Origin of the sequence: Sphingopyxis solisilvae (assembly GCF_015475875.1) — a bacterium.
Taxonomy (GTDB): domain Bacteria; phylum Pseudomonadota; class Alphaproteobacteria; order Sphingomonadales; family Sphingomonadaceae; genus Sphingopyxis; species Sphingopyxis solisilvae.
In genome coordinates this window covers 56,415-98,545 of sequence record NZ_JADKYM010000012.1, presented here as the reverse complement: position 1 = coordinate 98,545, position 42,131 = coordinate 56,415, and the positions used below count along the sequence as shown (strand labels likewise).

Annotated in this window: 36 protein-coding genes and 1 pseudogene (1 of these 37 only partly in view); 22 read left to right on the top strand and 15 right to left on the bottom strand. The window is 64.5% G+C overall.

Annotated elements, in window-relative coordinates:
• Positions 1–255 precede the first annotated feature (255 nt).
• Entirely contained in the window at positions 256–1,653 is a 1,398-nt protein-coding gene (locus IR187_RS10545) for a methyl-accepting chemotaxis protein (RefSeq protein ID WP_194954565.1), read from the top strand.
• A 13-nt stretch (positions 1,654–1,666) separates the two neighbouring features.
• Here IR187_RS10545 and IR187_RS10540 read toward each other — a convergent pair whose 3' ends face one another.
• From IR187_RS10540 to IR187_RS10530, 3 genes are all read right to left on the bottom strand, one after another.
• Complete coding sequence (locus IR187_RS10540; RefSeq protein WP_194954564.1) at positions 1,667–2,098, bottom strand: GFA family protein; 432 nt, start codon at positions 2,096–2,098, stop codon at positions 1,667–1,669.
• Positions 2,099–2,103: 5 nt separating this feature from the next.
• Positions 2,104–2,949: an AAA family ATPase gene (locus IR187_RS10535; RefSeq protein WP_194954563.1), complete on the bottom strand. Its 846-nt coding sequence runs from the start codon at positions 2,947–2,949 to the stop codon at positions 2,104–2,106.
• A 264-nt stretch (positions 2,950–3,213) separates the two neighbouring features.
• Positions 3,214–3,885: a DUF6975 family protein gene (locus tag IR187_RS10530; RefSeq protein WP_194954562.1), complete on the bottom strand. Its 672-nt coding sequence runs from the start codon at positions 3,883–3,885 to the stop codon at positions 3,214–3,216.
• A gap of 253 nt (positions 3,886–4,138) precedes the next feature.
• Here IR187_RS10530 and IR187_RS16810 point away from each other — a divergent pair.
• A pseudogene (locus IR187_RS16810) lies at positions 4,139–4,283 on the top strand (IS481 family transposase); the annotation flags it as partial.
• Between the two features lie 149 nt (positions 4,284–4,432).
• Here the strand turns inward: IR187_RS16810 and IR187_RS10525 are convergent.
• Genes IR187_RS10525 through IR187_RS10505 form a run of 5 tightly spaced genes read right to left on the bottom strand, consistent with a single transcriptional unit; the run spans position 4,433 to position 10,983 of the window.
• The gene (locus tag IR187_RS10525) at positions 4,433–5,596 is read right to left on the bottom strand and encodes an acetyl-CoA C-acyltransferase (RefSeq protein ID WP_194954561.1); all 1,164 of its coding nucleotides are present in this window, start codon (positions 5,594–5,596) and stop codon (positions 4,433–4,435) included.
• Between the two features lies 1 nt (position 5,597).
• Positions 5,598–6,827, bottom strand: a complete 1,230-nt coding sequence (locus IR187_RS10520) for an acetyl-CoA acetyltransferase (RefSeq protein ID WP_194954560.1) — start codon at positions 6,825–6,827, stop codon at positions 5,598–5,600.
• Between the two features lies 1 nt (position 6,828).
• Entirely contained in the window at positions 6,829–8,520 is a 1,692-nt protein-coding gene (locus IR187_RS10515) for a class I adenylate-forming enzyme family protein (protein WP_194954559.1), read from the bottom strand.
• Between the two features lies 1 nt (position 8,521).
• Complete coding sequence (locus IR187_RS10510) at positions 8,522–10,018, bottom strand: carotenoid oxygenase family protein (RefSeq protein ID WP_194954558.1); 1,497 nt, start codon at positions 10,016–10,018, stop codon at positions 8,522–8,524.
• Positions 10,015–10,983 carry an NAD(P)H-dependent flavin oxidoreductase gene (locus IR187_RS10505; protein ID WP_194954557.1) on the bottom strand — a complete coding sequence of 323 codons (969 nt, stop codon included), beginning with the start codon at positions 10,981–10,983 and terminating at the stop codon, positions 10,015–10,017. The genes IR187_RS10510 and IR187_RS10505 overlap by 4 nt, the downstream gene beginning before the upstream one ends.
• 119 nt (positions 10,984–11,102) lie before the next feature.
• Between IR187_RS10505 and IR187_RS10500 the strand changes: the two genes are divergently transcribed.
• The 5 genes from IR187_RS10500 (at position 11,103) to IR187_RS10480 (ending at position 17,757) form a co-directional block, all read left to right on the top strand.
• Positions 11,103–13,391, top strand: a complete 2,289-nt coding sequence (locus tag IR187_RS10500) for a TonB-dependent receptor (protein ID WP_228765766.1) — start codon at positions 11,103–11,105, stop codon at positions 13,389–13,391.
• Between the two features lie 87 nt (positions 13,392–13,478).
• Complete coding sequence (locus tag IR187_RS10495) at positions 13,479–14,432, top strand: winged helix-turn-helix transcriptional regulator (RefSeq protein ID WP_228765764.1); 954 nt, start codon at positions 13,479–13,481, stop codon at positions 14,430–14,432.
• A gap of 119 nt (positions 14,433–14,551) precedes the next feature.
• Positions 14,552–16,009, top strand: coding sequence for an IMP dehydrogenase (guaB, locus tag IR187_RS10490; protein WP_194954556.1), 1,458 nt, complete (start codon positions 14,552–14,554; stop codon positions 16,007–16,009).
• A gap of 9 nt (positions 16,010–16,018) precedes the next feature.
• On the top strand, positions 16,019–17,209 hold the full coding sequence (locus tag IR187_RS10485; protein WP_194954555.1) for an RsmB/NOP family class I SAM-dependent RNA methyltransferase: 1,191 nt from the start codon (positions 16,019–16,021) through the stop codon (positions 17,207–17,209).
• Positions 17,210–17,241: 32 nt separating this feature from the next.
• Positions 17,242–17,757: a tetratricopeptide repeat protein gene (locus IR187_RS10480; RefSeq protein WP_194954554.1), complete on the top strand. Its 516-nt coding sequence runs from the start codon at positions 17,242–17,244 to the stop codon at positions 17,755–17,757.
• A 31-nt stretch (positions 17,758–17,788) separates the two neighbouring features.
• Here the strand turns inward: IR187_RS10480 and rsmA are convergent, their stop codons facing one another.
• From rsmA to IR187_RS10460, 4 genes are all read right to left on the bottom strand, one after another.
• Positions 17,789–18,619: a 16S rRNA (adenine(1518)-N(6)/adenine(1519)-N(6))-dimethyltransferase RsmA gene (gene rsmA / locus IR187_RS10475; RefSeq protein WP_194954575.1), complete on the bottom strand. Its 831-nt coding sequence runs from the start codon at positions 18,617–18,619 to the stop codon at positions 17,789–17,791.
• A gap of 2 nt (positions 18,620–18,621) precedes the next feature.
• Positions 18,622–19,641: a 4-hydroxythreonine-4-phosphate dehydrogenase PdxA gene (gene pdxA, locus IR187_RS10470; RefSeq protein ID WP_194954553.1), complete on the bottom strand. Its 1,020-nt coding sequence runs from the start codon at positions 19,639–19,641 to the stop codon at positions 18,622–18,624.
• Complete coding sequence (locus IR187_RS10465) at positions 19,641–20,981, bottom strand: peptidylprolyl isomerase (protein WP_194954552.1); 1,341 nt, start codon at positions 20,979–20,981, stop codon at positions 19,641–19,643. Before IR187_RS10465 ends, pdxA begins: the two co-directional genes overlap by 1 nt.
• A 134-nt stretch (positions 20,982–21,115) precedes the next feature.
• Complete coding sequence (locus IR187_RS10460; protein WP_194954551.1) at positions 21,116–23,419, bottom strand: LPS-assembly protein LptD; 2,304 nt, start codon at positions 23,417–23,419, stop codon at positions 21,116–21,118.
• A 130-nt stretch (positions 23,420–23,549) separates the two neighbouring features.
• Between IR187_RS10460 and IR187_RS10455 the strand changes: the two genes are divergently transcribed.
• From IR187_RS10455 to IR187_RS10435, 5 genes are all read left to right on the top strand, one after another.
• A complete protein-coding gene (locus IR187_RS10455) occupies positions 23,550–24,995 on the top strand; it encodes a leucyl aminopeptidase (RefSeq protein ID WP_194954550.1) in 1,446 nt (481 codons plus the stop codon).
• A gap of 12 nt (positions 24,996–25,007) precedes the next feature.
• A complete protein-coding gene (locus IR187_RS10450) occupies positions 25,008–25,457 on the top strand; it encodes a DNA polymerase III subunit chi (RefSeq protein WP_194954549.1) in 450 nt (149 codons plus the stop codon).
• Positions 25,458–25,528: 71 nt separating this feature from the next.
• Complete coding sequence (locus tag IR187_RS10445; protein WP_194954548.1) at positions 25,529–26,053, top strand: hypothetical protein; 525 nt, start codon at positions 25,529–25,531, stop codon at positions 26,051–26,053.
• Positions 26,054–26,152: 99 nt separating this feature from the next.
• Positions 26,153–26,575: a nucleoside-diphosphate kinase gene (gene ndk / locus IR187_RS10440; RefSeq protein WP_194954547.1), complete on the top strand. Its 423-nt coding sequence runs from the start codon at positions 26,153–26,155 to the stop codon at positions 26,573–26,575.
• Positions 26,576–26,583: 8 nt separating this feature from the next.
• Positions 26,584–27,009 carry a DUF6998 domain-containing protein gene (locus IR187_RS10435; protein WP_194954546.1) on the top strand — a complete coding sequence of 142 codons (426 nt, stop codon included), beginning with the start codon at positions 26,584–26,586 and terminating at the stop codon, positions 27,007–27,009.
• Here IR187_RS10435 and purN read toward each other — a convergent pair whose 3' ends face one another.
• Complete coding sequence (gene purN, locus IR187_RS10430) at positions 27,010–27,957, bottom strand: phosphoribosylglycinamide formyltransferase (RefSeq protein ID WP_194954545.1); 948 nt, start codon at positions 27,955–27,957, stop codon at positions 27,010–27,012.
• Between the two features lie 143 nt (positions 27,958–28,100).
• Positions 28,101–29,207: a phosphoribosylformylglycinamidine cyclo-ligase gene (gene purM, locus IR187_RS10425; RefSeq protein WP_194954544.1), complete on the bottom strand. Its 1,107-nt coding sequence runs from the start codon at positions 29,205–29,207 to the stop codon at positions 28,101–28,103.
• 85 nt (positions 29,208–29,292) lie between these two features.
• Between purM and IR187_RS10420 the strand changes: the two genes are divergently transcribed.
• Genes IR187_RS10420 through IR187_RS10405 form a run of 4 tightly spaced genes read left to right on the top strand, consistent with a single transcriptional unit; the run spans position 29,293 to position 34,874 of the window.
• Entirely contained in the window at positions 29,293–30,567 is a 1,275-nt protein-coding gene (locus IR187_RS10420; protein ID WP_194954543.1) for a heavy-metal-associated domain-containing protein, read from the top strand.
• Positions 30,567–31,226, top strand: coding sequence for a P-loop NTPase family protein (locus tag IR187_RS10415; protein WP_194954542.1), 660 nt, complete (start codon positions 30,567–30,569; stop codon positions 31,224–31,226). The genes IR187_RS10420 and IR187_RS10415 overlap by 1 nt, the downstream gene beginning before the upstream one ends.
• Positions 31,217–33,385 (top strand): RNA degradosome polyphosphate kinase, encoded by a 2,169-nt coding sequence (locus tag IR187_RS10410; RefSeq protein ID WP_194954541.1) that lies wholly within the window; start codon positions 31,217–31,219, stop codon positions 33,383–33,385. Before IR187_RS10415 ends, IR187_RS10410 begins: the two co-directional genes overlap by 10 nt.
• Positions 33,386–33,389: 4 nt before the next feature.
• On the top strand, positions 33,390–34,874 hold the full coding sequence (locus tag IR187_RS10405) for a Ppx/GppA family phosphatase (protein ID WP_194954540.1): 1,485 nt from the start codon (positions 33,390–33,392) through the stop codon (positions 34,872–34,874).
• Here the strand turns inward: IR187_RS10405 and rnd are convergent.
• The gene (gene rnd / locus IR187_RS10400) at positions 34,871–36,052 is read right to left on the bottom strand and encodes a ribonuclease D (protein ID WP_194954539.1); all 1,182 of its coding nucleotides are present in this window, start codon (positions 36,050–36,052) and stop codon (positions 34,871–34,873) included. The genes IR187_RS10405 and rnd overlap by 4 nt on opposite strands.
• 108 nt (positions 36,053–36,160) lie before the next feature.
• Here rnd and IR187_RS10395 point away from each other — a divergent pair, with 108 nt between their 5' ends.
• The 6 genes from IR187_RS10395 to IR187_RS10370 all read left to right on the top strand — a co-directional run.
• Positions 36,161–36,490 (top strand): hypothetical protein, encoded by a 330-nt coding sequence (locus tag IR187_RS10395; protein ID WP_194954538.1) that lies wholly within the window; start codon positions 36,161–36,163, stop codon positions 36,488–36,490.
• Positions 36,490–38,001, top strand: coding sequence for an FAD-binding protein (locus IR187_RS10390; RefSeq protein WP_194954537.1), 1,512 nt, complete (start codon positions 36,490–36,492; stop codon positions 37,999–38,001). Before IR187_RS10395 ends, IR187_RS10390 begins: the two co-directional genes overlap by 1 nt.
• 101 nt (positions 38,002–38,102) lie before the next feature.
• A complete protein-coding gene (aspS, locus tag IR187_RS10385) occupies positions 38,103–39,884 on the top strand; it encodes an aspartate--tRNA ligase (protein WP_194954574.1) in 1,782 nt (593 codons plus the stop codon).
• 2 nt (positions 39,885–39,886) lie between these two features.
• Complete coding sequence (locus IR187_RS10380; protein ID WP_194954536.1) at positions 39,887–40,762, top strand: alpha/beta fold hydrolase; 876 nt, start codon at positions 39,887–39,889, stop codon at positions 40,760–40,762.
• Positions 40,763–40,835: 73 nt separating this feature from the next.
• Positions 40,836–41,774 (top strand): hypothetical protein, encoded by a 939-nt coding sequence (locus tag IR187_RS10375; RefSeq protein ID WP_194954535.1) that lies wholly within the window; start codon positions 40,836–40,838, stop codon positions 41,772–41,774.
• A gap of 83 nt (positions 41,775–41,857) precedes the next feature.
• On the top strand, positions 41,858–42,131 hold the 5' portion of the coding sequence (locus IR187_RS10370) for a polyphosphate kinase 2 family protein (protein WP_194954534.1). It continues 512 nt past the right edge of the window; 274 of the gene's 786 nt are visible here — the first part of the coding sequence; the start codon lies at positions 41,858–41,860; its stop codon lies off the right edge, out of view.

The window sequence follows — 42,131 nt, the reverse complement described above, 5'->3', positions numbered from 1 at the left end:
AAACCCCCCCCCGCTGGGGGGGAGGGGGACCGCCGCCGCAGGCGGTGGTGGAGGGGGCTATCGGCCTGACGCGCCGCCAAAGGACGCCACCCCCCTCCGTCAGCGCTTCGCGCTGCCACCTCCCCGCAAGCGGGGAGGATCGTCTTGTTCCCTCCCCAAAACCGCCGCTCCCGCATCCACCCGCCCGCGACGCATTGACCCCGCGTTAACCAATGTCGGTCATAGCGTTGCGATCAGTTCGACGTGGGTGGCGCAATGAAATTCGAGTCCATCAATCCGGCAGCCCCGATGCTTGACCAGTCGGTGGCCAGCGACTGCGGCGAGCTCGCCGTCGGGTGCAGCGAAGCTGCGGGGCGCATCAAGCGCGCAACCGACCATATGGACCGGCAGGTCGAGGAGCTTGGGCGGCTGGAAGAATATGTCGTCAGTCTCGAATCCGACCAGCGCCAGATCGCCGATTCGACCGATGAAGCCAAAATTCTCTCGGCGCGCGCCTGCGAACAGCTCGACGCCGGTGCCGAACGCGTGAACGCCGCGGTTACCGAATTTCGCTCGGTTATCGACCTCGTCGCGCGGCTCGGCACCCATGTCACCAACTTCGCGGCGGTGATGGAACAGGTTCAGCAGGTCAGCCAGTCGATCGAAGCGATTGCCAAGACCACCAACATGCTTGCGCTCAATGCCGCGATCGAGGCCGAGCGCGCCGGCGACGCCGGGCGCACCTTTGCGGTCGTCGCCGCCGAGGTGAAAAAACTGGCGCAAAACACCCGCGGCGCCACCGACGAAATCCGTCGCAGCATTGGCAGCCTGGCCGCCGAAGCGGGCGGGCTGGTCGCCGAAATCCAGTCGGGCGTCGAGCAATCGAGCCGCGCCGAAGCACAGTTCGAAACGATCACCGACGCGCTGCACGACGCCACGCATCTCGTCGCGCTGCTCGACGACCAGAGCGATCGCATCGCGCAAAGCTCGGCGATGGTCCACGCCAATGGCGCCAAGGTGCGCGAGGCGGTCGACCGGGTCGTCGGATCGGTACGCGACAATCGCGCGACGCTGGAGGATACGCGCAGCTCGATCCTGTCGATGGAGCATGTGTCGAACCGGATGTTCAATGCCGTCATCTCGGCCGGGGTCAGCCCGCAGGATTCGGAGGTCGTCGAACTCGCCGCGCGCGTCCGCGACAAATTTGTCGCGATTGCCGAACGTGCGCTGGCCAATGGCGAGCTGACGATGGAGCAATTGTTCGACACCAATTATGTCCGCGTCCCGGGGTCGAACCCCGAACGCTTCCGCACCACGCTGTGCGACTGGGCCGACGCCAATTGGCGGCCGCTGTTCGACAAGGTCGTCGCCGAGCATCCCGAAGTGAAGATGTCGTCGGCGGGCGATATGAACGGCTTTTTGCCGACCCACATCACCGATTGCTCGCGTGCGCCGACCGGCGATGTCGCGCACGACACCGCCTATTGCCGCAACGGTCGCATCCTGCTCGACGATACCGACAAGGCGGCGAAGCGCAGCACCGCGCCCTTCTTCATGGCGGTCTATCGCCAGGAAGGCGACGGCACCAATTTCGTCACCGTCCGCAACGTCTATACGCCGGTGGTGATCAACGGTCGCCGCTGGGGCGATGTCGAGGTCGCCTACCAGCTCTGACGGACGCTGCCACTCAGCTCAGTTTTTGGGGACTTGGCGCCGCCGGTGGCTGTCCGCCATGCTGCGCGATGCGGTCCGGCCACCTGGCCCAGGCGGGCGCCTGATCGGTCCAGATGACGGTATCCGGCGCCAGCCCGTGCGGTTCGTCGATCGCACCCAGCCGCACCACCCGAAACTCGGGTCGCGCCGACGAATGGGCGAACAGCTGGGTACCGCATTCGCCGCAGAACCCCCAGCTCAGCTTGTTACCGCTGGCCGCGATGCGATCCTTCCAGGCCACCGCGCCCGAACAGGTGATCGCGTCGGTGGCAAAGATCGCGTTGACGGTCGCATGTCCGGCCGCGAGCTGCTGGCAATCGCGGCACCAGCACTGGCGGACCGCGACGGGTTCGGCGACGACCGTGATCCGGACGGCACCACAGGCACAGCCGCCGCTGTAGGACACGGCGGTCAGCTGCCCTGACGCCGCGCCATGAACGCCAGCTTCTCGAACAGCATCACATCCTGTTCGTTTTTCAGCAGCGCGCCGTGCAGCGGCGGGATCGCCTTGCCGACGTCGCGGTTCTGGAGCACTTCCAGCGGCATATCCTCGTTGAGGAGCAGCTTCAGCCAGTCGATCAACTCGCTCGTCGACGGCTTTTTCTTGAGCCCCGGAACCTCGCGCACTTCATAGAAGATGTCCATTGCCCGGCTGACAAGCGTCTTCTGGATGCCGGGGAAGTGGACCTCGACGATCGCCGCCATCGTGTCGCGGTCGGGGAATTTGATATAGTGGAAGAAACAGCGGCGCAGGAAGGCGTCGGGCAGTTCCTTTTCATTGTTCGAGGTGATGACGACGATCGGTCGTTCGCGCGCGGTGATCGTCTCGTCGGTCTCGTACACATGGAACGCCATGCGATCGAGTTCCTGGAGCAGGTCGTTCGGAAACTCGATGTCGGCCTTGTCGATCTCGTCGATCAGCAGGACGGGGAGCTTTGGCGAGGTGAACGCCTCCCACAATTTGCCCTTGCGGATGTAATTGCGGATGTCGTGGACGCGTTCCTCGCCCAGCTGGCCATCACGCAGCCGCGCCACCGCATCATATTCGTACAGCCCTTGCTGCGCCTTGGTCGTCGACTTGATGTTCCAGGTGATCAGCGGCGCGTCGAACGCTTTCGCGATTTCCTCGGCCAGCACGGTCTTGCCGGTGCCGGGCTCACCCTTCACCAGCAGCGGGCGGCGCAGCAGCGTCGCGGCGTTGACCGCGACCTTCAGGTCGTCGGTGGCGATATAGGCGCTGGTGCCATCAAAGCGCATCGGCTCATCTTTCCCTTAACGTGAACGTCAAGCAGGCATAGCGAGCGGAGGGGGAGGGTGCAAGCTTGTCTCCCCTCCCGCAAGCGGGAGGGGCAGCGAGACTTGCAAACTTGTTTGCTAGTCGCAGCGGGGTGGGCAGGGATAGGTCGGAAGCTCGCTCCGCTCGCACCCACCCAGCATCAGGTCGGATGTGCCCCCGGCACATCCTTGACCGGCCGGGGGCCGATCAACCTGATGCTCCCCCCCCGCCTGCGGGAGGGGAATTTATGAACTCGCCCGGCTCGCCGCGCGCGCCGCCATCAGATCCCACAGCCCGTTGTGCTGCGCGATCAGCTGCTGGGCGCCGAACATCATCGCGCGTTCGACCGCCGGCGTGTCCGCCACAGTCCCGGCCAGCCGCGCGGTATCGCGCAGGTCGGGCAAGGCGCAGGTGGGCGGGGTCATGTCGAGCCGCTGGGCGCTGATGTCGAGCAGGACGCGGATCGTCCGCCAGTCGAGCGTCAGCGCGATCGCGGCACCAACTGCGCAGCCGTGGCGGTCCGATTCGGACAGCATGTCGATCGCCTTGCGCTGCGCGGCGACCGCGGCCTCGCATTGCGCCTGGCCCTGCGTGCTCGGCACCGGGCCGACGGCGGAGGCGATCTTGGACAGAAAGGCGCGTTCCTGCGTGAACGCCGTCGCGGCTTCGTCCATCCATTGCCGCGATGCCGGGTCGACCGCTTTGCGCGCGGCATTGTCGATCACCCCGGGATAGCGGCCGTGGAGCAGGCACAGGAAATGGACGGCGTCGGCCAGGTTGCGCATCGCGTCCGGCCCGCTCGACAATGCGCCGGCGCGGACGTGCGGATGCGCGCCGGTGCCCTCGCTGGCGACCAGCGCATCGAGCATTTCGGCGGCGCCGCGCGGGTGCAGCTGGGGCTGGGTCGACTGGGTCAACGCTTGTTCCTCGCCTGGGGCCGGGCCGCAGGCGACCGGACCGGTGATTTCAACGGCCCGTCATAGAACAACGTCGTAAACGTCGCGTTTATGGGCGAGGCCGGAATTGTACCGGTGCCGTTTCACTTCGGCACAAGCTTAAAGTGTTTGGTCGCGGCATTTGATGGTGCCTTGCCCCTGCAGGAATCGCGGGATGTGCTAGGAGACAGATCCTACGCGGGGCGCCTGTACGACTGAGGCGGTCCGTCGAGCGATGCAACTTAACCAGGGAAGCCTGAGGGTTCCGGCCCCGCGCCACGGCATTAAACAGAAGACCGTCGCCAAATGAAAGCGGCGAACGGCGGTCAACGACCTTGCCGGCTGGCCCGAAGGACGCGCATTCTACGGTGCTGGGCATCTAGGAAGAGACGATCATCGTCGCTTTCCGTGCGCAAACGCTGAAGCCTCTCGATCACTGCCCTTAAGCCGACAAACCAACAATTCCCATTGCCTGCCCCAACCAGGGGGAGGGGATTTTGGACTCACAACATTGGAATCGCGACAAGCTTTACTCTTCTACCCGCTCCACCACCATCGCTGCCCCAACCCCCATCGCGCCGGTCAGCACGACCAGCCCGTGCCGTCCGCCGCACGCATCGAGCGCATCAAGCAGGGTCGAGGTCAGGATCGCGCCGCTGGCGCCCATCGGATGGCCTTTCGCCAGATGCCCGCCGCTGACATTGATCCGCGCCGGGTCGATATCGCGGTCGCGCAGGAATTTGGCGATAGTGACGGCAAAGGCCTCCATGAACTCGATCCGGTCCATGTCGCCGAGCGTTAGCCCGGCGCGCGCCAGCGCCTTGTCCATTGCCGCAAAACCCGCTGTGAGCGACGCGACCGGATCGCCGCCGCTTTCGGCAAAGGCGACCACGCGCGCGCGGGGAGGGGGACCGAGCCAGGCGCTGCCAATCAGCGCCAGCCCGGCGCCGTCGCAGATCGGCGGGGCGTGCGCGATGCCGTGGAGCGGCTCGAACGTCGCACCTTCCAGCGCTCCCGCATATTGCGCCTGCAAGTCGCCGAACGCGGCGGGCGCCGCGGCGAGCGACTCCGCGCTGGTTTGCGGTCGGATACATTCTTCGCCATCGAGAGCGCCGGTGGCAATCCGCGAGCGTTGCAGCGCGGCATCCCGATCGGTTTGCGCCGCGCGTTGCTGCGACGTCAGCGCCGCCGCGTCGAGTTCGGCGCGCGTGATGCCTTCGCTGGCCGCGAGCCGGTCAGCAGCGAGCACCGGGGGCACGAAACGCGCACGCTGTGGCAATTCCTCATTGCCATAAAAGGTAGCGCGATCGCTGAGGAAGGGCACCGCGCTCATCGATTCGACGCCGCCGGCCAAGATATGCGACGCCTGACCGCTCGCGATACGGGCGACCGCCTGACCGATCGCCGACAGCCCCGACGCGCAATAATTGTTGATCGTCTGCACCGCTATCGTGTCGGGCAGGTCGCTATGCAGCTTCGCCAGCATCGCCAGATGCCCGCCCTGCGCGCCGGTCTGCGTCACGCAGCCGAGGATCAAGGCGTCGGGGTGCGCGGCTGCAACACCGCAGCGCGCCGCCAGCGCTGCCGCCTGCTGGCGGACCAGTTCCTGCGGACTGAGCGCGGCAAGCCCTCCATCGGGCCGCGCCTTGCCGCGCGGGGTGCGCACGGCATCGTACAGATAAACGTCGGTCAAATCAGGTGCCGACGACGAAGCTGACCGCCGTCGTCGCGCTGCCGCCGACATTGAAGGTCGCAAAATTCTTCGCGCCCTCGACCTGATAGTCGCCCGCGTTTCCGGTGACTTGCCGCCAGCTGTCGAGCAGCATCCGCACCCCGGTGGCACCAACCGGATGCCCCAGACCGATCAGCCCGCCCGACGGATTGACCGGCAGCTTGCCGCCGAGCGCAATCGTGCCATCCTCGACCGCGCGCCAGCTCTCGCCGGGCGGGGTGATCCCGAAATGGTCGATCGCCATATATTCGGTGATCGAGAAACAGTCGTGAACCTCGACCCCGTCGCACGCATAGATGTCGGGCATGTCAGCGCGGCGCAGCGCGTCCATCATCGCCTTGCGGACGCTGGGGAAAACATAATCGCCGCCGCGGCTGTCCGCGACCTTGGTCGAATAGAGCAGGGGCGCGGTGGCATGGCCCCAGCCCTTGATGCGCGGGATGCTCTCGACTGGGATGCCGCGCCGTTTGGCATAGGCTTCAGCCACTTCGCGCGGCGCGAGAAAGATTGCCGCGGCACCGTCGGTGACCTGTCCGCAATCGGACTTGCGCAGACTGCCTTCGATCAGCGGATTGACCTCATCATTCTCGCCGAGGTGATCGTCGGTGATTGCCCACCCGCGCGTCTGCGAGTTGGGGTTCTTCTTGGCGTTGGCGAAATTGTTGGCCGAAATGCCGCGCAGATGCGCGCGGTCGAGCCCGAAGCGTTCCGCATATTCTTCGGCAACGCGCGCGAACATATATGGCCAGAGGTAACGTGCCTCCTGCGCCTCGCGTCCCGCCCAGGCGGCGGCGCCGAGATATTCGGCGGCGCGCTGGCCGGGGACGTTGCGCATCAACTCGATGCCCAGCACCAGCGCGAGGCCGTAACGCTCGGCCTCGATCTCGGCGGCGGCGGCGAGGATCGCGATGCTGCCCGACGCGCAGGCGGCCTCGTGCCGCGACGCGGGGATACCCGCGAGGTCGGGGTGGACATGGCCGAAGAAGCCGCCGAGCTGGCCTTGTCCCGCGAACAATTCGCCGACGAAATTGCCGACATGCGCGGTCTCGACCTCTTTGGGTTCGATGCCCGTTGCGGCAAAAGCGGCTTCGGTGACGTCGCGGAACAGTTCAAACAGCCCGCCGCCCTCGCGCTCCATGTTGCGCGCAAAATCGCTCTGCGCGCCGCCGAGGATGAAGACGTCCTTCGCCATGTCAGGCTTCCTTTTCGAGAGTGGCAAGCGCCATGTCGCGCACTTCGCTGCGCATCACCTTGTTGGTGACGTTGCGCGGTAACGCGTCGAAGCGGAACAGGCGTTCGGGCAGCTTGAACACCGCGAGATCCTTTTCGCGCAGATAGTCGGTCACGTCGGACAGGCTGACATCGTCGGCGCCGCGCGGGACATAGGCGAGCCCGATGCGCTCGCCCATCGTCGGATCGGGCAGCGAGAAGACGCAAGCTTCTGCCAACAACGGATGCCCGCCGAGCAGCTGGTCGATCTCCTCGGGCGAGATGTTCACGCCGCCGCGGATGATCAGATCCTTACAGCGCCCGACAAAGCGGTAGAAGTCCCCGCCCTCGGCGATCTCGAACAGATCGCCGGTGCGGAACCAGCCGTCGTCGGTGAAGGCTTCCGCAGTGCGGTCGGGGGCGTTATGATAACCTTCGAACAGCGATGGGCCGCGGATTTGCAACTCACCCGACACGCCGTCCACCTCGATCGGCTCACCGCCGCCCGGCGAGACAAGGCGGCTTTCGATGTTCGCGGCGCGGCCCTCGCCATAGGGCGGCGGATATTGGCCGCGGCGCGGGAACAGGCTGGCGCGCTTGTCGGGATCGGGCATATCGCCCTCGCCGGTGATGAAACTCATCCCCTCGTTCGACCCGAAGACGTTGACGATGATGATGCCGAGCTTTTCCTGAAAGCCGCGTACCATCGCAGGCGCGAGCGGTGCCGAGCCCGAAGCGATGACGCGCAGGCTGGAGAGGTCGACCGACGCCAGCAGCGCCTCATTCTGAAGCAGCATGTTGAGCACCGCGGGTGGCGCGATCGTCAGGCTGGGCCGCTCGATCGCGATCTGTTTGAGGTAAATCCCGGGGTCGAAGGGATGGTGCAGCACCATCGTCCCCGCGCTGGTCAGCCAGCACATGGTGATGCCGCCGATGCTCGCCATATTGATGAGCGGGAAGGGGTTGAGCAGCACGTCGCCGGGGCCGACTTTCATTGCCTCGTAACCCGCGGCGGCAACCGCGATCCAGTGATTGTGGCTGCGCGGCACGCCCTTGGGCACGCCCGTGGTGCCCGAGGTCCAGCAGATGGTGAAAATATCGTCGGCATCGATCGTGTTTGCCGCGACGTGGGCGGCGAGCGCGGCTTCGTCGCCGGCAGCGGTCGAAAGGTCGAGCGCATCGGCAGGGGCGTTGGGGCCGAAGGTCATCAGCGCGACGCCGTCTAGCAACGGCGCCGCGACGCCGATATGGTCGCAGCCTTTCACCTGCGTCGCACAGACGAAGGCCTTCGGCTCGACGACCCCGATCATGCCTTTCAGCTCGTGGCTGCGATATTGCACCGCCGCCGGGCTGACGATCGCGCCGATCTTGGCCGCGGCGAAATAGAGCGCGACAAATTCGCTGATGTTCGGCAGCTGGACGAGCAGCACGTCGTCCTTGCCGATCCCCGCGGTGACAAGCGCGCCCGCGAGCCGGTCGATCTCCGCCGCCAGCTCGGTGTAAGTCAGTCGCCGCGGCTCGCCGAAAGCGAAGTCGCTACGGTTCGGGGCATCGACCAGCGCGAGCCGTTCCGGATGCGCCGCCGCATTGGCCGCGAACAGGTCGGCAAAGGTCTGGTCGCCCCACCAGCCGCTTTCCCGATAGCGCCGCCGCTTGTCCTCTCCCGCGACGATCACGTCAGGCGGCCAAGACGCTGTTTGGACCCATGCCGATGTCGTCGCCACTTGCCCATACGCTGTGGGTTCCCGAGCAGATGCGTTCGGGCAGGATGATCCGGCACACCGGCCCCGCCGCGATATTCTTCGCGTCGATCAGCACGCATTCGGAGCGGTCGGTTTCGAGGTCGGCAATGAAGGAGACGAGATAGCCGTCGTCCTCGTCCTTCGCATCAATGCGCGGCGCGAACGGCGCTTCGCTGCCGAAGCGGCCGGGGCCGAACTCATATTCCTCGCTCGTGCGCGCATTGAGGTCGTGCTTGACCAGCCCGCGGAACAGGAACCAGCCCGGCTCGGGGATCGCGCTATAGGCATAGCGGTACGGCTTGCCCGCATAGCGATGGTTGAACATGCCGAACTCGAGGTCGCGCTCGTCGAGCCGCTCTTCCTTCGTCTCGCCAGTCTTGAGGTTAAAGCGCCAGCGGTGGAGGCGCGGCTTGAGCAGCCCCTGGTCGAGATAGGCCATCATCCGTTCCAGCCCCTCGGGCGCGTTCGGATAGGATTTCGGCATCGGCTCTTCCTGATAATAGCCGTCGAGGATGATCTCGTCGCCTTCCTCCCATGCGTTCAGCCAGTGAAGCGTGTAGGTCGGCTCGGCCTCGAACCAGCGGATGTCTTCGGGCTGGCCGTGCCGCGGGATGATCGCAAAGCGCGTCTTTTGGTCGGGGTGGAACTGCACGACATGCAGCCGCTTTTCGAGCAGCTCTTCGTTCCAATAGAGCGGCATGTCGTTGAGGATCGTGTAGTTTTCGGTGAATGCCATGTCGTGCGGCAACCGCGGACCGGGCAGCGGCACCGGAATATAATGCTTCAGCCTGTTGTCCGGCCCCACGACGCCATAGTGCATATAGGGCGCGTGCTTCGAATAGTTGAAGAACATCAGCTCGCCGGTCGCAAGATCGACCTTGCAGTGCGCCGAAATGCCGTCGAGCGGCACCCAGCTTTCGGTGCCGAACTGTTCGAGCGTGAAGGGGTCGAGCCGGTATGCTTCGCCGCACTGGTAGAAGGTCGAGATGATCTTGCCCGCGTGGATCGCGACATCGGTCGAGCTGCTGTCCTTAAGCCACTCCTGCGCGCCCCAGCCGTGGCGCGTGGACTTGTGCGGCGGTTCCATCAGCCCCGCCCACAGCGAGCGGCCCGCTTCCTTCTCGGCCTGAAAGCCTTTGGTGCGCACGAAGCGGCTGCGATAGCTGGCACGACCGTCCTTGAACGAAATCGCATGGATGAAGCCGTCGCCGTCGAAGGGGTGGTAGCGCCCGATCGGCTCGTGAATCTGGTTCTCGCCGGTGCGTACATAGACGCCGTCGATGTCGGTCGGGATGTTGCCGATCACCTCGGCATCGCCATTGGCAAAGATCGCGTTCCATTCGTTGTACGTCGGCCGCCACGCGCCCCGCATATAGGGGTGATCGTTCGGCTGGATCGTGGATTCGATCGTCTCGACAAGCTGGGCGGTCATGCGAGGGCTCCTTCGGCGGGGGTAAAGCGCGGCCTTGCGGCGGCGGCATCATATTCGGAAACGAGGCGATCGATGATGGCCGCGATGGGTTCTATGCCGCGCACCGCGCCGACGCCTTGTCCGGCGGACCAGACATTTTTCCATGCTTTCGCGTCGTCCTGCGCGTCGGAGAAGTTCGGCCGCTTGTCCTCGGGCATGTTCGCGGGGTCGTATCCGGCGGCGATCAGGCTGGGTTTCAGCCAGTTGGCCGTCACGCCGGTAATCCCTTTAGATGGTACGATATCTTCGGCGCCTGCGCCGACAATCATGTCCTTATACCCCGGCACAGCCATGCTTTCGGCGCATGCGATCAATGAGGTGCCGAGATAAGCGAGGTCGGCGCCAAGTATTTCCGCAGCGCGTACCGCATGGCCGGTCGAAATCGCGCCGCCGAGCACCAGCGGCCCGTCCCAGAATTGCCGCACCTCCTCGACGAACGCGAAGCCTGCGGTCGCGCCGGTGTGGCCGCCGGCACCCGCCGCAACGAGCACGAGGCCGTCGACTCCCGCCGCCGCCGCCTTACGCGCGAAACCGACCGAATTGACGTCGGCAAACACCAGCCCGCCATAGCTGTGGATTTCCTCGACCACCCGCGCCGGGCTGCCAAGCGCGGTGATCACCAGCGGCACCTTGTGCCGCACGACGCAGGCCAAGTCTTCGGGCAAGCGGCTGTTCGATGGATGGACGACGAGGTTGACCGCCCAGGCGGCCGCATCAGGATCGTTCGACAGTGCCGCATCGATCCGACTCACCCAATCCTCCAGATCGGCCGACGTCCGCGCATTGGGGGCGGGAAAGCTGCCGATCATTCCCGCGCGCGATGCCGCAATCACCATCTCCGGTCCCGAAACAAGGAACATCGGCGCCGCGATCGCGGGCAAGCGCAGATTGCGCGTCAGCGCGGGGGGAAGGCCGTTTCGCGGCACCGAATATCCTCTCAAATTATCTCACTTGCATAACGATACTTAAAGCCGTTATGACTCGCAAGGCAAGAAAAACATCGCGGGCGGTGGTCGCCAAGACGATGATGCGAGGGAGGACGCTGATGAAAAGAAATTATGTCGCGCTGCTGGCTGCGACCGCGCTGGCCAGCCCGGGTATCGCTTTCGCACAGGACGCTGCGCCCGCCGCGCAGCAAGGCGGCCTTGAGGAAATCATCGTCACCGCGCAGAAACGCGCCGAAGGCCTGTCCGACGTCCCCATCTCGATCTCGGCGATCAGTGGCAAGCAGGTCGAAAACTACGGCCAGACCAACCTCGAACAGATTTCGTCGTCGGTCCCGAATTTGAAGATCACCCAGACCGCGATCGCCAACCGCATCGCGATCCGCGGCATCGCGTCGGGCGACAACAAGGGGTTTGAGCAGTCGGTCGCGATGTTCGTCGACGGCGTCTATTACGGCCGCGACCAGCTGTCGCGCCTGCCGCTGGTCGACATGGAGCGCGTCGAGGTGCTGCGCGGGCCGCAGCCAACCTTGTTCGGCAAAAATGCGATTGCGGGGGCGGTCAACATCACGACGCGCAGCCCGACCGACGAGTTCGAAGGCTCCATCAGCGGCCTGTACGAATTCAACCACAAGGAATTCCAGCTCACGGGCGTCCTGTCGGGGCCGCTGAGCGAGGGGATCGAGGCGCGCGTTGTCGGTTATCATCGTTCGATGGACGGCTATTTTTACAACCAGAAGCTCGACCGCGACGAACCGAACGTCGATGAATATTATTTCCGCGGCAAGCTGGAGTTCGACAAGGGCGGTCCGCTCGCCGCCGAACTGAAACTGGAATATGCCGATTTCCGGATGAAGGGACAGCCGCGCGACGTGTTTGGCGCGGTCGGCAATTACAATGCGGTGTTCCAGGGGCCGTTTTTCGTCAGCACCAACCCCGACTTTGTCCGCGAGGACAACGGGTATGAAAGCAAGAACAAGGTGTTCGGTGCGACGCTCAACGCCGATCTGGACATCGGCGAACATACGCTGACCTCGGTCACATCGCTGCTTGATTACAAGACGCGCGAAATCGTCGATGTCGATTTTTCGGGGATCAGCTTTCTCGACGGTACCAATTTGCAGGAGGATTACCGCCAGTTCTCGCAAGAACTGAGGCTGGCATCCCCCGGCGGCGAGGCGTTCAATTATATCGCGGGCATATATTACCAGAACGCCAAGCTGGATGTCGATGACCAGGTGCTTTTCAACCCGACCTTTCTGGGGCTCGGGGCGCCGTTCAATGCGCTTGGCGATACCCGCAACGACCGCGTCTATAGCCAGAAATCCGACCTGATTTCGGTTTTTGCGCAAGGCGAGCTGTCGCTCACTGACCAGTTGCGCCTGACCGCCGGTGCGCGCTTCAATCACGAGAAAAAGAGCGGCAGCCGCGATCTGCGCGTCGTGCAGGGGCCGCTCAGCGTCGCACCTCCTGCCGTTGTCGCGGCGGTTTTCCGTGCCCTCAATATCGAGGCGCACAGCATTTCGGGCAAGCTGAGCGAAGACAGCTTCAACCCGATGGTTAACGTCCAGTTCGACGCGACCGACGATCTCATGCTCTACGCGTCTTTCGCACGCGGAACCAAGGCGGGGGGCTTCGACATCCGTTCGAACTCGCTGCCCGGATCGACGACGGTGGCGCGGCCGGGCGCGTTCATGTTCGAAGACGAGAGCGCCGACAACTACGAAGCCGGGCTGAAGTTCAAGAGCCGTAATGTCGCGTTCAACCTGTCGCTATATCGAACCACGTACAAGGATTTGCAGGTCAACATCTTTGACGGCACGCTGAACTTCAACGTCCGCAACGCGGCAGGGGCACGAACGCAGGGTGTCGAAGCCGATTTCCGTGCCGCTGTCGCCGATGGCCTGACCATCAGTGGCGCGATCGCCTATCTCGACTTCAAATTCACCAACTTCACTTCGGGCCAATGCTATTATCTGCAAACACCGGGACCAGGGGGCTTTTGCGACTACACCGGATTGCGCAACGCGCTGTCGCCGAAATGGTCGGGCAATCTTAATCTCGACTATACGACCCCGATCAGCGGCGACATGAAGGTGGCCTTCAACATCAATGCAGACTTCTCCTCGTCCTATATTGCAGCGGCGAATCTTGATCCGCGGACGCATCAGGACGGTTATGTGAAGCTGGGCGCAAGACTGGCGCTGGCACAGGTTGACAATCGTTGGGAGGTCGCGCTGATCGGGCGCAACCTGACCAACCAGCGTATCCTGCAAACTGCCAGCGCCATGCCGCTGGCGACGACGATCACCGCCGGAGCCGGCAATGCCTATAACGGTATCGTCGACCGCCCGCGGACGATTGCGGTGCAATTGACCGGGCGCTTTTAAACCGGGGGGAGGGCGGTGTACCGCCCTCCTGCCAGCCTTGTCGGGGTCGCGGCCGTGGTTTAGGGGCGGCACGGACTGCAGGATGGCTTGAGTTTGAAACACGACCGCACCATCAGAGCCTGTTCGATCTGGCGCGCGCTCGACGTCGTCGGCGACGTGCCGGTGCTGCTGTTGATGGAACAGGCGCTGCTGGGCATTCACAGCTTCGACGAATTTGTCGCGCGCACCGGCCTCGCGCGCTCGGTGGTCAACGGGCGCCTCAAGAAACTGGTCGAGGAAGATTGCCTCGCGAAAGTACCCCGCAAGGGTGGCCGCGGCTTTCACTATATGCTCACCCAAAAGGGGCGGGACCAGTTTCCCAACGGCCTGATGATGCTGCGTTGGCAGCATAAGTGGGAGGCCGATGGCCGCGATTTCCAGGTGCGCCTGCACCACGCCACCTGCGGCCATGCGACCGAACCGGTTCCCACCTGTGGTCATTGCCACGCGGAGGTCGACCCGCGGGACGTCGACTGGCGCGAGGGGCCGGGACTGGCGCAGGTCGTGCCGCATTATGAACGCCGCCGTTTCAACGGCGAGATCGGCGCGCGGCGGCCCGGCGGGCGACCGCTGGTCGACACGATGATCGAATTGTTCGGTGATCGCTGGGCGACGCTGGTCGTGCGTGCGATGTTTACGCGGATCAATCGTTTCGACGAGATCCAGCGCGATACGCTGATGGCGACGAACATATTGACGGGGCGCCTGGAGCGCCTGATCCGACAGGGAATCATCCGGGCGGTTCCCTATTCCGACCGCGGTGACCGCTTCGAATATCGGCTGACCGCCAAGGGGCGCGACCTTTATCCGGTGCTGCTCGCCTTGCTGCAATGGGGCGACCGCTGGTTTTCCGACGAACGCGGGCCGCCCGTCCTGCTGACGCATCGGCCTTGCGGGCATGACCTGACGATGGTCGTCGCGTGCAGCCATTGCGGTGACGAACTTCGGCTCGAAGACAGCCGTTTCATCATCGACAACGCCGGTACGCCGCCCGCGAAATAATCCTGCGCCGCCCACTGGCGCGCGCGGGGCCGACTGGTTACATGGGCCGCCACCAAACGAATCGCGCGCGCCGCCCTGCAATGTGGGACAGGCGCCGCCCGCACCAGAAAGTGGCCCCGATGGAAATCACGACCGGTCTGACCTTTGACGACGTGCTGCTGGTGCCGGGCCCGTCGGACATCCTGCCGTCGGACGCCAATCTGGCAACCCAGCTGACCAGCGAGATCAGCCTGAATATCCCGATCCTGTCGTCCGCGATGGACACGGTGACCGAAGCCGACATGGCGATCCTGATGGCGCAGATCGGCGGGATCGGTGTGCTCCACCGCAACCTGACGGTCGAGGAGCAGGCGGCGGCGGTGCGGCAGGTCAAGCGCTTTGAAAGCGGGATGATCGTCAATCCGATCACGATCACCCCCGATGCGCCGCTGTCCTATGCCACCGCGCTGATGGACCAGCACCGGATTTCGGGCATTCCGGTCGTCGAAACCGGGGGCAAGCTGGTCGGCATATTGACCAATCGCGACGTTCGCTTTGCCGATAATCCCGGCCAGCCCGTGCGTGAATTGATGACCGCCGAAAATCTCGCGACCGTGCGCCCCGGGGTCGGGCAGGATGAGGCGCGCAAATTGCTGCACCAGCGCCGCATCGAAAAATTGCTCGTTGTCGACGACGATTACCGCTGCATCGGCCTGATCACCGTCAAGGACATGGAAAAGGCGGTCAATTTTCCCGACGCAACCAAGGACGCCGGTGGCCGCCTGCGCGTCGCCGCGGCAACGAACACCGGTGACAGCGGCATCGAACGCGCCGAGGCGCTGCTCGACGCCGAGTGCGACCTGATCGTCGTTGACACCGCGCACGGCCACAGCAAGGGCGTTGGCGAGACGGTCGCGCGGATCAAGAAGTTGTCCAACCGCGTGCAGGTACTCGCGGGCAATGTCGCGACCGGCGATGCGACGAAGGCACTGATCGACGCGGGCGCCGACGGGGTGAAGGTGGGAATCGGTCCGGGGTCGATCTGTACCACGCGCATCGTCGCGGGGGTCGGCGTCCCGCAGCTGACGGCGATCCTCGACAGCGTCGCAGCCGCGTCGAAGCTGGGCGTCCCGGTGATTGCCGACGGCGGCCTGCGCACGTCGGGCGACATCGCCAAGGCGCTGGCCGCGGGCGCATCGAGCGTCATGGTCGGATCGATGCTGGCGGGCACCGCCGAGGCGCCGGGCGAAACCTTCCTCTATCAGGGCCGCACTTACAAAAGCTATCGCGGCATGGGCAGCGTCGGTGCAATGGCGCGTGGCAGCGCCGACCGTTATTTCCAACAGGATATCAAGGACCAGATGAAGCTGGTCCCCGAGGGCATCGAGGGTCAGGTGCCGTTCAAGGGTCCGGCGAAGGACGTCATCCACCAGATGGTCGGCGGCGTGAAAGCCGCGATGGGCTATACCGGCAGCCGCACACTCAAAGATTTCCGCGAGCGCGCGAAGTTCGTCCGCATCACCAATGCGGGCCTGCGCGAAAGCCATGTTCACGACGTCGCGATTACGCGCGAGGCGCCCAACTATCCGGCGGGTTGAGCCCGGCCGATGACTCCCGCCGCGCGCATCCAGGCCGCGATCGAGATTCTCGACGCCATTGCGGCGGCCGCGCGCGACGGCGGCGCGCCCGCCGATGCAATCCTTGCCGAAGCCATGCGCGCGCGTCGCTACGCGGGATCAAAGGACCGCCGGGCGATCCGCGCACATGTTTATGATGCGATCCGCGTCGTTCGGTCGGCGCCGCGGTCGGGTCGCGAGGCGATGCTCGCTCTTGCTGACCTGCAACCCGAAATCGCGGTGCTGTTCGATGGCTCCCCCTACGGCCCTGCGCCGATCGCGGCGGACGAGATCCGCGCCGAAACCGGGCTGGCGGCAGAGGCGCTGGTCGGCCTGTTCGATCCGCTTGTGGGCGAGGGCGAACATGGTGCGATGCTGGCGCGCGCGCCGCTCGATCTGCGCGCCAATCGGATCAAGGCGGCGAGGGATGGTCTCGCCAAGCTCTTTCCCGATGGTGAAGCGATGTCCGGCGCGCCCGATGGCTGGCGCCTGCCTCCGGAAACAGCGGCGATCCAGCACCCCGCCTATGCCGAAGGCTGCTTTGAAGTACAGGATGCCGCGAGCCAATATGCATCCGCCGCTTTGGACGCCGCGCCTGGGCAGGCGATCGTCGATCTCTGCGCGGGCGGGGGCGGCAAGACGCTCGCCATCGCTTCGCTGACCGGCAACGACGCCGATATCCTTGCCTGCGACACCAATCGTGCGCGGTTGCAGCAATTGGCGCCGCGCGCCGAACGTGCCGGGGCGACGCGTATCGAATCCTTGCTGCTCAATCCGGGACAGGAGCGCGCGATGCTTGCCGATCACTTGGGCAAGGCCGACCGCGTCATCGTCGATGCCCCTTGTTCGGGCAGCGGCACCTGGCGGCGCAGCCCTGAATTGCGCTGGCGTCTGACCCCCGCAAGGCTCGACCGCCATCTCGCCGATCAGGCGAAGCTGCTCGCCATCGCTGCCGATCTGGTGGCGCCGGGCGGCAAACTCCTCTATGCGGTATGCTCGATCATCGCACGCGAGGGGCGGGCACAGGTGGATGATTTTCTGAAACAGCACGGCGGGTGGACGGCGGACACCGGCTATCTGCCGGCCGGTATCGGCCGCGCCGCGGGCAGCGGTTTTCTGCTTACCCCTGCGCATGACCGCTGCGACGGATTTTTTCTCGCGCGGCTGACATCGCCATGTTAGCATCCCCGTCAATGAAACGATGGGAGAATGCGATGCGCATCAGTTTTCTGGCCATTGGTGCCGGTCTCGTTCTGGCCAGTCTGCCGACCGCATCGGATGCCCAGCGCGCAGACAACGACATTTTTCCCCGCTCGATCGCGCTGCAACAAGAGGGGCAGGCCGCGCAGGAAGCGGGTGATCTGAACCTCGCGATCGATTTTTATGAATCGGCACTGGCGGCCGACCCGCGCAATCGCTCGGCGATCATCGCGCTGGCGCAGGTCGCGCGGGCGCAGGGGCTTCCCGGAAAGGCCATCGGCCTTTATCGCGACGCGCTGGTGCTCGAACCCAACGACATCGTCGCGCTGACCGGGCAAGGCGAGGCACTGGCCGAAAAGGGTGCGCTCGAGATGGCGCGCGAGAAGCTGGCCGAAGCGCAGCGGGTATGCGGCGACAAATGCCCGCAGGTGGCGGCGCTTGAAAAGGCGATCAACAGCAATGCAGAGAAAAAAGTCGTCGCCGCCGAAGCGATCGTACCCAAAGCGGTGGTGACGACCAGCCAGAATTGACGATCCGGCCCTGCGAGAGCGGGGACGAAAGTCAGCGCAGCGCTTGCGCCAGTCGTATCCAGTCGGCCACGCTCACTGTCTCGGCCCGCCGCATCGGATCGATACCCAGCCTTTCCAGTGCGTCAACCGCCCCCGCGACAGTTTTCAGACTCTGGCGCAGCATCTTGCGGCGCTGTCCGAACCCCTTTTCGGTCAGGCGTGACAGGGTACGCGGATCGACGCCTTCGGGCTGCCGGGCCGGCGTCACATGCACGATCGCCGACATGACCTTGGGCGGCGGTGTGAAGGCCGAACGATGGACCTTCATCGCGATCCTGGCCTGTGATCGCCATTGCGCAAGAACCGCGAGGCGCCCGTAAGCGGAGGTGTCCACCGGCGCGACGATGCGTTCGGCAACTTCCTGCTGGAACATCAGCGTCAGCGACAACCAGCGGGGGGGCCATGCCGCGGGCTCGAGCCAGCGGGTAAACAGCGCGGTGCCGACATTATAGGGGAGGTTGGCGACAATATGATAGGGCGCGCCGCCGGTCAGCGTATCGACATCGACCGCCATCGCGTCGTCGGCGATCACCGTGAGCTGGTCCGGAAACGCGTCGCTGAGTTCGCCGAGCAGCGGCAGACAGCGGTCGTCGCGTTCGACCGCGATGACCTTTGCCCCGGCGCGGAGGAGCGCGCGGGTCAGGCCGCCGGGGCCGGGGCCGACCTCGAATACCGTTGCGCCGTGCAAGTCGCCCGGGATCGCGGCAATGCGGTCCAGCAATTGCTCGTCGAACAGGAAATTCTGTCCCAGCGCCTTGCTCGCCGTCAGTCCGTGCGCTCGCACCGTCTCGCGCAGTGGTGGCAACGGTTCTTTGGGTTCCATTCTCACTTGGACGGCGCGCAGCCGCGTTCGCGTGCGGTCGCCATTCGCGCTGCCATGGCGATCGCCGCGATCGTCGGTCCGGGGTCGGCTTTACCTTGCCCGGCGATGTCGAACGCGGTGCCATGATCGGGCGAGGTGCGGATGATTGGCAGCCCCAGCGTCAGGTTGACGCCGTCGTGGAAATGCAGCGCCTTGAACGGCGCCAGTGCCTGGTCATGATAACCGCACAGGATTGCATCATAGTGATCGCGGATGCCGGGCGCAAAGAGCGCGTCGGCAGCCAGCGGCCCGTCGACGACAATATCCTCCTCGGCGAGCTGGGCGATCGCGGGCATCATGATCCGCTCCTCCTCGTCGCCGAGCTGGCCGCTTTCTCCGGCATGGGGATTGAGACCGGCCAGCGCTATGCGCGGTGCGGCGATACCGAAATCGCGTTTCAGTCCGCGGGCAACGATGCGCGCCTTGGCGACGATCAGTTCGCTGGTAAGCCGCTCGGGAACCTCGGAAAGCGGGATATGAACGGTCAGCGGCACAACGCGCAACGTTGGCCCGGCCAGCATCATGACAGCATTGGTAGCCGTTACGCCGCAGCGCTCGGCGATAAATTCGGTTTGTCCCGGATGGGTATAGCCGATGCCGTGAAGCGCCGATTTCGATACGGAGCCGGTGACCAGCGCCGAGCTTGCCTGATTGCGCGTCAGCCCGATACCCGTTTCGAGCGCGTGGAGCGCGCAGGTCGCGCCAGCGGCGCTCGGCGCGCCGGGGGTCAGCGATCCGCTGTCCTCCAGGTGCCACACCGGCAGCGCATCGTCGAATATGCGCACGACCTCGCTCATGTCACCAACGCGCGCGGTCGGTCCCTCCCATACGGCGGCTATCGCCGCAATATCGCCGATGGCAACGAATGGCGGCAAATCATATGCGCTCCGCGCGGCCCAGGCCCGTGCGGTGACTTCGGGTCCGACCCCGGCCGGGTCACCCATGGTGACCGCGATCGGCTGTCGAATTTTGACGTCCGACATCAGCTATATTCGATCACGGCATCCCGGCGCAGGTCGCGCAGATAGCGCTGAGCGCGCTTGTTGACCTTTTCCTCCAGCAGACGTTGCTCGATCTGTTCGAGGTCGGGGGCGGTCGCCGTTTGCGGCATGTCGCGGCCGCACAGCACCAGGACGCTGATCCCTTCGGTGACCGCACCAAAGGGTTGGGTGGTCTGCCCGATCTGGAGGGTCATCAGGGTGTTTTGCAGCGGCGCCGGCAGGACACGCATCTCGATATTGTCGCGCGCGACAACATTGGCACCCAGGCGCGCAGCAACGGCATCGGCAGCGCCGCAACCCGCAATGCTGCGTGTCGCCTCGGCGAACTGGCCTGCCAGCTCTGCGGCGCGCGCCTCGGTGGTGCCCACCGGGAAATCGAGCGAAATCTGTTTCAGGCTGAGCACGGCGTCGCGCGGGTCAGCCGTCAGCACCTGGCGCCGGTCGATCATCAGCATGATCGACACGCCGCCGGGCACTTCGATCGGACCGACAAGCTGACCGGGCTGCATCTGCGTCGCGGCTTCGGCCATCGACGCCGGCAATTGTCCGGCCTTCACCCAGCCAAGATCGCCGCCGACCACCGCCGTCGAGGCTTCCGAAAACTGGCGCGCATAGGCGGCGAAACTGCCACCGGCTTGCAACGCCTGAATGATCTTGCGCGCGTTTTCGGTGACCGCCGCCACATTTTCAGGTGGCGCGGAGAGATAGATTTCACCGAGGTGGAATTCATCCTGACCCTTGGCTTCGTTCAGCCGTTGCACCACCGATTCGACCTCGTCGGTCGATACGTTGGTAGTCGACTGGATCTTTCGTGACAGCAAGCGGTCCCACGCAAATTCGCCGCGAATCTGTTGCTTTACCGCGGCCGCTGATGATCCCTTGCTGGCGAGATAAGTCGAAAACTGTTCCGGGGTCTGGCGAAAACGCGTCGCCAGCCGGGCGAACTGGTCATTGACGACATTTTCGTCGATCGTGATGTCCGCCGCCTTGGCTTCCTGAATCTGAAGCTTTTCGTCGATCAGATTGCTGAACACCTGCTGGCGGAGCCGCTGCAGTTCTTCGGGTGGAAGTTCAAGATCATTGTTGGCAATGCGGATCAGCGCCATACGCTGTTCGATATCGGTCGCGGTGATGATTTCGCCATTCACGGTCGCCGACGGACGATAGACGTTGGGATTGGCATCGCCGAACAGTTGGACGTTGCCCGGAATGTTCAGGCTGGCCGTCGGCACTTGATCGTCGGCGACAGTCTGCGCCAGCACCGGCGTTACGCCAATGGCGGCGACGGCCATCAGGCCGATCATGGTCGAAAATTTGGTCATCTTTACCCTATTCGAGAAGGTCCGCACGCTCCGTATCAGCGGAAACGCCCGCTGGTCCAGCGCAATCCGCCGTCCGCACCGGTTTCAAGCCTGCCCATGCCACCGCGACGCTGAACCCAAGCTGAGCGATTTACTCAGAATCCCAGATTGCGGAAAGCGATCCGGAACGAAAAGCTGTTGCCGCGGCGCGCATCGCCGGTGTCGGCATAGTCACGGCGCCACGTCAGCGCGATGGACAGGCAGTCGTCATCATAGGCAATGCCCAACCGGTGTCGAATCGGTTCGAAACCGTCGGCGGTGCTCAGGGGGTCATCGGCCTGCTTGGTCAGGTCGACGATGGCCGACCCGAACATCGACCAGTGCTGCGCGACCTTGACGCGTCCGCCGACGCGCACTTCCTCGCGGTCTTGCAAATCCTCGCCCAGCAGCAGGATGTCGCGGTTGAGCCGTGAATAACCGATGACGGCATAGGTCGATCGGCTGCCGATCGTTGCATCGAACTCGTTGCGGCGAATGGCGAGATTGTCCTTGTCGAGCCGGAACCGGTGCGTGAACCGCAGGAAATCGCGATACGCAATCGTCGTCCGCCCGACGATGTCCGACGTACGGTCGGTCAAGCCCGTGCCATCGGGGAACAGGCTGGGCTTGTCGGAGAGCCGATAGCTTTGCCCCACGATGCTGTTGATATTGAACCCGGGTCGGCTGTAGTTCCACTCGACGCCATAGGTGATGCGGGCACCGTCCTCGAACCGGTCGTAGCCGTTGAACCGGTTGATCGCGAACAGGTTGCTGTCTTCAAGGTCGAAGGCGCGCGAATCCTCGTTCGGAATGTCCAGATTTTTTAGCGGCGGCGTGGCGACGATCTGGACCCGGGGTGTCAGCGTCTGTGTCCCTCCCGCCAGTTCGCCGATGAATGGCCAGCGCATGTCCGCGGCCACCGCCGCGATCCCGCGCGCCTGCCACCCCGACTTACCGCGATAGCCGGGGATGGCGGTCAGCAGATTTTCGTCGCTGTGATAGACGTCTCCGCGCACCAGCGCGGTCAGCGTCACTTCCTGGCCCATGCGGGTCAGTCCGCGCAGGTCCCAGCGGGCGCCGGCAAAGGCGCGCTGGGTATCCTGCCCCGCGGTACGCCCGATCGCCAGCGTGTTGAGCTGCAACTCGAACTGGCCGCCGAGCCACGGGTCGGCGAATCGCTGGCGGTAGTCGATGACCGGAAGCGCGATCGGTTGCTGCCCCTGTTCGTCGTTGCGGCGCAGCGTCTGGGTCGCCCATCCTGCGATCGACAGATAGGAATTGCCGCCGATCCGTTCGAGATTGAAGGTCGACCGCAGCCGGTCGTCCCGGCTGATGTCGTAGCGGCGCATGAAAGTGCGATCGGTCGCGATCCGGCCCGAGAAGGTAAAGCTCCATCGCGGGTCGAACTGGAATTTCCCGGCGCTTTCCAGATAGCCGCGAAAGCGCTTCCGGCTGTCGGGGTCTTCGCCGATCAGCGGCACCAGCGTCCCATAGGTCGCATAACCGTTGATCCGGAACGATCCGATGTCGGTCAGCGCGCGGAATTCGCCCTCCAGCATCGGTGCAGCGTCGGTGTAAACATGCGGCGTGATGGTGATGTCGCGGTCCGGCGCAAGCCGCAGGTAATAAGGAATGGCAATCTCGAACCCGTTCGTTCGGTCGAGGCGGATCTCGGGGACCAGAATGCCGCTGCCAGCTTCGCTGTTGGCCGGGTGGCTCAGTCCCGGCAGAGGGATCAGTGGGAGGCCGAAAATCTCGACGCGGGCACCCTTGTAGCGCACCTTGTTCTTGCCGCGGTCATAGGTGACGCGGACGGCGCGGATCTGCCAGCTGGGGTTTTTCGGACATCCTTCCGCATCTTCGACCGGACAAGGCGTATAGGCGGCGTTTTCCAGCTCGATATTGCCATTTTCGAACCGCGTACCCTTGATCGCGGCAAGCCGCGCACCATTGTCGAGCACGACGAGCAGATTGTCGACAATGCCGTCGCGCAAGCTGTCGGTCAGTTCGATGCGGTCGCCATAGGCGGTATCGCCTTCGGGATTGCGGATTGCCACATTGCCCTCGGCAAAAACCTGGCCCGTGCTGCGGTTCCAGGTCACCTTGTCGGCGCGCATCGAGATCGCGTCGCGGTTCATCGCGACATTGCCTTCGGCCACGACGATTTCGTTTTCGCTGTCGTAATTCAGATTGTCGGCGGCGAAACCGACCTCATCATCGCGGGCCGGCACCGGGGCATCGCCGATAGTGGGGACGACATCGGGGGTTTGCAAAACCGGCGCGCTCTGCGCCTCGGGCACCGTCGGTGGATCTTCTGCCTGCTGGGCGGCCGCAGGGCTGGAGAGCAACGCAAAGCCGCTTGCCGTCGCCAGCCACAATGCTTGCGATCGGGATGCCTGTCGGAACAAAGCCCAGCTCATCTCTTACTTTGTCCCACTTCTCTGTCGTGTCTGCCCGGGTTGAACCGGCTGCTTTGTTTTTGCAACTCGCACGCGAAACCCCTATCGGTCCCGCTCGTTGCAATCAATCATCGCATAAGAGAGTTACCGAATGGACATTCAGTTTGTCGCGCAAATCGATGCGTCTGCCGACGTCGTGGCCTTTCCCGTCCGCAAGGGCGAAGCGGGCGCGCTCGGCGCGCTGCTCGGGGCCGCCGCAGCGCAGGCGCGTTTCGACGGTTCGGCAGGCACCGTTGCCGAAACGGCGGCGATCGACGGCGAACAGGCAAAGCGCCTGTTGCTCGTCGGTATCGGCGAGGGCAGCGAACATGATCTCGAGCGCGGCGGCGCGGCGCTGACCGCCAAATTGCAGACGAGCGGCGTCGCCACGGTCCATGTCGATTTTGCGAGCGCAGGCCAGAACGACGCCGACGATGTCCTCGCTTTTGCCATGGGTGCGCGGCTGCGCAACTGGCGCCTCGATACCTATCGAACCCGTCTGGCCGAAAAGGCAAAGCCGACACTCGCCAGCATCGTCATTGCCTCGCCGCACGGCGACCTTGCGGGGCGCTGGGCCGCGAACGAGGCGATTGCCGAAGGTGTCGCCTTCACCCAAACGCTCGTCGCCGAGCCGCCGAACATCCTCTACCCCGAAAGCTTCGTCGAACGCTGCCAGCATCTTGCCGACATGGGCGTCGAACTCGAAGTGCTCGACGAGCGCCAGATGAAGGCGCTCGGCATGGGCGCGCTGCTCGGCGTGGCGCAGGGTTCGACCCGGCCGCCGCGGCTGCTCGCGATGCGCTGGAACGGTGGCAATGCGGGCGAGGCGCCGGTGGTGTTCGTCGGCAAAGGCGTGACCTTCGACACCGGCGGGATCAGCCTGAAGCCCGGTCCCGGCATGGACATGATGAAATGGGACATGGGCGGCGCGGGCGCCGTTGCCGGCGCGATGAAGGCGATTGCGGGGCGCAAGGCGAAGGCAAACGTCGTCGGCGTCGTCGGGCTCGTCGAAAATATGCCAGACGGCAATGCGATGCGTCCGGGCGATATCGTTTCGACCATGTCGGGCCAGACGGTCGAGGTGCTCAACACCGATGCCGAGGGGCGGCTGGTGCTGTGCGACGCGATCACCTGGGTGCAAAAGGTCTACGAACCCAAGGTTGTCGTCGACCTCGCGACGCTCACCGGCGCGATGGTCATCTCGCTTGGTCATGAATATGCCGGCATGTTCGCCAACGACGACGATCTGGCGGCGAAATTGCTGGCGGCGGGTGAGGCGTCGAACAACAAGCTGTGGCGCTTCCCGCTGTCGCCGGCTTATGACAAGCTGATCGACAGCCCGATCGCCGACATGAAGAATATCGGTCCGCGCGAAGGCGGATCCATCACTGCGGCGCAGTTTCTGAAGCGTTTTGTCGACGATGGTGTCGCCTGGGCGCACCTTGACATCGCGGGCATGGCTTGGGCGGACAAGGACGGTCCGGTCTGGGCGAAGGGGGCGACCGGTTACGGCGTCCGTCTGCTCGACCGCTACATCGCCGAAAATCACGAGGGTTAAGGGTAGGGGAGCATGGCGCGCGTCGACTTTTACCGGCTGACCCGCGACCCCGTCGAACGGGTGCTCCCCGCCATTGCGACGCGCATCCTGGACGCGGGCGACCGCCTGCTGATCGTCGCCGCCCCGGCGATGCAGCGGCAGGCGATTGACGAGGCGCTGTGGACGCTGACCCCCGCGAGCTTCCTGCCGCATGGCGCCGCGGGTTCGCCGGACGAAGCGATCGAGCCGATCCTGATTTCGGGAACGCTGGACCCCGCAACCCCCAACCGCGCCCGGCTTGTCGCCCTCGCCGATGGCGAATGGCGTGACGAAGCTCTGGGGTTCGATCGCACCTTTCTGCTCTTCGACAACAGCCGCATCGACGACGCGCGTGCAACCTGGCGCAAGCTGAGCGCCGCCGCAGAGGTCGAAACCCATTTCTGGAAACAGGACGACCGCGGCCGGTGGTCGAAGGGACCGTGATGTGATTGCCGTCACCGCACGAAGCTTTCCGCGGTGGCAAGGACGGGGATGACCAGCAACAGGAGCCAATCATGAACAAAACTTCCTTCATCGCCTTGGCGGCCAGTGCGCTGCTTCTTTCCGCCTGCGGCTCCAAATCGGAATCCGAAGTCGCCAGCGGCACCTACACCGACCCCGAAACCGGCAAGACCGCCGACTACAGGATCACCAGCAGCGATGATGGCGAGAGCGGCAAGGTCAGCATCAAGACCGAAGACGGCGAGATGGTGTTCGGCGGCGGCGCCGGCAACGCCAAACTCCCCGCGGGCTTTACCCCCTATCCGGGATCGAAAATGACCGGTGGTTTCTCGGCCAGCGGCGCGCAGGGGACCGGCGGCATGGCCAGTTTCGAAGTCGATGCCAAGGCCGCCGACGTCATTGCGCATTTCCGCAAACAGGCCGAAGCGGCCGGCATGAAGGTCACCAGCGAGATCAAGAGCGGCGATACGATGATCATCGGCGCCGAAAACTCCGGCGATGGCAAGGGCGGGGTCCAGATTACCGCCACGCAATCGGGATCGCAGGTGAACGGCACGATCACCCACGGCGGCGGCTGACCCGCGGCGACACCGGGTCACGCTCCGACCTTGCGGCGGCGCCAAAGCGCGGCTAGAGGCGCGCGCATCACAAACCATAATAACGCAGGAGCTTCCCCCATGGCGGTCACTCGCACCTTTTCGATCATCAAGCCCGACGCCACGCGTCGCAACCTGACCGGCGCCGTCACCAAGATGCTGGAAGACGCCGGCCTGCGCGTCGTCGCGTCGAAGCGCATCCACATGACCAAGGAACAGGCCGAGGGCTTTTACGCGGTCCACAAGGAACGCCCCTTTTTCGGCGAACTCGTCGAATTCATGACCTCCGGCCCCGTCGTCGTCCAGGTTCTGGAAGGCGAGAACGCGATGCAGCGCAACCGCGACATCATGGGTGCCACCAACCCCAAGGACGCAGCACCCGGGACGATCCGCAAGGAACTGGCCGAAAGCATCGAGGCAAACACGGTGCATGGCAGCGACAGCGACGAGAATGCGGCGATCGAGATCGCGTATTTCTTCAAGCCCGAAGAAATCGTCGGCTAAATCACAATATGGGTCGCTCCGGCTTGAGGGTAAAATTGCCGGAGCCGGTAGCGCGTATTTATCGCGCTACCGCCGACCTCGAGGCAATGTATCCGGGACGGAAGTTTACACCGGACGGTCATATGGTCGGTTCGATTGGCGAAGTGATTGCCGCCGAGGCACTTAGCCTTCAACTATATCCCGCAAGCCAGCCTATTCACGATGCTTACGACGATGACGGTGACGTCCAGATAAAGCTGACGGCCGGAAATCGTGTTTCGATGTACGCCTGTTGCCACAGGCTGGTCGTCTTGCGCATTGTTTCGCCGGAAGAAGCAGAAATAGTATATGATGGCCCCGGGCAACCCGCTTGGGACGCCGCCGGTAAGATGCAGAAAAACGGCCAGCGGCCAATTTCCCTGTATCAGCTTCGAAATATTGCGGCGGAAGTTTAGCTAAAACTCTTCCGCTACCGCCATCAGTCCCGCCAGCTTCTTCGGCGCCACCGCGAGCCAGCTCTTGCGCAGCCATTCGCCGATCGCATCCCAGTCGGTATCGCCGAGGTCGAGGCGGATGCCGACCCAGCCGTCGCCGAAATAAGCGGGGCGGTAATAGCGGTCTGCGTCCATCTCGATCAGCGCCGCCTGTTCGTCGGCGCCGCTGATCTTGACCAGCAGCGCGACCTTGCCGTCACCGTGATGATCCTCGGTGAAATAGGCGAATTTCTTGCCCTTCACGATGCCGAAGCAGGGCATGCCGTGCGACGTGACCTCGTCGGCCTCGGGCAGCGCAATCGCGAGTTCGCGGACGCGGCCGATCAGATACTCAGGCGAACGCTCGCGGGTGACAAAAGCGGCAAGCGTCGGCGGATACAGCTGATGCTCGGCAATCCGCACCCGCGCCGCCAGCGTTTCGACCGTATCGCCGGGCAGGATCGCAACCGGTGTCTGTGCCAGCACCGGGCCGTCGTCGACGCCGGGGGTAACGATATGAATGCTGCACCCGCCAAACTTGTCGCCCGCGTCGATCGCCCGCTGGTGGGTTTCGAGCCCCTTGTAGCGCGGCAGCAGGCTGGGATGAATGTTGAGCATCTTGCCCGCCCAGCGCGCGACGAAATCGTCGCTCAGAATCCGCATATAACCCGCGAGGGCGACGAAATCGGCCTTGGCCTTGCGTAGCTCGGCATCGACCAGCGCGTCGAACGCGTCGCGGTTCATGCCTTTGTGCGAGAGGCTCCAGGTCGGGATGTCCTCGGCCTCGGCGATGGCGAGGCCCGGCGCGTCGGGATTGTTGCTGGCGACCAGCACAACCTCATAGGGACAATTCGACGCTTTTGCGGCGTACAGCAGCGCCGCCATATTGGTTCCGGCGCCGGAGATCAGGACGGCGACCTTGGCTTTCACTTCAATCCTCCCGGTCGCGAAGCGATGGGGAGGGGGACCGCTCGCGAAGCGAGTGGTGGAGGGGCGAAAGCGCCGCGCTATCGGCCCCTCCGTCAGCCCCTGCGGGACTGCCACCTCCCCATTGCTGCGCAACAGGGAGGAATTTACGCATGATGCGTCGCGCTCCACGCGCCCATTGCGCTCCAGGTTTCGGCGCTGCCGGTCACGGTGCAGCCCTTCGCGCCCTCGGCGATATGCCCGATCCGGTGTACCGTCTCGCCCGCGGCTTCGAGCGCCGCCGTCACATCGACAACATCGCCCTCGGCAACGGCAACTGCCATGCCGATCCCGCAATTGAACGTCCGCGCCATTTCTTCGGGCTCGATATTCCCCTGCGCCTGCAAGAACGCCATCAACCGCGGCTGTTCCCAGGCATCGGCATCGACATGGGCGTGCAGCGTCTTCGGCAGCACGCGCGGGATGTTTTCGAGCAATCCGCCGCCGGTGATATGCGCGAGCGCGTGAATCTTGCCCGTTTTCACTAGCGGCAACAGGCTTTTCACGTAGATGCGCGTCGGCGCCATCAGCGCGTCGATCAGCAGGATATTCTGGTCGAACAGCGCCGGGCGATCGAGCTTCCAGCCCTTGTCGGCCGCAAGCCGCCTTACCAGCGAGAAGCCGTTCGAATGCACCCCGGATGAGGCGAGGCCAAGGATGACATCGCCTGCGGCAACCTTGTCAGCGGTCAGCACCTGATCGCGCTCGACCGCGCCGACGCAGAAACCCGCAAGGTCATAATCGCCGTCGGAATACATCCCCGGCATCTCGGCGGTCTCGCCGCCGATCAGCGCGCATCCCGCCTGTTTGCAGCCCTCGGCGATGCTTGCGACGACTTCGGTCGCGACGGCGTTGTCGAGCTTCCCCGTCGCGTAATAATCGAGGAAGAACAGCGGCTCCGCGCCCTGCACGATCAGATCGTTGACGCACATTGCGACCAGATCGATCCCAACCCCGTCATGGCGGCCCGATTCGATCGCCAGCTTCAGCTTGGTGCCAACCCCGTCGTTCGCCGCGACGAGCAGCGGGTCGTTGAACCCCGCAGCCTTCAGGTCGAAAAAGCCGCCAAAGCCGCCCAGGTCGGCATCGGCGCCGGGGCGCCGTGTGGCTCGCGCCAGCGGCGCAATGGCACGGACCAGCGCGTTGCCGGTTTCGATCGAAACTCCGGCCCCGGCATAAGTGTAGGAGGCGGGCGGGTTGTGCTTGGAATCCATGGCCCGCGCGACTAACGCTTCCCGCCGAGAAATGCCATGATTTCCTTGTCCCGAGCGTCGCTTTTGGGCAGAGCATGAAGAAGATATGACCGCTGTTGCTTTCGCCCGCTTCGCTCCCCGCGCTCCGTCTCGCTTCTTTCTGCCGCGCGACTGGCGCTGGGCGGCACTGTTCGGCCTGTTTGTCGCGATCCTGATGGCCGGGATCGTCGATGGCCAGATCACGCGCGGCAATCGCGGCATCACCCCGATCAACAGCAGCGGCGATTTCCTGGCCAGCGGTATCCTTGTCGATGTCAGCGGCGACAATGCCGACGACGCGCGGACGAAGGGGTGGCGCGAGGCACAGCGCAAGGGCTGGGCCCAGCTTTACCGCAAATTGAACGGCAGCGATGGTCCGGCGCTGGGTGATTCGGTGCTCGACGGCATCGTCACTGCAATCGTCGTCGAAGAGGAACAGATCGGCCCCCGCCGCTATGTTGCGCGGCTCGGTGTCCAGTTCGACCGCGTCCGTGCCGGGCAAATCCTGGGCGTGAGCGGGCGGACGCTGCGTTCGCCGCCTTTGCTGGTGATTCCGGTCTATTCGGTCGATGGTATTCCGCAGGTGTTCGAGCAACGCAGCGCCTGGCAACGCGCCTGGGCCGAATATAATACGGGTCAAAGCGCGATCGATTATGTACGGACTGCGGGAACTGGCGCCGACACATTGCTGCTCAATGCGGGCCAGACCGGCCGCCGCGGACGGGTGTGGTGGCGTGTGATTCTCGATCAATATGGCGCCGCCGACGTGCTCGTGCCGATCGCCCGGGTGGAATACAGCTATCCCGGCGGCCCGATCACGGGGCATTTTACCGCGCGTTTCGGTCCTGACAGCAAGCTGCTTTCCAGTTTCACTATGACGGGCCCCAGTCCGGCGGCACTGCCCGACATGATGGAAAAGGCGGTCGCGCGGATGGACCGCATCTATATCGACGCTCTCGCCGCCGGGGCGCTGCGAACCGACACTTATCTGGTTCTGGAAAAGCCCGTGGAACGCAAGGATATTCCCGCCGAAGCGGCCGCGGCCGACACCACGGCATTGCCGGCGGAAACCGATAGCAGCGTACCGGCTACCGCTGCGGCTGGCGTGCAGTCGTACAACGTCCAATATAGCTCGCCCGACGTCGAATCGGTGACCGCTACCGAACGCACCGTCGGAGCGATCGCGGGTGTCCAGTCGGCATCGACGACCAGTCTGGCGCTCGGCGGAACGTCGGTCATGCGGGTGACCTTCCGCGGTGACATGGCGGCGCTCAAGGCCGCTCTCGCGGCGCGCGGCTATTCGGTTCAGGAAGGCGGCAACACGCTGCGGATCAGTCGCTGATGCGGCGCGCCGGTAATCGCCAGATCGCGCTGCCGCTCGACTGGAGCGCCGGGGGCGAGAACGACGGACCGCTCATCGTCGGGACGAGCAATGCCGACGCGGTACGGTATCTGCGTCATGTATCGACCTGGCCGGTGCGCACGGCGGTGCTGACCGGGCCGCGCGGCTCGGGCCGCAGCCTGATGGGTCGCCTCTTCGCACGCGAGACGGGTGGCCGGGTGATCGACGGTCATGACAGCGTTCCCGAAGAAGAGATTTTCCATGCCTGGAATGCGGCGCAGGTTTCGGGCGTACCCTTGCTGATCGTCGCCGACGCACCGCCGGCCGATTGGCATGTGGTCCTTCCGGATCTGGCATCGCGGCTGCGCGCGGTGCCGGTGCTGTCGATCGGCGATCCCGACGATTGCCTCGCCCGCGACCTGATCGAAACCTTGTTCGCGCAGCGCGGGGTGGCGTTGGCGCCCGGCGTCGCATCCTACATCGTGCCGCGGATGGAACGCAGCTACGTGATGATTCACCGTATCGTGGCGGCGCTGGACGCGGCCTCGCTTGAAAAAGGTGGCGGCATTAGCATTCGTCTTACCCGTGAAACATTATTGTCACAGGGGCTGATCGATCCCGATCTCCTCGAACGACAGGAAGAACAAGCATGTCGATAGCGGACGGCCCCCTTCGCGCCGACAACGACGCCGATACGGCGGTTCCCGGCTTTGGTCCCGAACGCTTCTTCAACCGTGAACTGTCGTGGCTGGCCTTTAATCGGCGGGTGATGGAGGAGGCACGCAATCCGGCGCATCCGCTGCTCGAGCGGCTGCGCTTCCTGTCGATCTCAGGTAGCAACCTCGACGAATTTTTCATGGTCCGCGTCGCGGGGCTGAAGGGTCAGCAGCTGCAGGGCATCGACGATCCGTCGGCCGACGGGCGTTCGCCGGGGCAGCAGCTCGCCGAGATCGAGGCCGAGGTCAATCGCCTCGTCGACCAGCAGCAAAGCGAATGGCAGCGGCTCCATAAACTGCTCGCCGAACAGGGGATCATTGTCCACGGCACCGGGTCGGACAAGGAACCGCTGCGCGCCGCCTTGCGCCAATATTTCATCGACCAGATATTCCCGATCCTGACGCCACAGGTGCTTGATCCCGCGCACCCCTTTCCCTTCATTCCCAATCGCGGCCTCGGCATCATTTTTGACCTGCAACGCAAGGCGACGGGCGAAACGGTGCGCGAACTGGTGCTGATTCCCGCGGCGCTGCCGCGTTTCGTGCCGGTCCCGGGCCAGCAACAGGCATTTGTGCCGGTCGAATATCTGATCGAACTGTTCGGCGACCTGCTGTTTCCCGGTTTCACCATCCGTTCACTGGGCGTGTTCCGGATCATCCGCGACAGCGACATCGAGCTGGAGGAAGAGGCCGAGGATCTGGTCCGCCTGTTCCGCACCGCGATCCGCCGCCGCCGCCGTGGCCGCGTCATTCTGCTCGAACTCGAGGCCGATATGCCCGGCGAAATTGCCGAAGTCTTGAATGCCGACATTCAGGGGCATGAAGCGATCGTCGCCAAGATTGGGGGCTTCGTGGGGTTGGCCGCGTTGTCCGCGCTGGTCGATGTCGACCGGCCCGACCTGAAATTCCCTGCCTATTCGGCGCGCTTCCCCGAACGCATCCGCGAACATGGTGGCGATTGCTTCGCGGCGATCCGCAGCAAGGACATCGTCGTCCACCATCCTTACGAAAGTTTTGACGTCGTGCTGGCATTTTTGCGGCAGGCGGCCGCCGACCCCGACGTCGTTGCGATCAAGCAGACGCTCTATCGCGCCGGCAACCAGTCACCGGTTATCCGCGCGTTGATCGAGGCGGCCGAGGCGGGCAAGTCGGTGACCGCGGTGGTCGAGCTCAAGGCGCGTTTCGACGAGGAGCAGAATCTGCTCTGGGCGAACCAGCTCGAACGCGCCGGGGTCCAGGTCGTGTACGGCTTTATCGAGTGGAAAACCCACGCCAAGATTTCGATGGTCGTCCGTCGCGAAGGGCAGGGATATCGCACCTATTGCCACTTCGGGACCGGTAACTACCATCCGGTCACGGCACGCATCTACACCGACCTCAGCTTCTTCACCGCCGATCCGCGCGCCGGGCGCGATGCGGCGCAGCTGTTCAACTATATCACCGGCTATGTCGAACCCGAACGGCTCGACATGATCACCATGTCGCCGCTCAACATGCGCGCGCATCTGTGCGAGCTGATCGACGCCGAAATCGCGGCGGCAAAGGCGGGGCAGCCGTCGGGCGTGTGGGCCAAGATGAACAGCCTCGTCGATCCCGACATCATCGACAAATTGTACGAGGCGAGCGTCGCGGGCGTACCGGTCGAGCTGATCGTGCGCGGCATTTGCTGCCTGCGTCCGGGGGTACCCGGCCTGTCCGAAACGATCCGGGTCAAATCGGTCGTGGGGCGCTTCCTCGAACACAGTCGCGTCTGGGCCTTCGCCAATGGCGCGCCCTTGCCGCATCAGCGCGCCAAGCTCTATATCAGCAGCGCCGACTGGATGCCGCGTAACTTCGACCGCCGCGTCGAATATATGATCCCGATCGAGAATCCGACCGTCCACGACCAGATATTGGATCAGGTGCTGGTCGCCAATCTGATCGACAATGAACAAAGCTGGGTGCTCCAACCCGATGGCGTTTACGCCCGCACAACTCCGGCCGACAAGCCGTTCAACCTGCATCATTATTTCATGACCAATCCGTCTTTGTCCGGTCGTGGCACGGCGCTGCACAAACGGCAGGACGTGCCGACTCTTGCCTTCGACATGCGCGGGGGCTGACGCATTGGGCCTGCTTCGTCCGGCCAAGTCGGCGGTCCACCGCTCGGCGGTGATCGACATCGGGTCGAACTCGGTGCGATTGGTGGTGTATGAAGGACCGGCGCGTGCCCCGGCGGTGATTTTCAATGAAAAGGTCGCCGCCGGCCTGGGGCGCGGCCTCGCCATCGATGGCCGTATCGCCGACGAGGATGCGAAGCGCGGACTGACCGCGCTGCGCCGCTATGCGCTGCTTGCCAAACATATGGAGGTCAAGGACCTGCAATGCGTCGCTACCGCGGCGGTGCGCGACGCCGAAAACGGTCCCGAATTTATCGCCGCTGCGGCTGAGGCGGGGCTCAAGATTCGCCTGCTGTCGGGCGAAGAAGAGGCGGAAGCCGCGGGTTATGGTGTGCTCTCGGCGATCCCCGATGCACATGGTATCGCGGTCGACCTCGGCGGCGGCAGCCTCGAGCTTGCCGAAGTGGCCAATGGACGGGTGGGGCGCTGCGCGTCGTTTCCGCTTGGGGTGCTGCGACTGCCCGCACTGCGCAAGGAAGGGCAACAGACGTTCGAACGCGCGGTTCGCAAGATGTTGCGCAGCGCCGGATGGCCCGACGGGATGGTGGGGCTGCCGCTCTATCTGGTCGGCGGATCGTGGCGCGCGCTGTCGCGCCTCGATCTGGAACTGACCCAGGATCCGTTGGCGGTGCTCGACCAGCATAGCCTGCCGCGCGCGGCATTGCGCCGTCTCGTTCGCGCCACCAACCGGCTGACCTTCGAAGAATTGCGCGCGATCCCCGGGATGGCATCGAACCGCGCCGCCGCACTGCCCGACGCGGCCGCGTTGCTTGCGGCGCTGGTCAACATTCTGGATGTGCCGGAAATGACCGTTTCGTCGTCGGGGCTGCGCGAAGGGCTGCTCTATCAGGCGCTGGACGGATCGACGCGCGCACAGGATCCGCTGATCGTCGCCGCCGAGTTCGAAGGGCGGCGGCTTGCGCGCTTTGCGCCGCATGGCCGCGCGATCACCGAATGGATCGCGCCACTATTTGCCGACGAGGCGCCCGCCGACAGCCGCGTCCGCCTTGCCGCGAGCCTGCTCAGCGATGTTGCATGGTCGGCAAACCCCGATTTCCGCGCCGAACGCGGAATGGAGATCGGGCTGCACGGCAACTGGCGCGGCATCGATATTCCCGGCCGCATTCTGCTGGCGCGCGCGCTGCACGCAGGATTTGGTGGCGCCGACAGCGATTTTCCCGACATGGTATCGCTGGTGAGCGCCGACCGGCTGGCGCGGGCGCGGCAATGGGGGCTGGCGATCCGGCTGGCGCAGCGGCTGACCGGCGGGGTCGAGGCGCCGCTGAAAGCCAGCCGCGTCGCGCTGGTCGACGGTCGGTTGCGGCTCAGCCTCGACGCCGGCTGGCATCATCTGGCAGGCGAATCGGTCGAGCGGCGTTTGCGGGCGCTGGCGCAGGCGCTCGACGCAAAGCCTGAACTGGTGCTGCTCTAACCCCCGCTCGCTGCGTCGATTTCGCTCATCACCAGCTTGCCGTGCTTGACGGCAAAGCCCATCCGGCCTTCGACCAAATTGAGCGCGGCGTAGCCGAACACGTCGTAGCGCCAGCCCTGCAACATCGCGATGCCCTCGCGCCCACCCGCTGCCAGCGCCTCAAGCTCATCGCTCCGCGCGATCAGGCGCGACGCGACGTTAAGCTCGCGAGCGCGTATTTTCAGGAGCAGTTTCAGCAGGTCGGCGACCAGCGTGCCTTCCTTGCCCAGCCCCGGGCCGCGCGGCGCGCGGTCGGGCATGTCGTCCTTGTCCAGCGGCTTGGCATTGGCAATTGCATCCATCAACCGCCCGCCGATGTCGTTACTGCGCCAGGTCGCCGATAACCCGCGGACCCGGCCCAGACCGTCCTGGTCCTTGGGCGGATGCGCCGCGATGTCGGCTAGCGTCTCATCCTTGACGATGCGTCCGCGCGGCAGGTTCTTCGATCGCGCCTCGCGCTCGCGCCACGCTGCCAGCGCCTTCAAGCGGCCCAGCACATCAGGCTTGCGCGACGGGATTTTGATCCGATGCCAAGCATCTTCTGGATCAAGATTGTAGTTTGACGGATCGGCCAGCTTTTCCATTTCCTCGTCCAGCCAGTGACCGCGCCCGGTCTTGACAAGCTTGTCGAGCATCATCGGGAAAATCTTGGCGAGGTGAGTGACGTCGCCGACGGCATAATCGATCTGGCGCTTGTCGAGCGGGCGGCGGCTCCAGTCGGTAAAGCGCGCGCCCTTGTCGAGCTGGAGCCCCAGCCAGGCCTCGACCAGATTCGAATATCCGACCTGTTCTGCCTGCCCGAGCGCCATCTGCCCGATCTGGGTGTCGAAGATGGGGTGCGGCGTCTTGCCTGTCAGGTTGAAGATGATTTCGACATCCTGCCCGCCGGCGTGAAAGACTTTCAGCATGTCCTCGTTATCGACCAGCAGGTCGAGCAACGGCTTGAGGTCGATCCCCGGCGCCATCGGATCGATCGCCGCGGCATGTTCGCGATCGGCAACCTGGATCAGGCAAAGTTCGGGCCAAAAGGTGTTTTCGCGCATGAATTCGGTATCGACGGCGATGAAATCGCTGCCCCGAATGAGATCGCAGAATTCGACGAGCGCGGTGTTCGTTTCGATCAACGGATGGACTTGCATAGCGCGCCTATACAGCTAGTTGAAAAGAACGGGCAGGAAAAATTGCCCATACTCTTCGGGTCGCAAAGCCGGAACACCGGCCGGGGAAAATCGAAGGGGTAACGGGGCATGATGTGGGTCGGTTGGGCGCTTGCCGCGCTCCTTTTTCTGGTGCTTTTCGGACAATATCTGGCCGGACAAGCCGATATTTTCGTGTCGATCGCCAATCCGCGACCGCTCGACGAAGAATCGATGGTGGTGGTGCTGAAGGGCTGGGGATTTGCCGCCCATGCTGCCCAGCCATTCGTGACCCCCGAATCGGATCACGGTCTGTGCGACGTTCGCGTCTTTGCGACCCGGCGCCAGACGCTGGTGTCGCTTGCCAGTTTCGGTTTTCTGCGTCCGGTCACCGTCGCTTGGCGCGCCCACGCCGGTGTCTTTCCGCTGGGAGACGCGTGATGCCGATCGTACGCCTGGGAAGCGAGGGATGTTGGACCAACTATCACGGGACCGGTACCTGCGAAGCGGCGACCCGCTTTGCCCTGCGCAGCGGTGATGCCGAGCGCGGCCGCGACGAGATCGCGATTGCCGCCGGATCAGTGCAGGACTGGCTGGGCGACGCGGCGGCGGCACAGCGCCGCGTTCGCCCGCTCGGCGCGGGCTGGTCACCGTCGAACATCAACGTCGCGTCGCAATGCTGGCTGCTTCATACGCGGCGGTTCAACCGCTGTTTCGGCATCGATGCGGCCGATGTTCGTCCGGGCGTCGACGCCAGCGGACTGATGCTGGTCGAGGCCGGCGCGCTCGTTGACGAAGTATCCGACAAGCTGGAACAGCAGGGGCGTTCGCTGTGGACGAGCGGCGCGGGTAACGGCCAGACTTTTGCCGGCGCCGCAGCAACCGGCACCCATGGCTCGATGATCGCCAGCGGCGGCATTCAGGATCATGTCCGTGCGTTGCAGATCGTGACGCCTGCGGGTGTCCACTGGGTCGAACCTGCTGCGGGGGTGATGAACGACGCCTTCATCGCGGGGACCGGCTCGACCTTGCTGCGCGACGACGATGTGTTTGCTGCGGCGCAGCTTCCGGTCGGCGCCCTGGGTATCGTCACTGCGCTGGTCGTCGACAGCGTGCCGAAATTCCTCGTTCGCCCGATCCAGAATTTGCGCAAGGTGAACCGCGCGGCGTTGGGCTGGCTCGCGACGGGTGACTTTCGCCGCTTTTCCGCCGCCTATGCGCTCGACCGCGATCCCGACTTTGTCCAGATGATCGTCAATCCCTACAAGCCGTTCAAACGACCGGCAATGCTGCGCTTCCTGTACCGCGAACCGTGGCGTGACGACTATCCGCGCGCGACGCCGGGGCAATTGGGCGCGGGTTATGACGCGCTCAGTCTGCTCGGCCGACTGCTCGACGATTATCCGTGGGCGCGCGGGGCGTTGCTCCAGTTCGCCATGAAGCTCGGCTATGCGAGCGGGCCCGATGTCGATGCGCCTGCCGTCTATGGCAGTTGGGGCGAAGGTCTCGACACGCACCGCCCGCTCGCCGACCTGTTCAACGCGTCGGTGACGATCGACCGCGCCGACCTGGCGCGCGTGTTCGAACTGATCTGCGGCGTCTATGCGCGCCACGGTGGATCGACCGTTGTGACGCTGCGTTTCATGAGCCGCGCGCAGGGCTTGCTCGCCCCCGCCCGGTTTCCGCACAATGCAGTGATCGACTTCGACGGCCCGCGCAGCGAGCGAACTGCCGCAGCCTATGCGCGTGTCGTTGAACGGCTCGACGCTGAAGGGATCGCCTTCACCCGCCATTGGGCGAAAAGCTGCAACCTCGACGGCGCGCGCGTGGCGACCGACTATGGCGAGGATTTTCGCCGCTGGCGCGCTGCCCGCGACCGCCTCCTTCCCGACCCGGCGCATCGCGCCTTGTTCGGCAGTGAAGTGCTCGACGGGTTGGGGCTGACGTGCTGAGATAGCCCACAACGCTTGACAAATGGCGTGCCGACCTGCCTTAGGCGCGGCCATGTCGGCGCGCTTTATGCGCGCGCTCCCGAACATTGAAAGACGATCACATGCACGCCTATCGTACCCACAATTGCGGCCAGCTTCGCGCTGACCATGTTGGCCAGACCGTTCGTGTTTCGGGATGGGTGCATCGCAAGCGCGACCATGGCGGGTTGCTCTTTGTCGATCTGCGCGATCACTATGGTCTGACCCAGATCGTTGCGGACAGCAGCGATGCGGCGTTTGCGATCCTCGACGGCCTGCGCGCCGAAAGCGTGGTGACGATCACCGGTGATGTCGTCGCGCGGTCGGCTGAAACGGTCAATGCCAACCTGCCCACCGGCGAAATCGAAGTGCGCGCGCGCGACGTCACGGTCCAGTCGGCGGCGGTCGAGCTGCCGATGCCGGTCGCGGGCGAGCAGGAATATCCCGAGGATATTCGCCTGAAATACCGCTTCCTCGACCTCCGTCGCGAGCGGCTGCATGCGAACATCATGCTGCGTTCGAACGTCATCGCGTCGCTGCGCCGCCGCATGGTCAAACAGGGCTTCACCGAATATCAGACCCCGATCCTGACCGCCTCGTCGCCCGAAGGCGCGCGCGACTATCTGGTGCCGAGCCGGGTCCACCCCGGCAAATTCTACGCGCTGCCGCAGGCGCCGCAGATGTTCAAACAGCTGCTGATGGTTGCTGGCTTTGACCGCTATTTCCAGATCGCGCCCTGCTTCCGCGACGAAGACGCGCGCGCTGACCGTTCGCCGGGCGAATTCTATCAGCTCGATTTCGAGATGAGCTTCGTCACCCAGGACGACGTCTTCAACGCGATCGAACCCGTGCTCGCGGGCGTGTTCGAAGAATTTGCGAACGGCAAGTCGGTGACCCCGGCGGGCAGCTTCCCGCGCATCCCGTATCGCGAGTCGATGCTGAAGTACGGCAATGACAAGCCGGACCTCCGCAACCCGCTCATCATCAGCGACGTGTCGGCGCACTTTACCGGTTCGGGTTTCGGCCGTTTCGCCGACATCGTCGCTGCGGGCGATGTCGTCCGCGCAATCCCGGCGCCGAACACGGCAGAAAAGAGCCGCAAATTCTTCGACGACATGAACAGCTGGGCACAGGGCGAGGGCTTTGCAGGCCTCGGCTACGCGACGCGCAAGGGCGGCGAATGGGGCGGTCCGATTGCCAAGAACCACGGCACGGAAAAGATGGATGCGCTCGCTGCCGAACTCGGCCTCGGCCCCGATGACGGGCTGTTCTTTGCCGCGGGCAAGGAAGCGACTGCCGCGAAACTCGCCGGTTTCGCCCGCACCCGCGTCGCCGAACAGCTCGAACTCATCGATCCGAACAAGTTCGAAATGTGCTGGATCGTCGATTTCCCGATGTTCGAAGCCGACGAGGAAACGGGCAAGATCGACTTCAGCCACAACCCCTTCTCGATGCCGCAGGGCGAACTCGAAGCGCTGGAGACCAAGGATCCGCTCGACATTCTTGCATGGCAATATGACATCGTCTGCAACGGCGTCGAACTGTCCTCGGGCGCGATCCGCAACCATCGCCCCGACATCATGTACAAGGCGTTCGAGATTGCGGGCTATAGCCAAGCCGACGTCGATGCGAATTTCAGCGGCATGATCAATGCCTTCAAATTCGGTGCCCCGCCGCACGGCGGTTCGGCGCCGGGCGTCGACCGCATCGTGATGCTGCTCGCCGATGAGCCGAACATCCGCGAAGTCGTCGTCTTCCCGATGAACCAGAAGGCCGAAGACCTGATGATGGGAGCCCCCGCGCCGGTCAGTGACAAGCAGCTCAAGGAACTCGGCATCCGCATCGTGGACGGACCCAAGGGCTGAGCGTGAGCGAAGCGCCGCGCGAGCATCGGCTGGACACGCCGGCTGGCGAGATTTGCTGGTTCGAATGGGGCCAGCCGTCGGATCGGCCCTCGCTGCTGCTGCTGCATGCAACCGGCTTTCACGCGCGGTTGTGGGATCAGGTCGTCGCGGCGTTGCCGCGCGGCACCCACGTCATCGCTCCCGATCAGTTGGGCCACGGTCGCAGCGCCAAGCCCTCGTCGCTGGCGGACTGGGCCGTCACCGCCGACGCGCTGCTGCCGCTGGTCGATCGTTTCGCTGGATCACCCCTGACCGGCTGCGGCCACAGCATGGGCGGCTATGTGCTGACCCGGCTGGCGGCCGCGCGGCCCGATGCCTTTGCGCATATCTTCCTGATCGATCCCGTCATCATGCCGCCCGAACTCTACGTCGGCGCCGCCGAGGCCCCGTTGCCTGACCCCGCCGAGCATCCGGTCGCGCGGCGACGCGCGCGCTGGGAGGGTTGGGAGGCAATGAACGCCCATTTTGCATCGCGTCCGCCCTATGCACACTGGCAGCCCGCGGTGCTCGCCGACTATTGTCGCTTCGGCCTGCTCCCCGCGGCGGATGGCAACGGCTGGGATCTCGCTTGTCCGCCTGCCCTCGAAGCGTCCGTCTATCAAAACGCGCTTCGCACCAACCCGCACGACTGGCTCGAACGCCTGACCGCGCCGGCCAGCGTCATCCGGGCGCGTACCGGCGAGCGCGCGGGCAATCTCGACTTTTCGGTCAGTCCGACATGGCCGGGACTGGGCCGCGCAATCGGCGCCGTTCGCGACGAACAATGCGCCGATCAGAGCCATTTCATCCCGATGGAAGCACCGGGGCGCCTCGCGGCGCTGGTCGCCGCCGCGCTGTGATTCGGGCGGCCCACGGCTTTGACAGGCATCCGGCGCTGCGATAGCTCTCCGCCAATCGGCAGGAGGGGGGTCTATGTTCGATAAAAGGTTGATGTGGGCGGCGCTGCTCGGCGCTTTGGCGGCACCGGCCCATGCCGAAACGCTGCCCGTCCCGGCGGCCGACCCCGCCGCCGCCGACGCGCACGATCTGTTCCGGATTTCGGTCGAGCGTTTCGAGGGTGCCGACGGCGCTGCCTTTGCCCAGGCGCTGGAGGCCGAACTTTCGGCGGCTCGCTTTGCGGGTCAACCCTATTTTCGCGTGGTCGCGCCGGAGTCGGGCGCCCCCGTTGATGCCTTGCTCACTGGAACGGTCCGCACGTCGGTCTACGAAGTACCGGTAACCGAAAAACGCAAGCGCTGCACAGAATATGACCCCGCCGACAAAAAGAAATGCCTGAAGGAAATCGACGTCGATATCCGGTGTCGCCGCCGCACCGCGACCATGACGACCAGCGTCCGGCTCGTCGCCATCGGCGACGGATCGATCCGTTACACCCGTCCGCTCAGCACCCGCGATCAGCAGACGCTGTGTCCGGATCGCAGCGCGCCAGGGTCGGTAGATGATTATTTTGCGGCGACGCAGGAACGCCAGATCCGGGATATCCGCGCCGATCTGGCGCCGCGTGATTACACCATCGATGTGCGCGTCGAAGAGAGCGTCAAGGGACTCGCAAAGCCTGCGCAAGCCGCGTTCAAGGCCGCGGTCAGGCTCACCAAGACCGACCCCTTCGGCGCCTGCAGCGCCTGGGAAGCGATGACCCGCGACGTCGAGCCGACCGCGGCGCTTGCCTTCAACATGGGGCTTTGTAACGAGATGGAAGGCGATCTCGACGCGGCGGTCGACTGGCATGGCGATGCGCGGCGCCAGGGACTGCGCGCGGCAACGGTCGACGAGGCGCTGGCGCGGATCGAGCGGCGCCGCCGTGCGCTTGGCCAATGGCTTATGCACAAGTCGGTCATGGACGCCCGTTAAGGCGTCGCACTGCCGCTGTCCCGAAATTCGACAGCGCCGCATCGCCCTTGGTACGATCGACCCGAATCGGCTAGGGTCGCCGCATGACCATCACGCTGTCCGACTATGAAACCGGCGCCAAATATGACGGCGACCATAACGCTGCTCTTGCCGCGGTGCAGGAGCGGCTCGAACGCATCCAGGCAGCGCATATCGCGCACGGCCAGCGCAGCGTCATCATGCTCGAAGGCTGGGATGCAGCGGGCAAGGGCGGCATCATCCAGCGGATGACCGCACGGCTCGACCCCCGTTATTTCGAGGTCTGGCCGATCGGTGCGCCGACCGACGAGGAAAAGGCGCGCCATTTCCTGTGGCGTT

What these genes read in the sequence shown, in the direction of transcription:
- ndk (WP_194954547.1), top strand. Translation starts at nt 26,153, where the DNA reads ATGGCGGTCACTCGCACCTTTTCGATCATCAAGCCCGACGCCACGCGT.
- IR187_RS10485 (WP_194954555.1), top strand. Translation starts at nt 16,019, where the DNA reads ATGACTCCCGCCGCGCGCATCCAGGCCGCGATCGAGATTCTCGACGCC.
- IR187_RS10445 (WP_194954548.1), top strand. Translation starts at nt 25,529, where the DNA reads ATGAACAAAACTTCCTTCATCGCCTTGGCGGCCAGTGCGCTGCTTCTT.
- purM (WP_194954544.1), bottom strand. Translation starts at nt 29,207, where the DNA reads ATGGATTCCAAGCACAACCCGCCCGCCTCCTACACTTATGCCGGGGCC.
- IR187_RS10500 (WP_228765766.1), top strand. Translation starts at nt 11,103, where the DNA reads ATGAAAAGAAATTATGTCGCGCTGCTGGCTGCGACCGCGCTGGCCAGC.
- IR187_RS10390 (WP_194954537.1), top strand. Translation starts at nt 36,490, where the DNA reads ATGCCGATCGTACGCCTGGGAAGCGAGGGATGTTGGACCAACTATCAC.
- IR187_RS10395 (WP_194954538.1), top strand. Translation starts at nt 36,161, where the DNA reads ATGATGTGGGTCGGTTGGGCGCTTGCCGCGCTCCTTTTTCTGGTGCTT.
- IR187_RS10375 (WP_194954535.1), top strand. Translation starts at nt 40,836, where the DNA reads ATGTTCGATAAAAGGTTGATGTGGGCGGCGCTGCTCGGCGCTTTGGCG.
- IR187_RS10450 (WP_194954549.1), top strand. Translation starts at nt 25,008, where the DNA reads ATGGCGCGCGTCGACTTTTACCGGCTGACCCGCGACCCCGTCGAACGG.
- IR187_RS10455 (WP_194954550.1), top strand. Translation starts at nt 23,550, where the DNA reads ATGGACATTCAGTTTGTCGCGCAAATCGATGCGTCTGCCGACGTCGTG.
- IR187_RS10510 (WP_194954558.1), bottom strand. Translation starts at nt 10,018, where the DNA reads ATGACCGCCCAGCTTGTCGAGACGATCGAATCCACGATCCAGCCGAAC.
- IR187_RS10520 (WP_194954560.1), bottom strand. Translation starts at nt 6,827, where the DNA reads ATGGCGAAGGACGTCTTCATCCTCGGCGGCGCGCAGAGCGATTTTGCG.
- IR187_RS10435 (WP_194954546.1), top strand. Translation starts at nt 26,584, where the DNA reads ATGGGTCGCTCCGGCTTGAGGGTAAAATTGCCGGAGCCGGTAGCGCGT.
- rnd (WP_194954539.1), bottom strand. Translation starts at nt 36,052, where the DNA reads ATGCAAGTCCATCCGTTGATCGAAACGAACACCGCGCTCGTCGAATTC.
- pdxA (WP_194954553.1), bottom strand. Translation starts at nt 19,641, where the DNA reads ATGTCGGACGTCAAAATTCGACAGCCGATCGCGGTCACCATGGGTGAC.
- IR187_RS10535 (WP_194954563.1), bottom strand. Translation starts at nt 2,949, where the DNA reads ATGCGCTTTGATGGCACCAGCGCCTATATCGCCACCGACGACCTGAAG.
- aspS (WP_194954574.1), top strand. Translation starts at nt 38,103, where the DNA reads ATGCACGCCTATCGTACCCACAATTGCGGCCAGCTTCGCGCTGACCAT.
- rsmA (WP_194954575.1), bottom strand. Translation starts at nt 18,619, where the DNA reads ATGGAACCCAAAGAACCGTTGCCACCACTGCGCGAGACGGTGCGAGCG.
- IR187_RS10465 (WP_194954552.1), bottom strand. Translation starts at nt 20,981, where the DNA reads ATGACCAAATTTTCGACCATGATCGGCCTGATGGCCGTCGCCGCCATT.
- IR187_RS10545 (WP_194954565.1), top strand. Translation starts at nt 256, where the DNA reads ATGAAATTCGAGTCCATCAATCCGGCAGCCCCGATGCTTGACCAGTCG.
- guaB (WP_194954556.1), top strand. Translation starts at nt 14,552, where the DNA reads ATGGAAATCACGACCGGTCTGACCTTTGACGACGTGCTGCTGGTGCCG.
- IR187_RS10410 (WP_194954541.1), top strand. Translation starts at nt 31,217, where the DNA reads ATGTCGATAGCGGACGGCCCCCTTCGCGCCGACAACGACGCCGATACG.
- IR187_RS10420 (WP_194954543.1), top strand. Translation starts at nt 29,293, where the DNA reads ATGACCGCTGTTGCTTTCGCCCGCTTCGCTCCCCGCGCTCCGTCTCGC.
- IR187_RS10460 (WP_194954551.1), bottom strand. Translation starts at nt 23,419, where the DNA reads ATGAGCTGGGCTTTGTTCCGACAGGCATCCCGATCGCAAGCATTGTGG.
- IR187_RS10480 (WP_194954554.1), top strand. Translation starts at nt 17,242, where the DNA reads ATGCGCATCAGTTTTCTGGCCATTGGTGCCGGTCTCGTTCTGGCCAGT.
- IR187_RS10415 (WP_194954542.1), top strand. Translation starts at nt 30,567, where the DNA reads ATGCGGCGCGCCGGTAATCGCCAGATCGCGCTGCCGCTCGACTGGAGC.